This window comes from Bartonella machadoae (genome assembly GCF_022559585.1).
GTDB classification, from domain to species: domain Bacteria; phylum Pseudomonadota; class Alphaproteobacteria; order Rhizobiales; family Rhizobiaceae; genus Bartonella; species Bartonella machadoae.
Genome location: NZ_CP087114.1, coordinates 1 through 57,167, shown reverse-complemented (window position 1 = coordinate 57,167; position 57,167 = coordinate 1). Strand labels below are relative to the sequence as shown.

The window sequence follows — 57,167 nt, the reverse complement described above, 5'->3', positions numbered from 1 at the left end:
TTTTAGCGATTGGTAAGGTAACCTTAAACTTCAAAGGACGGGCACGCTAATGGTTGGCGCGCTTCTCCCAAACAATGCAACAGAATTTGAAAGGCGCCTTGCCGATGCTTGCGACTTTCATCAAGATGTTGATGGCGCTGTTTTGGGGATTTCACGCTCTAAGCTTATCACCCGCCCTCCTCGCTTCTTACCATGGTTGATTGAAGAATATGGGCTTGGAGAGCTTACACCTTATGTTCCAAACCTCTATGATTTGATTGATCAAGGGCTCCAATGGCAGCGTTTGCGTGGTTCTTTAGCGGCCATTGATAGAGGGCTTGCATGGCTTCAGATTACAGCACGATTTACACCAGCATGGTCAGGGCGTGCGTGGTGGAATTCCTTTCAACTTTACTTTGATCAATTGCCTGAACAAAGTGCTCTTGAAGCCATTGAAGCCATTACAGAACTTTCCAAAAGTTTGCGCTCTGATTTTCGCCGCGGTGTCAATGGTTATGACGTGCAAGCTATGGAAGGCAATATGTCACGCCTTGATGACAGTCTGCTGGACTATGAGAGCGGTGTGCGCTTAACAGCGAGGGACACACTGTTTTCCTTTGGTCGCACAACAGAAATCAAGCACAGGCTGACAAAAGAAGAAGGCACACTAATTGGCAATTGGATGGATGACGGGGATGGGGAATTAAGTTGGGAGCAGATTGATTATCCATGGGATATGGCAAATTTCCCTTGGTGTTCTGTTAAAAAACATGAACGCGATATTTTGATGGCAGAGTGGTTTTGCAACCGTACCCTTTATCTCGTGTTAAAAGACAGTGAGGATGATGTCATTGGGTATCGCAGATGCAATATTGTCCAGCCGGTAGAACAGAATTTAGCGGGTGTGTATCACCATTTGGGCGATTGTTATCACCCCTCCTCGAGGGGCACAGCAGTTCTTATTGCAGCACGCACGGATTTTCAAGATGTTGACGGTAGAAAAGCTGCTTCTATTGCTGTTTTGGTTCATGCAACCCCCAAACAACACGTTCCTTTGGGTAAACTTTGGTGTGAGTGCAATGAACTGATTGGCGGGGTGGAGATCATCAAAACACCCGTTACTATTCCTTTGCGCGGTGATGTTCGCGAGCAATTCAAGATTTTATTGAGGTTTTAACATGAAGCATGAAAGTGGTTTACCCTTTGCAATTGACAGATCTTGCGGCAAAGACGAACAACAAAGCGTTGTCTTTTATGGGCAACGTCCCTTTATCCAAAGTGGTGAACTCAATGAGATGCAAACCATCATCAGGGGGCGCCATGACCGTTTGGGGCGCTTGGTCGCCAAAGAAGGAGACCGTGTTGAACGAGCCGATGCCTTTGTCAATAAAGACACAAAGACCGTTACTTTAACGGAAGGAAAAATCTATATCGCAGGCGATATCTTTCCGGTCTCACAAGCGGTTCTGAATGCTGTTTCTATGGTTGGGCGCCTTGAAATCGGTGTAAAGTTGCAAAAAACATGGATTACCCATGAGGATGATCCAGAACTGTTGGGACAAGTTCCCGGTACCTTGGCACAAGGAGAGCCCGGTGCGGCACGCGAAACGGCAAAGCTTGTTTGGGCACTCAAAGAGGATGGGCAGCAAGGCACGTTCTTTCCCGTTTATATCTTACAAGATGGCATTTTGATTGATCAAAAGTCCCCCTCACTGCTGGAACCCGCCATGCAAGCCATTGCGACTTATGACCGTGCCCATGGTCATTATATCGTGAGTGGATGCAGGGTGACAGCTCTGGGACCAAACAATGGTTGCCAAGTGTTTAGCATTCAAGAAGGAGAAGCCAATATCAATGGCTTTAAGCGCAAGCGCCTTGCTGCTTTGCGCCATGAAGAGAAAGAAGAGTTTTCGACAAGCGTTGTGCCTAGTGAAACCCATATTTTTGCCCCTCAAAAAGGCAAAACAAGCTTTACCTTTAAAAGCTATTATGCTCCCATTGCCGATATTCACTCTCTTTTGTTGACAAAAGAAAAAACCGTCACTGTCACCCGCGGTGCGGTCGTTGCTGGGCGTGATGGTGTTCCCGATAAAAGCATCACCTCTTTTCTCAAAGTCACACAAGGCAACAAGGAATTCAAAGAAGGAACGGATTTTAAAAAGACCGGTGATACCATTGACTGGGCACCGGTGGGAGATGAACCGCGTCCTGGCAGCAGTTACACGGTAACCTATCGCTATCGTGCACAAGTGACCGCCGATAAGGTCACGGCACAGGAAATCACTGTCTCAGGGGGTGCGCAAGGAGGGGATATCATTGTCAGTTACACCTACAAATTGCCCCGTATTGACCGTATAGGGCTTAATACACAAGGCACGGTTGTCTATATCAAAGGAATCTCCGCTGATCATCCCATGGCGCCCAGCGTTCCTGAGGATGTGTTGTCCCTTGCCACCATCACCAACAGTTGGTTGGATACCCCGCTTGTGGTCAATGATGGCACGCGTGTTGCCCCCTATGATGAGATGTGGCGTTATTTTCAACGGGTGCTCTCCCTTGATCGCTTGATGCAATTAGAGCGCATTAAAAGCAATGTTGACTCTAAAGAGCCCGTTGCCAAAAAAGGCATGTTTGCTGACCCGTTCCTTGATGATACTTACAGAGATGAAGGGTTCACGCAAACAGGGGCTGTCGGCAATGGCATTTTACAGCTGGCTATTGATCCAACCTTTTACACCGCCCCTTTAAAGGCTCCTGTCACCCTTGACTGGACCAATGAAGTGATCATTGCCCAAGAATTGACAACCGCTTGCGAAAAAATCAACCCCTATCAAAACTTTGCTCCTCTGACTGGTAGAGTAACTCTCACACCCGCAACAGATTTTTGGCATGTCCAGCGCACCGATTGGCTCTCAAGTGTCACCAATCAACTAAACATGGGATGGAACCGTGGTAGCACTATCCGTAACACAGAAGTGCGTGATGATCTCATCAATACGCATCAAGAACAAATCGATTTCTTAAGACAAATTACCCTTGGCTTTAAAATTGAAGGTTTTGGCAAGGGAGAAATTTTAGACAGTCTCACCTTTGATGGTGTAAGTGTCATGCCAGCGAACCGCCTTGCTGCCAATAGCACTGGCATTTTGGAAGGCACTTTCAAAATCCCTGAAAATATTCCTGCCGGCACCAAAAATGTTGTAGCACGAGGCAAAGGGGGAACAGTGGCGACAGGTCTCTTTACCGGGCAAGGTGTTATTGATGTGAAAGTGATGCGACACACCACAACAGTCAAGATCTGGACGCAAGTGGACCCGCAAGCGCAAGTCTTTACACCGGAAGAAACACGACAAATCACCGGTATTGACTTTCATCTTTGCAAAATCGGCAATCCCAATCATGATCTGGTCATTGATTTGGTCACAACCGAAAACGGCTATCCCACCGCCGATATCCAAGCCCAAAGCTTTTATTCCATGAAGGGGGCAAAAACCGGATGGGCACAGGCACGCTATGATGTCCCACTCCTCGTGCCCAATGACCGCTTAACGGCTTTTGTCATTAAGACCGATGATGCCGATCATTCTCTCTCCTTGGCAAAGCTTGGGGGGTTTGATGAAGAACAGCAAAGATTTGTCTCAAGCCACCCCTATGTGACCGGTCCTCGTTTTTCCTCTGTCAATGCGCAAACATGGAGTGCTCATCAAGATGAAGCTTTAGCTTTTCGTGTCTTGGCAGCACGCTACAGACAAACAACAAAAACCATTGATCTTGGCACCTTTGACCTTGTTGATTGTTCTGATTTGCAAATCCGTGCCGCGGTTGAATTGCCTTCTAGTGATTGTTCGGTGATCTTTGAAATTGAAAGAAACAATGGCACAATTTATCAACTCTTACCCTTTCAATTGTTAAGCCTTACCGAATATATCAGTGAGACAGTTCAATTACGTGCCATTCTTAAAGGCACGGAGAAACTCTCACCGGTTCTGTTTGCTCCTGTTCAGTTGATTGCCGGCAAGATCCATAACACAGCAACCTATATTACCCGTGCTTTTGCCTTTGGTGAGAAGGCAAGATTGACCAGCTATATCAAGACCTTTTTACCAGGCGGCTCCACATTCACCCTCGAGATGCAACTGGATGATGGTGCTTTTACCCCCCTCACCTTAGAGGAAACAGAACAACTTACGGAACCGCTTTGGACAGAGCGAAAATTTATCAGTCACGACCAAACAGCAAAGCAAGCGCGCTTGAAACTCACACTCACCGGTGGACCTTCGGCACGTTCAATGCTGCGTGATTTTGGTGCCGGTATTTTGTGATCCCTCCTCGCTTTGAAAGATGGAATTTGGGGGAAAGATGGGATGTTGGACCGCTTTAGAGACTTGGAGAATGGAAATGACAAAAACCAAAAAGCTTGCAATGGAATTGCCTAAAGAAGGGCGTTTTATCAGTTCTGAATTCCCTATTTTGCGTGAGAACTTGACAAAACTTGATCAAGCCATAATGGAAGTTGAGGAAAAGCTAGACGAAAAAGCCCCTGCAAAACACACACATAGCATAGGGGATGTTGCAGATCTTGAAACAGCCCTTAAAGGCAAAATGGCAGCAGACAAAACCTTCACCTTTGCTGATTTGGGCGATATCGAGGGCGCTAAGGATGCCGCCAACAATTATGTTCTCTACAAAGCTAGCAACAATCATTTTACCTTTGGCAGTGCTGTCTCGCTTCTTGGAGCACACCAACACAAAATTGAAGATATTGTCGGTCTTGATGCGTTTAGAGCCAAGATTAACGAAGATCTGACAAGCTATGGGCACTTAGCACAAGCCAATGAATGGCAAAATTACAATAAGTTTACCAGCAAAGTCACCATTGGTGATAGCTTAGAGCTTTTAGGCAACTCATCCCTGAACCTCATCCACAATGGTGAAGTGGTAACAAATTTAACTGCAACAGGAAGCACGCTTAAAGGACCACTAAAAGTTGATGGTGAAGCTGTTTATACGAAAAGTGAAATAGATAAATTGGTGGCTTCATTAACCAAAAAACCTGTCGAAATCCTCATGACAGAAAGCGGCACTATTCCGTTTCCTGAAGGTATGACCGATAACACAGAAATCGAAATATGGGCATGGGGTGCTGGTGGTAGTGGAGGGACTGGAGGCTGGTTAAAAAATACTTATAACGGTCGTGCCACGTATACCTACTACGGTGGCGGTGGAGGCGGTGGGGGAGAATGTGTACGCATTCAAATTAAAGGATCTCAACTTAGAAAATCAAGAAATATTCAAATTGGTTGTGGTGGTAAAAATGGTAATGGTGGGGCAACGATTATTAAAGATCTTCTCGTTGCAAATGGTGGAAATAGAGGCTCTGACGGTAGCGGAGTTACCAAAACAGTAGGGAGCGGAGGAAGAGGAGGTTACTCAAGTATTAAAAACTTTATTTTTTCTGGCGGTGATGGTGGAGATGGCGGAAGCTATAACGGTGGAAGCTCTATTTTTGGTGGTGCTGGTGGTGGTGGCGGATCTAGTAATGGCGGCGGTGGTTCTGGTGGTGAAAGTGATAAAGGTGGGAAAGGTGGCAGAGGCGGTAAAAACCAAGCTGATGCTGGCGGTGGTGGCGGTGGCTATTTTTCTGGAAAAGATGGAGAGAACTACAACAGCGGTGATGGTGGAGATGGAGCAATCTTGTTTAGATTTTTTATATAGGAGTTTTTATGGAATACGCAGTTGTTGAAAAGGGTGTGGTAACAAATATTATTGTGGCGCCAGAAGATTATGTCCATGCTTTTGATGGAGAGGCAATCGCCTCAAGTGAAGCGCAAATTGGTTGGACTTATAAAGATGGGGTGTTCTCTCCTCCCATTATTGATGAAGAAAATAATTCTTTGTCTTCTGAAAGGGTTGAGACAGACGCAGCGGTAGAATCTATGAAAGAACCGCAAGAGAAAGATGAACAAGTCTAATCTATCAGGCTTTCCAATAGGATATTTATGTTTTTTCCATTTTAATATTTATATTGTAAGCTATTTGTTGACACAAGTGGTTTTTTACGCTATATAAGGTAATGATTAAAACGTTTAAAAGCAAAACACTAGCAGAATTATTCAAAACGGGAAAATCATCTAAGATTGATAAAAGACTTATAAAACGTATCATTATTCGTCTTGATCGTTTAGATATTTGTGAAAGACCAGAAGATATGAATCTTCCAGGGTTTAACTTTCATTCTTTAATCGGATATTCACCTACCCGTTACACTGTTCACGTTAATGGACCATGGTGTATCACTTTTGAATTTGACTCGTGTAATGCTTACCGTGTTGATCTTGAACAATACCACTAAGGATACAGTTATGAATGACATTCCTGCGCAAAGAGACAAAAACCGTTGTCCTACTCATCCAGGAGAAATTTTAGCGGAAATTATTCCAGAGACTGGCAAAACAAAGTCAGAAATTGCACAGATGCTCGGTATATCACGCCAACATCTCTATGATATCCTGAATACAAAAAAGCCTGTCTCTCCTTCTATTTCTGCTTGTCTTGGCAAAATGTTTGGTGATGGAGCTTCCATATGGTTACGTATGCAAGCCAATTATGACGCTTGGCATGCCGAGCGTGATATTGATGTTTCTTCTATTCCAACACTAGAAGCTAGTAAAAAAGTCAATGTACAAATGGACCATAGTTGTTAATAAAATAGCTAGAGCTTTTATCATCTCCCCGCCTTTAAAGACGAGGAGATGATATTATGTTTTAATCTAAACTACTTTTGCAACAGGATTTGCTAAAACACGTTTGGCTTCTTCAATAAGCGTTTTATAATGTTTACTCTCTTCTGCTAATGTGAAGGCTTTAACAAGATGCATGTGGAGAGGTCCGTAAATGTAAACAGCCTTTTCAGTAGGTCCCATTTCATCCCAGTTGCTTGGAAAAGCAAATCGTGTATCACGGTCATTATCAATTAACTGGTTTTTTAAATCATAAAAAGCTTTAACAAGTGCTTTTTTAAATGCACGCACCATATCATTGTTACGCATATAGGTCATGAGTAAAGTTGCTTGTGGTTCGTTGAGGATTGCAACTTCTCTTTTTTGACCGCCTTTACCGTCTCTTTTACTCACTTGGATTTCAAATCCAAGTGAACCAAATTCTTCAAAATCCTTACGATTATTGCGTACAAGTTTGATGACAGTCGCATGGCTATTCCCCACACCCTCTGCAATTTTCAAAGAGGTTGTGACGGCAACACCAGCACTGTCGATGGTTACTAAATTGTTCATGATTAACTCCTAATGGTTTTAATGTCTCTATTGACACCCCTAAGGGTGCCGGGCGTTAGAAACACGGCCATTAGTCCGTCGCTATGCCTTCCCCTCGTGAGAAGGTATTGTATAGCATAGCTACACCCGACAAAATCGTTATATGCCAATAATAGCATAAAAGACAATCAGTATTTAAATGCATGGGAGAGATCTTACGTGACCTATCCGCTAATGGTTTAGTGTTTCTAGCACTTGTGATTCGAATAACATGAGGGTTTATTAGTGTCAATATGCTTTTAAAAAATTATTTCACATACTGCTATTCCAAAGGGTCGCATTTGAAATGCTACCCTTTTCTACTCACTCGCATTTCAAATGCGAGTGAACCAAATTCTTCAAAGTCTTTAATATTTTGACGAACCAGCTGCATAACTGTTTTATGAGTATGCCTCACCCCCTCTGCAATTTTCAAAGAGGTTGTAACAGCAATATTCGTTCTCAAAAACGGTTTTTTATCTCTCATTTTTTCCATTCATTTTTATTCACCAACCATGCAAAGGAGCATCATAATGACAACAGGTTTTTTACACGGTGTTGAAGTTGTCGAGGTGGACGATGGAACGCGTCCCCTTCGTGCAGTTCAATCGGCAGTTATCGGCATTGTCGGCACAGCACCCGATGCCGATGAACAGGCTTTTCCCCTCAATACGCCGGTGTTGGTTACCGGTTCACTTTCACAAGCAGCAAAACTGGATAAAACAGGAAAACGTCAAGGTACCCTACCCAATGCTCTTGATCTCATTTTCAAGCAAGTGGGTGCTATTGTTGTTGTCGTGCGTGTGCAAGAAGGCGACAATGAAAGTGCAACATTGACCAATGTTTTAGGCGGTGTGAATACAAATGGTGCTTATGAAGGTGTGCATGCTTTGATTGGAGCGCAATCCCTTCTTGGACAAACACCACGCATTCTGATTGCTCCAGGCTTTACCCATAAACGCCCTATTAGCCTTAGCAAGATTGAGGTTACCAACAAAGGGAGTGGTTATACTCAAGCAACTGTTAAAATTGCCGGTGGTGCAAAAGCAGAAGCAATCCTAGATAATGGACAAGTAACCTCGATTATTCTCAAGGACAATGGTTTTGATTATCAAACCGCCCCCAATGTAACGATTGAAGGTGATGGCATTGGTGCAACAGCAAAAGCCGAAATCAGTGTAACCTCTAATCCTGTAGCAGCAGAGTTGATTGGTATTGCCGAGCGGCTACGCGCTATTGTGATCATTGACGCACCAAACACAACCGATGAAGCAGCTCTTGATGCAGCAAAGGATTTTGATTCAAAACGCGCGCTTATTGTTGATCCTTTTGTAAAGGTAAATCGTAATGGAGAAATCCTAGAACAGCCGGCAAGTGCAGCAGTTGCTGGTGTCATTGCCAAAACAGATTTCACACATGGTTTTTGGCATTCCCCTTCAAACAAAGTGATCAATGGCATTGTAGGAATTACCCGCCCGATTGATTTTTCCATTGGTGACAGATCAAGCCGTGCCAACCTTCTCAATGAACAAAACATCACAACAATTATTCGTGAGAATGGTTATCGTCTTTGGGGCAATCGTACCCTTTCAAGCGATACAAAATTCGCTTTCTTATCCGTTGTGAGAACCGCGGATATGATTAATGACGCCATCTTGCGTGGGCATATGTGGGCGGTCGACCGCAATATCAAAAAAACCTACATGAGTGATGTGAGTGAAAGCGTCAATGCCTATTTGCGTGATTTAAAAGCGCAAGGTGCCATTCTCGGTGGGCAGTGCACGCCTGATCCAGAGTTGAATACAGCAAGCGCTATTGAGAGCGGCAGAGTCTATTTCAATGTTGAATTTACACCAACAACACCAGCAGAACATATCACATTCCGTTCACGCATCATCAATGACTACCTAGAGGAGATCTTTTAATGACTGTACCCGTTTTACCGAGAGTTCTAAAATATTTTAACATTTTTGTTGATGGTATTCCCTATCAGGCAAAATGCGAAAGCGTGACGCTGCCAAATTTAAGTTTGGTTGTTGAAGGCTATCGCGGTGGTGGCATGGATAGCTCTCTTGAGATTGATCTTGGGCTTGAAACACTCATCCTCACTATGACCATTTCTGATTGCTCTCCAGAACTGATGGCACTGTTAGGGCGCTCTGATGTAAACATTTCATTGCGAAGTTCAATGCAAGCACAAGGCACACCAGCAGAAGGTGTTGTCATTACCATGAGGGGGCTTTGCAAAGGCTTTGAAATGGCAGAATGGCAACCGGGAAGCAAAGCAACATCTACTGCTACATTTACATTACAGTATTTCAAATATGTTCAGAAGGATGTTGAAATTGTTGAGATAGATGTCCTCAACTTAATCAGAAAATTCAATGGTGTTAATCAATTAGCAGAACATAAAAACTTTTTAGGAATATAAAAATGACCGTACAATCAAGCATGACGCATCAATTGCTTATCCCTGTGACCTTTGAAGGAAAAGAGCATACTACAATTACCTTACAGCGCCCCAAAACAAAAGATGTGCAAGCAATCGACAAAAAGGAAGGTGTTGAACAAACAATTGCTATGGTTGCCCGCCTTTCTGGATGGCCCCATGAAGCTGTTGGAGAACTCGATATTAGTGACTTATCGAGCATTGGAGAAATTTTAGAGTCTTTTATCAAGCGGCGGGATACCTCGACTGGGAAACCGCCGCTCAACTGATAGCGGATATTGCCATCGTTTTTCATTGGTCCCTTGCAGACATGATGGAAATGGAACCGCAAGAATTAATCTTCTGGCGAAAACAAGCAGCGGAAAGGTATAAATCAAAATGAGTGAAAAAGTTGCTGATGCAAAGGTAAAATTGTCTCTTGAAGACAAACTTACCGCACCTCTTAAACATCTTCAAAAAAGATTTGATACATTGTCAAAGACACTCTCCCATAGATTGAGTATCCCTCGCTTTTCTGCTGCGGTAAAAAATATGACATCACGTTTGCAAGGCGTTCAAAGTGCTCTTGGTACAGCGGCAAGCCGTGCTTCGCTCTTTACCGGTGCTTTAGGGCTTGCCGGTGGAGGTCTTATCGCAAGTGTCACCGCCGTCACCATGAAAACCATGCATCTTGAGGATAGTCTTCATCACGCATCACGGCATTTGGGAATGAGTGTCACAGCGCTTCAGTTATGGGGTGATGCGGCAGACAATTCAGGATACTCTTCTGAACTTTTTCAACAATCCTTAGCAACTTTAAATAGGCGTTCGGCACAAGCATATGCCGGACAAAAAAGAGGCATTATGGGGTTTGAGGCGCTTGGCATTTCTGTCAAAGATGCCTCTGGAAAACTCAAATCAAACTCTACCTTGTTAGAAGAAATTACCGATAAGATGAGTAAGATGAACAACCAAGCGCAAAGACAGCATATTGCTGCTCTGCTGTTTGGTGGCGATGGCAAAGAAATGGCAGCCATGCTTGCGCAAGGGATGGCTCCCATCAAAGAGCTGTTTGCAAAAGCACGGAAAGGAAAATGGTTAATTGGTGCCGATGTTGCACGCTATGCCGCAGATTTAAGTGATAAGCTTGGTGCTTTTAAGAAAAAAATAGGCGGTATCGCGAGCTTTATTGGCGCACGCTTTATGCCCATTCTCAACGATATGATTGACGCTTTTGAAAAACTGATTGACGAAAACCGTGATCTCATAAAAACAACCGTTTCTGGATGGGCTAAAACCTTAAAAAAAGTCTTTCATGATTTGCTTGATCCTACCTCTGATTTGAGAAAAGGCATCAGCGATCTTACCGAGAGGATTAAAGGCTGGTTTTTCTGGATGAAACCGCTTGTTGGTGAAATAACCCTGTTAAAAGTAGGTCTTATAGCGCTTGGTTCCTTTATTTTTGGTCCACTCATTGCTGCATTAGCTGCCGTGGGCGCATCTTTTGTCACGCTTGGCTATACAATCATGACAACACCTATTGGTTGGCTCATTGGGGGTATTGCGGCACTTGTTGCACTCTATAAATATTGGGACAAACTCAATGGTTGGGTCGCAGCATCTTTAGCCGCAGTTGGAGCAGTTCTTACCGGAGCATTCCTTGCGGCAATGGCACCAGCAGCTTATGCAGTTGCCGGTCTTGCTGTAACTCTTGTCACTTCACTTATTCCAGCAATAACTGCCGTTGGTTCTGCTTTTATATCACTTGGTGTCGCAATCATGACCACTCCTATCGGTTGGATAATCGGAGGCATTGCGGCGCTTGTCACAGCTGGATATCTGCTCTACAAAAACTGGAATACAGTCGTAAATTTCATAAGCAAGTTATGGGATTCTTTTGCCAGTTTGTTCAGTAACACTTTCAGTAAACTCTTTACTCTCTTTAAAAAGTTTTCACCACTCTACTGGATAGCAAAAAAATCAACGCATTGATTGATTGGTTGTTTGGCGTCAATTTAATGGATGCAGGGGCTAATCTCATTGGCAGCTTGTGGGACGGCATCAAAAGCCAATGGACCGCTCTATGCAATTGGTTTAGCGGCATGATAAGCAAATTAACCAGTTGGATGCCTAACTGGATGAAAGAAAAACTTGGTTTCAATGTTTCAATCAATAAAACTTCAACAGAAACGATTAAAACCTTTACCGATGAAACCAATGCACGTGCAAAAAGAATAATGGATACCGCTGTTGTCACCAAGTCCCCCTTTGGAAAAAGCAACAGTGGTTTTAATCTAGGGTCACTTGAAACAAGGCATATAGAAACTCCCAATGCAAAAGCAGATGCCTTCAAAGCTCCCAAACCAATTACGGTTCATAAAGATGTTGAAGTAGATGCCCGTGTAACCATTACAAATTTAAATATTTCAGTGCCAAATGGTCTCAAAGACGAAATCAGAGACGCTGTCAATCAAGCTCTTGAACGCTATGCCAAACAGCAACGTTTGGCGATAGCCTCTAGCCTTTCGGATTAAAGACCATGATGCTTGCTTTGGGTAGTTTTATTTTTTCGATTGAAACAGCAGCCTATCAAACTCTTGATCTGTCTTATGGTATACCATGGGTCGAGCAAGGACGATTGGGACGAAAAGCCGCTCTTCAATTGCCTGCTGTTGCAAATGCGGAATTTTCCTTAACGGGTGTGATCTATCCAGACTTCAAAGGTGGGCATGGACAACTCGAATATTTGCGGCAAATTGCCCATCAGGGACCTCACATTCTTGTAACAGGGCAAGGCAAAATTTTAGGGAAGTTTGTCATCCTTTCTGTAGAAGAAAAGCAAAGCGTTTTTCATTATAACGGTGCCCCCAAAAAACAAGAATTTACAGTAAAACTGAGAGAGTATGGTGGAGACCTATGAGTGATCTTTATAGGACCAAAGAAGGCGATATGGTTGATGCCATTTGTTGGAAATATTATGCTAAAGGTCAACAATCGCTTGCTGTCGAACGTGTCTATGCAGCAAATTTAGGGCTTGCAGACTATGGACCCATTTTGACAGCAGGCATCACAATCATTTTGCCCTCCCTCCCCTATCCCAAAGCCACACCGGTGATTAGAATTTGGGGCAGCAAATCATGAAACCTTTTTGCATGGTTATGGCAAATGGACAAGACATCACCAAAACTCTCATAGATTATGTTTTATCAATTGAAATAACCGATGAGGCAGAAGACAAAAGCGACCGTATCACCATAGAGCTTGATGACCGTGCACGCAACAGTGATAATGGCTTTCTTGATATACCCCTCATCGGAACAGTTCTTTCCGTAACACTTGGCTATGAGGGCGACAAAATACGCGATATGGGAGCCTATCTGATAGATGAAATCTCTGTAAGCAGTCCACCACAAAGCTTAACTGTTACAGGACGTGCTGCGGCGATGAACACGTCTTATAGAACACCAAAAAGCCAATCTTATCACCAGCAAACACTTGGCCATATTGTTCAAGAGATCGCACAGCGTAATGGTTATACCGCAAAGGTTGACCCTTCTCTTGCGAAAATTGTTGTGCGTCATATTGATCAAACATCTGAAAGTGATATGGCTTTTGCCGCCCGCCTTGCAGAGGAATATGACGCGGTAGCAAAGCCTGTTGATGGTAAGCTAGTCCTTGCCAAACGGGGGGAAGGTAAAGCCATCACCGGCGAGACACTCCCCGTAGTGGTTCTTCATGAGAAACATTGCACCTCTTGGGATTTTAAATACAGCGCACGGGATGAAGCAGGTGCAGCCAATGGTCTAGAAATGGATGGTGGTGAGGACCAAAAAGCCGCAGCGGATGCTCGTGCACCAGAAGAGATAGAGGAGGATGAAAACGCCATCCATATGGATGAAAATGATCTACCAGAACCATCTGAACCAGAGAAAGGAGAAAAAACAGAAAAAGAAGCGGAGAAGCAAGAACAAGAGAAAAAAGGCGGCGTTATCGCAACCTATTATGATCTACGCAGTGGTGAAAAGAAAGAAGTCAAATCCGGTCATCCACCGTTTCATGAACTCAAATATACCTATCATAATCAATCAGAGGCTGTTGCAGCCATTGCCGCTTATCGTAACAAATCATCACGGGGCAAATCTTCTTTCTCCTGTGATATTGGTGGTGATCCCTTTGTGCAAGCAGAGGCAAAGCTTGTTCAAGAGCCCCCTTTCCGTCCTTATATACCAGCAGAATGGCGCATCAAAAGCGTCAAGCACAAGCTTGATAAAATGGGTGGTTACACCACAAAAATAGAGTGCGAACTTTTTGATGAAGGACAAGAAGATGCAGCTGGAAATGTTGCAAACACAACGCCAGACAAGGATGATACTCTTGATCCAAACGCTCCACAAAATGCATATGAGGAAGGTGAAGGCGTCATCCATATGGATGAGGGAGATATATAAGTCAAATTAGCAAAAATATTAAAAAAGTGAAGAAAAGATTAAGATGCTTCTTCTAACACTGTTTGTTTCTCAGAATTATTTTGAACAGGAGTTAAACTGATTTGCAAATCTAAAGCACTCAAAACACTGAGAAAAGTAGAAAGCCGTGGGTCACCTTTATCACTTAGAGAACGATAAAGGGACTCTCTTGATAGCCCTGTATTTTGAGCAATTTTACTCATCCCTTGGTTTTTTGCTATTATGCCAAGAGCATGTGCAAGATATTTACTATCTTTGCTTTCAAGAGCATCTTGTAAAAGAATTTTCTGCGTTTCAGGCGTTTTGAAATATTCGCTTGTATCAAATTTGGTGATTTCCATTTTTTATTTCCTTTACTAATTGAAGAGCTTTTTCAATATCTTTTTGCTGAGTAGATTTATCGCCACCATTAAGTAATAAAATGATCTCTTTTCCTTGTTTGAAAAAATAAACACGATAGCCTGGTCCGTGATTTATTTTTAATTCTCCAATCCCACGGAAAAATTTTGCATTACCAAGAAACCCTGTTTCTATTCTTGCAATCCGTGTAACAACATGTGCCTGCGCAATCTCGTCTTTTAAAGAATCTAACCATTTCATAAAGTATTTTGTTTTATGCACTGTAAACATTTGTAACTTATAAGATACACAACAGACAATGTCAAATATATTCTTATGTTCCAGTGAAAAAACTACATAACTTTTAATAAGCCGTCTTTTCGAAGGGGAAAGAGATTCACTTTTAAATCCAGCTCTGCCTTGTGCGGAGCTTTTTTTATGGAGAAACCTATGAGAAAAATATCATCAGAAGGATTAGCACTGATTAAACAATGGGAAGGCTTGCGTCTAAACGCCTATAAAGATGCCATTGGTATATGGACCATTGGTTATGGGCATACAAATTCTGCTGGAAAACCCTTTGTTCATAAGGGCATGATAATCACTGAAGAACAAGCAGAAGAGTTTCTTTGCCATGATTTGCAACAATTTGAGAATGCTGTTGAACACGCTGTTCAAGTTTCCTTAACAGACGAACAATTCGCGGCACTCGTATCCTTTTGTTATAATGTAGGAACAACAGCCTTTTGCAATTCAACACTGTTAAAAAAACTCAATCAAGGTGAATATGAAGCAGTGCCCTCTGAATTACAGAAATGGACCAAAGCGGGTGGAAAGCGCCTTCAAGGTCTTGTACATCGGCGTACAGCAGAAGCAGGCTTATGGGCAAAAGGAGCTTATGTTTCCTCCAATTATCAACCAGTAGAAACCAAACAGCCAATGGGGATTTTCAAAGCAGAAGCCCTTGCCCCAATCATTGGTTCTTTCTCAGGACTTGGAGGCTTGTTAGCGGGCAATGGTCCTATCCAATGGGCATTAGCAACCATTATGGTCTTAGCCGCCTGTGCCGGTCTTTTCTGTGTCGCCAAACGCTTTCAGGAGCACAAATTATGATCTTATGGATGAAAAAAAATCTGATGCTAACAGGTGCGGCTTTAGCCGCTTTTTTTATGATTGTAGCAAAAGCTTTTGTTCTTGGCAAAAAAACTGAACAGCAAAAGCAAACAGAGAAGGCTTTAAAGACTGCAACAACACGGCTTGAGGTGGAAAATGAAATTAATCAAAAAAGTGATGCTGATGTGCGTACTGATCTCTCTCACTGGTTGCGCGACAAATAAAGTTGCTTCTTCTTGTGTGGGTTGGTTGCCGATATATTTGCAGCGCCAAGATTTAAACGCCATCAGTTCAAACTTAGCAAGAGAGATCTTAAAGCATAACAAGCAAGGTGAATATTTGTGTGGGTGGAAACATGGCTAGAAAAAACACTAAAAAAACTGCCGCGCTTACAGAAGCAGAAAAAGAAATGCTTCAAGAAATGATCATCACCTATCAAAATGTAAAAATGATGTCTCGTTTTATGAAGTGGATAGCCTTCTTTCTCTTTTTACTCATCCTTGACTTTGCTCGGATTATGGATGCAATAGACAATGTTTTTGCACACTTAAAACAGTGGTTTTCAAAGAACTAAAAGCCTTATCCCCTCCCCACTTTTGAAGTGGGAAGGGATATGTTTTACTTAAGCAGCTTTCACAATAGGATTTTCTAAACTTGGAGCATAAGCTTGCAATAATGGATTCATGATATGCGGTAATTCTGAAGTTCCAAAACCTGTAAGGACTGCTAAAATTTTTGTAATATTTGGCACGTCATCCTGAAGTTTTAAAATCAAAGCTTTTTCTACAATGCCCATGACTTCAACCAGTGCGCTACAGTCTTTATCTTTAATATCTTCACAATTGACAAACTGAAACAAATCCATCCACAAATCACATAAAAAATTGGTATCTACCTTCATTGCACACCTCCATGGATTTGTTCTCTCAAGCAAGCCAATCCTCTAGATGTGATTTTTGTTGAAGGGAGCACTTTTTCTGTACCATCCGGTCTTTGAATTGTGATAGCAGGGCAATCCATGAGACCTTTTTTGATTTTATCCTGATAGGGTAACAAAGGAGCACCCGGAGCCCGTCGATAGACCCAATCATGTTTACGCAAATAATCGGTTAGATCTTTTGGTCGTACTTCTAACATTTTTGCAGATTCAATAAGACCAAACAAGCCATCAGAACGTTTTAAACCATCAAGCGCCTTTGCCTTAGGCTCTAGCTCAGCAATTACATGATCTTTCTGCTCGATTTGGCTTTGTAAGTGGTTCAAGAAACCAATCATAGCTTGTGGACTTGAATAATCAATCTTCGGTAAGACTGCCTGCTTTGCAAGTTTTTCGCATTCGATAAAGTACAAACGAGCTTCTCTGCCTTTCTGATTGTTCTCAAGCATAGAAAGTTCTTTGGCGACATTTAGTATGAGGTAATATTCTTTTAATACTACATTTTGACGTTCGCCAATTTTGGCGAGCGTTAAAATATAATCTCTTCCCTCTTTTAAATCGTATTTGTTTATGCGATCTTTAATCCAATTGGAAAAATCTCGTTTTACTTCCAAAAATGCATGTAACTCACGTGCGTTAACGGTTTGAACTAATTCACCATCAATTTCAGTTTGATTTATATTAATTAAATATTGCGCCATAATTCGGCTCCTATGCAGTTAGACGTTTGTTAATGACACTCAAAAAGAGTGCCGGGCGCTAACAAACACGGTGCATAGTCCGTCGTTATGCTTTCCCCATAAGGGTATTGTATAGCATAACTACACCCGACGGGATCATTATATGCGTGTAACATATAATGAGTCAAAGCTTTTAATTGGCGGAAAAAGATTGTTTCGGCAACCAATCCGCTATGCATTTAAGGTGTTTGTTAGGCACCTGATTCGACAATAGACACATTGGGTCTATATTGTCAAGCACTTCTTGATACAAAAGATGCCCATTGCTCCAAAAGAACACGCCGTTGCTCTAAGAAGTCTGTTCGCATGTAAGCTTTTGTCACTGAATTACCAACTGAATGCGCAAGAACAGATTCTGCAATTTCAAATGGTGTTGATGTTGTCTCCGCTATCCAGTCACGAAGACTCGATCTAAAACCATGAGGTCTATAATCAAAGCCTTTGTCTTTCATGAATTTAGAAAGCGTTGCATCAGAAATTGGTTTTCCTTTAAGCCCCGCAAATAGAAAGCCCTTTTTTTCAAAAGGCAGAGTTTTTTCAATCACTTTCATAGCTTCACTACTCAGTGGCACACGAAAGTCTGAAACTTTTCCTACAATACCTTTCATATTTTCTTTGGGTATGGTCCATATATTTTTATCAATCTGCTCAAGACGCAAATAGCGCAATGGATATGATCGAGCACCTGTCAAAATTAGTAATTTTAGTGCTAAATTTGAAAGGATATTATCCTCTAAGTTGTGATAAAAATCTGGAAGTTCTTGCCAAGGCATAGCAGGAATATTCGTCGATGTCGCACGTGATTTTCCTAAAAGAGCTCGTGCTTTCATACAAGCCTGTAGGTCAACATCTAAGCCAAGAGCAGCAGCATATTTCAAGCAAATATTGATACGATTCAGTGCTTTTCGCGCTGTATCTGCTTTTTCATGCCAAAGTGGAGCAAGAACATTGCGAATGATATTGGCTGTCAATTTTTCTATAGATAATTTGCCTATGTGTGGAATAACGTGCAACTCTAATGGAGAAAACCAACGACCATTTTTCCCTTCATTTTTCAACTCTGCTTTTTTGCTTTCAAAAGCCGCTTGCGCAACTTCTTGAAAGATATTGCTTTGCTGTTTTAAAATAGTCTGTTCTCTAAAAACAATAGGATCATTACCTTCTTTAAGAATATCACTATAATGCCTAGCAAGTTCGCGCGCTTCTTTTAAAGAAAGCTTTGTAACAGGACCAAGCCCCATTTCACGGCGCTTATTGTGGTGCGTATAGCGAAAAAACCAAGAACGCGTATTGTCTTTTCGAACATTTAACCATAGCCCCGCCCCATCACAATACTTACCCTGTGGAGACGTCTTTACGAATGATGCTGATAACCGGTGAATCGCCCTCACTTAACACCCCCTCTCGTCCACCTTTTCAGGCATTGCCCCTCCACCTTTTTTGGTCCACCTTTTAGACCACCTTTAATTTCTGATTTGAGATTTTTTCTTTAATACTTATTTTTTTTATTGGAACATAAAAAATTATATACATCAATATGGTCTTGCACATCTTTATACTATTTGATTCTTGCTAATAAAGCCTGCTCTGCCGCGGCAATGAACACATCTTATAGAACACCCAAAAGCCAATCTTATCACCAGCAAACACTTGGCAATATTGTTCAAGAAATCGCACAGCGTAATGGTTATACCGCAAAGGTTGACCCTTCTCTTGCGAAAATTGTTGTGCGTCATATTGATCAAACAGCTGAAAGTGATATGGCTTTTGCCGCCCGCCTTGCAGAGGAATATGATGCGGTAGCAAAGCCTGTTGATGGTAAGCTTGTCCTTGCCAAACGGGGGGAAGGCAAAGCCATCACCGGCGAGACACTTCCCGTAGTGGTTCTTCATGAGAAACAGTGCACATCTTGGGATTTTAAATACAGCGCACGGGATGAAGCAGGTGCAGCCAATGGTCTAGAAACCGATGGTGGTGAGGACCAAAAAGCCGCAGCAGATGCACGTGCACCAGAAGAGATAGAGGAGGATGAAAATACCATCCATATGGATGAAAATGATCTACCAGAACCATCTGAAGCAGAGAGAGGAGAAAAAACAGAAAAAGAAGCGGAGAAGCAAAAACAAGAGAAAAAAGGCGGCGTTATCGCAACCTATTATGATATCCGCAGTGGTGAAAAGAAAGAAGTCAAATCCGGTCATTCACCGTTTCATGAACTCAAATATACCTACCATAATCAATCAGAGGCTGTTGCAGCTATTGCTGCTTATCGTAACAAATCGTCACGGGGTAAATCTTCTTTCTCCTGTGATATTGGTGGTGATCCCTTTGTGCAAGCAGAGGCAAAGCTTGTTCAAGAGCCCCCTTTCCGTCCTTATATACCAGCAGAATGGCGTATCAAAAGCGTCAAGCACAAGCTTGATAAAACGGGTGGTTACACCACAAAAATAGAGTGCGAACTTTTTGATGAAGGACAAGAAGACGCCGCTGGAAATGTTGCAAACACAACGCCAGATAAGGATGATACTCTTGATCCAAATGCTCCACAAAATACATATGATGAAGGCGAAGGCGTCATCCATATGGATGAAGGAGATATATAAGTCAAATTAGCAAAAATATTAAAAAAGTGAGGAGAAGATCAAGATGCTTCTTCTAACACTGTTTGTTTCTCAGAATCATTTTGAACAGGAGTTAAACTGATTTGCAAATCTAAAGCACTCAAAACACTGAGAAAAGTAGAAAGCCGTGGGTCACCTTTGTCACTTAAAGAACGATAAAGGGACTCTCTTGATAGCCCTGTATTTTGAGCAATTTTACTCATCCCTTGGTTTTTTGCTATTATGCCAAGAGCATGTGCAAGATATTTACTATCCTTGCTTTCAAGAGCATCTTGTAAAAGAATTTTCTGCGTTTCAGGCGTTTTGAAATATTCGCTTGTATCAAATTTGGTGATTTCCATTTTTTATTTCCTTTACTAATTGAAGAGCTTTTTCAATATCTTTTTGCTGAGTAGATTTATCGCCACCATTAAGTAATAAAATGATCTCTTTTCCTTGTTTGAAAAAATAAACACGATAGCCTGGTCCGTGATTTATTTTTAATTCTCCAATCCCACGGAAAAATTTTGCATTACCAAGAAACCCTGTTTCTATTCTTGCAATCCGTGTAACAACATGTGCCTGCGCAATCTTGTCTTTTAAAGAATCTAGCCATTTCATAAAGTATTTTGTTTTATGCACTGTAAACATTTGTAACTTATAAGATACATAACAGACAATGTCAAATATATTCTTATGTTCCAGTGAAAAAGCTACATAAGTTTTAATAAGCCGTCTTTTCGAAGAGGAAAAAGATTCACTTTTTAATCCAGCTCTGCCTTGTGCGGAGCTTTTTTTATGGAGAAACCTATGAGAAAAATATCATCAGAAGGATTAGCACTGATTAAACAATGGGAAGGCTTGCGTCTAAACGCCTATAAAGATGCCATTGGTATATGGACCATTGGTTATGGACATACAAATTCTGCTGGAAAACCCTTTGTTCATAAGGGCATGACAATCACTGAAGAGCAAGCAGAAGAGTTTCTTTGCCATGATTTGCAACAATTTGAGAATACTGTTGAACGAGTCGTTCAAGTTTCCTTAACAGACGAACAATTCGCGGCACTCGTGTCCTTTTGTTATAATGTAGGAACAGCAGCCTTTTGCAATTCGACACTGTTAAAAAAACTCAATCAAGGTGAATATGAAGCAGTGCCCTTTGAATTACAAAAATGGACCAAAGCGGGTGGAAAGCGCCTTCAAGGTCTCGTACACCGACGTACAGCAGAAGCAGGCTTATGGGCAAAAGGCGCTTATGTTTCCTCCAATTATCAACCAGTAGAAACCAAACAGCCAATGGGGATTTTCAAAGCAGAAGCCCTTGCCCCAATCATTGGTTCTTTCTCAGGACTTGGAGGCTTGTTAGCGGGCAATGGTCCTATCCAATGGGCATTAGCAACCATTATGGTCTTAGCCGCCTGTGCCGGTCTTTTCTGTGTCGCCAAACGCTTTCAGGAGCACAAATTATGATCTTATGGATGAAAAAAAATCTGATGCTAACAGGTGCGGCTTTAGCCGCTTTTTTTATGATTGTAGCAAAAGCTTTTGTTCTTGGCAAAAAAACTGAACAGCAAAAGCAAACAGAGAAGGCTTTAAAGACTGCAACAACACGGCTTGAGGTGGAAAATGAAATTAATCAAAAAAGTGATGCTGATGTGCGTACTGATCTCTCTCACTGGTTGCGCGACAAATAAAGTTGCTTCTTCTTGTGTGGGTTGGTTGCCGATATATTTGCAGCGCCAAGATTTAAACGCCATCAGTTCAAACTTAGCAAGAGAGATCTTAAAGCATAACAAGCAAGGTGAATATTTGTGTGGGTGGAAACATGGCTAGAAAAAACACTAAAAAAACTGCCGCGCTTACAGAAGCAGAAAAAGAAATGCTTCAAGAAATGATCATCACCTATCAAAATGTAAAAATGATGTCTCGTTTTATGAAGTGGATAGCCTTCTTTCTCTTTTTACTCATCCTTGACTTTGCTCGGATTATGGATGCAATAGACAATGTTTTTGCACACTTAAAACAGTGGTTTTCGAAAAACTAAAAGCTTTATTCCCTCCCCATTTTTGGAAGTGGGAAGGGATATGTTTTTGTTTAAGCGGCTTTCACAATAGGATTTTCTAAATTTGGAGCATAAGCTTTTAAAAAAGGATCTATAGCCGTAGGAAACTCTGAAGCTCCAAAGTCTGTAAGAACTGCTAGAATCTTTGTAATATTTGGCACGTCATCTTGAAGTTTCAAAATCAAAGCTTTTTCTACAATGCCCATGACTTCAACCAATGCCTTACAGTCTTTATCTCCAATGCCTTGATGGTTAGAAAATTGAGATAGCGCCATCCACAAATCACATAAAAAATCGATACTGGTATTCATTGCACATCTCCATGGATTTGTTCTCTCAAGCAAGCCAATCCTCTGGATGTGATTTTGGTTGAAGGAAGCACCTTTTCTGTGCCATCGGGTCTTTGAATAGTAATAGCAGGGCAATCCATCAAACCTTTCTTGATCTTATCCTGATAGGGTAACAAAGGACCACTTGGAGCTCTTCGATAGACCCAATCATGTTTACGCAAGTAATCGGTTAAGTCCTTAGGTCGTACTTCAAGCATCTTTGCGGCTTCAATCAAACCAAACAGACCATCAGAGCGTTTTAAACCATCAAGCGCCTTTGCTTTGGGTTCTAACTTAGCAATTACATGATCTTTCTGCTCGATTTGACTTTGTAAGTGATTCAAGAAACCAATCATTGCTTGAGGACTTGAGTAGTCAATCTGAGATGTTGTAATCTGCTTTTCCAATTCTTGCCAACGGTCAATAATTTTTGCTCGTAAAGCAGTGCTGTAACCTGAGACGAGGATTAAACACTCACGCTTGGGGAGATGGTAGCAAGGACGACTTTCACCTTTTGCATCAACGTAACTACCGATAAAATCAACCACCCCAAATTTGGGGGCGTTAATTTCTTCAAGCATTTGCTTAATATCGCGCATAACATGATCATGTCTTTTGTTACATAATTCGGCGATTTCACGACTAGACATAGTCTGAACCGCTGCACTACTATTAGCAGTGTTTCCCACAGTTTCTATAAAAGTATTCATGATAACTCCTATCGATTAAAGGTTTTTCATTGACACTCTATAAAGAGCGCCGGGTGCTGAAAAACACGGTCGATAGTCCGTCGTTACGCTTTCCCCGTAAGAGTATTGTATAGCGCAACCACACCCGACGAGAGCATTATATGCGTGTAACATATAATGAGTCAAAGCTTTTAATTGGCGGAAAAAGATTGTTTCGGCAATCTGTCCGCTATCGATTTAAGGCGTTTTTCAGGCACCTGATTCGATACTAGACACATTGATGCCATATTGTCAAGCAACAAAATAAATAAATTACGCAAATAATCTGTTGCCTTGGGCTTTAGTTCTGTAATCAGTAGCCGCTCATTTAAGGAGAGAAGCGGATGTTTGTCGCGGTAGTTTTATCATCAAATCTTCTAATCCGTTGTGTGGTGAAACTGTTGGTATGTTTACGAGACTTTTAAAGGTTTTTTCACAACAGGATTTAGAAGTATTCAAAGAAATGTTAGAAGCGATTATAGAGAAGAAAAGCCAAAAAAATATTCGTGTTGCGGAGGAATGTTAGAAAATCCTATTCCCTAACCTTTATTCACGTATCCCGCACCTTAAAAAAACATATGGAAAATCAATAAGTTATGTATACTTAAAGATTGAATGGCGGAGAGAGAGGGATTCGAACCCTCGATATGGTTTCCCATATACACGCGTTCCAGGCGTGCGCCTTCAACCACTCGGCCACCTCTCCAGAAGTCTGCACTATACCCAGAAAGAAATAACGTGCAAGCTTAAACTCATATTCAAAATTCAAAAAAACAACTTTATTGATTAAAATAAGGTAAGATAATGATTAAATAATAAATACATGCTCTCCCATTTAAGAAGCAATTTCTTTCCGTGGATAAGCAATTTTATCATTAACCTCTTACCCCTCTTGATATTCAATAGTCAGCAGGATAAACGACCGAATAAACCTTGTTGTCAACCAATATGACATCACGTTTCATGAGGATAATTAAATAGATGTCAAAAAATTCTCTATAAATTGAAGAAGTGATTAACTCTTTTCACCTTAAAATTTCTATATCATTGCTAAGGGCACGTACAGCGCGTACAGTTTCACACTGTAATGCCTTTCTTGCTAAAATTTTCATGTCTGCAAAACTATGGGTTTGCAAACACGATTTTACTGAAAAAATATCACAGGATATCATAGAAAGTTCATTAATTCCCAATCCCGTTAAAATCATCGCAGCAAAAGGATCTCCAGCCATACCGCCACAAACACTAACCCAACAGTTGTTTTTTTCTGCGCCCTGAATAGTGTAATGAATCATGCGTAAAACCGCTGGATCAAGACTATCAGCTTCAGATATAAGGTAAGGATTTTGTCGATCAACCGCCATTGTATACTGTGTTAAGTCGTTCGTTCCAATTGAGAAAAAATCAACGTGAGCACTCAAAACATCTGCCATAATGGCTGCTGCCGGAACCTCTATCATAATACCAAGCTTTAATTTCGGTGCACCAATATCATTACGAATTTCTTCCATAATCTTTTTCATCGCAAGAATCTCTGAAACAGACATAACCATCGGAAACAGAATCCATAAATCTCCGCCCTCTTTTGCTGCTCGATGCAAAGCACGTAACTGAGGAACCAAAAGATCACGCCGACGTAATAAAAGTCGTATTCCCCGAACACCTAAAAAAGGGTTGTCCTCTTTCGATAAATGCAAATGTGTAACCTGTTTATCCCCACCGATATCGAGCGCACGGATAATCAACGGCTTATCTCCTACCGCTGTAATCATTGCTCTATACACATCAAATTGTGCTTCTTCACTTGGAATATGTGGACTCTCTAAAAACAAAAATTCTGTACGCATAAGGCCAATGCCTTCTGCTCCTAAATCTAGGGCAAGAGGAACCTGATGTGCATAATTGACATTAGCCATGACACGAATCCTTTGGCCATCTGTCGTTTGCACTGGTAATCTCCATACGCGTCTCTCACTGTCACGCTTTTGCGTAACAATGCTTATCTGCCTTTGAACATCTTCAACATCTGCAGAAGCAGGATTAAGGTAAATGAACCCATTATCGCCATCAATAATAGCTTGAACATCACATTCAAGTGACAAAACATCAGCCCCCATAGCAACAACCATTGGAAGACCAAGAGTACGCGCTAAAATAGCTGTATGAGACAGAGGACCTCCCCATGCTGTTGCTAACCCTTGCACTTTTGTACAATCAAGCTGAGCGACATCAGAAGGAGACAGATCATCTGTAACAAGGATAATACCATGTGGAATATCATTTAAATAAAATGATTTATATGATGGATTGATTTCGCCTAGAACACGACGGCCAACGTCAATTAAATTTATCGCGCGCGCCGCTAATAAAGCGTTATCTACCTTAGAAAACATATCCGCAAATTGTCGAACCGCTCTATCCCAAGACCAAGCAACACCATGGCCTTCTGCCATAAAACGAAAAGCTTGCGCTATCAGATTTTCATCTTCAAGCAAAACCATTTGTGCAGAAAAAATCGCGGCAGAATCTGCTCCCATACGCGTTGTAATATCAGTAATAACTGATGCCATCTTATGCTTTGTTTTTGTAAGAGCATTTTCAAGACACGCCGTGCCAATTGCAAAATCAACTGGCTGATCTGTTATGGAAATATTATTTTCCCTTACAACAAAAATCTTGCCAAGAGCTAACCCTGAACTTGCTCCAACACCAGAAATACCTTTTTGACCAGAACATGGATACCAACTGTGAAAAGCTTGAGATTGAGATTCCATTTCTCTCATCATACACTTTTCACTTATGCTTACTTTTTTTGCGACAGAAATTGCATCGTTAAGAAGTTGCACACCCTCAGCAGCATCCGTCGAAAAAATCAAAACATCACCGTTTTTTGCTCCTAACTGCAATAAACCAACTAAATTTTTCATTTCAACAGCATACTGACCATGGCGCACTCTGATAGAGTTTTGAACCTTTTTTGCAAAATCAACCCAAAGAGAAGCTGGTCGAGCATGAAGACCACTTGGATAATCTAAAGTCCATTCTTGGCAAACTGAAAGATCACCAATAAAAGTCTTCCCTATCTTTATATCCTGACCCAATAGAGTTGTAACAATCTGTTGTTTATCTGTCGTTGTTGAAAGGACTTCAAGCCGTTTCTTATCAAATAAAAGAGGCGTTAATTGTTTGCAAATCTCTTTATATCGATCTGGACACGCAGCAATGGCAATAACCAAATGCGCCTTCTTTCCCTTCCGCCACTCAACACCAGCCGGAATCTGTATAACAGCAACGGCATCTCTCATAATCAAATGACGATTTTCAACCATTCCATGGGGAATTGCTATACCGTTCCCAAGCCAAGTATTCACAATGACCTCACGTTGCAGCATGCTTGCCAGATAACGTTTGTCAACCGCACCAACCTGTACCAGTAATTCAACAGCAGCACGAATTACATCATCTTTATGATCAAAAGCAGCGGCAAGTTGTACAGATTTGATAGACAAGATTTCATCTTCGTTAAAATCTGTATTTATTGCTTCTACTTCCTCACATCTCATGATGAACTGAAACTCCCTCACGTTTGCGTATAAATTTTTCTGAGAAACTCTATTTCAAAGCTGTATTTTTCAACATACAACATATAAATAACACTGAGACTTAATAAGTAACACTGGAACTTTCCTATGTTGTACAGAAGATAATTTGAACGGAATACCTTTCCAATATGACCCATTAAATAATTGGATATTACGCGTCTATTAATTTCCTAAAAGTGCCATAATTAAATCTGACTTCCACTCTTTATTTCATGAAGATAAATACCCCAATTTTTGCACACCAAATTACTTGAAAAACCATTTTTAAAAGGACCTCATTCTCTCAAATTATTCGGTATAACTTGTTCTTACTCCTCATATAAGAAAACAGAATATCCCCAAACCCCTACAATCTTATCTTACTTTCTATCCTCCTTAAAAATTGAGCAACCTCTATTTTCTTTCCTCTAACGCGTTAATGATCACCACGTAACACATATAACCTCTCTTTTAAGGCTACAGGGTAATAAATATCTCGCAACATAGAATTTCAAGATACAACCTTGATCCCATCATAGAGCTCTTTTTTCAATACACATTCTAATCGTAAAACTTTCTTTATTTGATTGTTTATCCAATATGTACATCTAAAAAACAATATTCCCTCTTGAGAAAAAAATCAAATAAACCCCCATACGCAACCCTCACTTCTAAAGATTTTGAAAAACAAGATTAATAAAGACGTAAAGTGAAAAGTGCTTTTATCTTAAACAAAATTCTACTCTTATACTTATAAGCTTGTTTTCATAATGCTTCATAACAGATAGATCAAAACACTCTTAGCTGCTTGTACATCTGTTATTTCTACCTTATCAAATTACGCTCCCTCCATAGCACAAATGCACTCTCGAGACTAAAATCCCTCAACACACATACTCTACAAAATAGCTTTGATAAACGCTCCCCTACCCTCTTTACATAGGGCTTTCTTTTGTAAGGAGAGTGCCTTACTAAATCCCATAATCATTTAAAGAATATGATAACTATCACTAATAACCATAAACTCCCTCATCTTCAGCAAAATGTGCGGTAAACTTTCTCATAATACTTATATTTTCAGTACAAATGAAATATAATATCAATTTTTTAGTTATTTAAGAGAAAGGTTTTTCTAGATTCCGCTTTTTCATTGTTCCTACATTACCAAATTGTACTATATCATCAATACAAAAAAAGGAAAGATAGCGTTTCCTATCTTCCCTTTCTAAAACTCATAGCCTCACAACCGAAATTCAACAAAACAGCGGCTTATTGGCAGAGAATACTATAAATTACTTTTGTGTCTCTACAATGGGAATAACCGAGACATAAGAACGATTACTCGCCTTCCTTTGAAAAGAAACCGTCCCTTTTGATAGGGCAAAAAGAGTGTGATCTTTTCCAATACCAACATTGTCACCAGGATGCCAGCGTGTACCGCGTTGGCGAACAATAATATTTCCAGCGATAACGCTCTCACCGCCAAATTTTTTAACACCAAGACGTTTCGATTCTGAATCGCGACCATTCCGTGAGGAACCACCAGCTTTTTTATGTGCCATGGACGTTCTCCTTTAATCTTTTTTACTCTCTGCTGCTACGGCCGCTTTCTTCTTCGGTGCGGACTTTTTCTCAGCAGTTTTTTTAACTGTTTCCTTAACAGAAGCTACTGCTTCTGTTTCTTTTGTTTGTTCTTTTAATACAGTCGCTTTTTCTTTAATTGGTTTTGCAACTGCTTTTTTAGGCTTTGCACCACCCATTAAAATTTCTAAAATACGAATGGTTGTCAGCTCTTGACGATGACCCCGCGTGCGTTTCGAATTTTGACGACGACGCTTCTTAAATGCGATAACCTTACGCCCACGCACTTGTTCTATAATCTCAGCAGTCACTAAAGCATCAGCAACAGTAGGTGCACCAATAACGGTGTTACCCTCTTGCTCAGCCATTAATATATCACTGAATTCAACAACATCACCCGCATTGCCAATAATTTTTTCCACTTTCACCACTTGGTTAGCAACAACGCGGTATTGCTTACCACCGGTTTTAATGACTGCGAACATTTCTTATCCTTCCGTTCATTCCAGCTCTTATTTCTACCTTATCAATAAGGGAAATAGGCTGCTTTTTATTCAGTCGTAGTTCACTTAAAAAGAAGGATAAACACCCTTCTCCAACACAAATATGCGCAGATTTCTCCGCGCTTGCATTTCGTATATGACGGAATTTCTATTCTCTGTCAATAAAGTCCCATAAAAAAGCAAAAAATGGTTGTACTAAAAGCAATTGAAGGTTATCTACCCACCATATACTTAAAGAATATGAAATTTATCGCACTTTTATACGGAGAGATGGCTGAGTGGTTGAAAGCACCGCACTCGAAATGCGGCATAGGGGCAACTCTATCGGGGGTTCAAATCCCTCTCTCTCCGCCAAATTCTCTTGAAATAAACTTCTTGAGCCCCTCTTATTCTGCGCGTTTGGCTTGAATATGCGCCAATAACCCCAATGTTGAGCTATCGCGTCTATCCGCTTTTTTTTCTCCATGTAGTATTGCTAACAATTCATTGGCTAATTCTTTACCAAGCTCAACACCCCATTGATCAAATGAATTAATGTTCATCAAAATACCTTCAACAAAAATACGGTGCTCATAAAGTGCAATAAGGCGACCAAGTGAAAAAGGTGTTAGTAAATCCTGAACCAACATAATACTAGGGCGATTTCCCTCAAAACTTCTATGACGTGCTAAATTCTTTGCTTCACCTTCATCAATTCCATTTTTTACAAGAATACGCCAAGTATCTTCAACACTGCGTCCCTTCATTAAGGCCTTTGATTGCGCCAAGCAATTCGCTACCAACATGTCATGCATATGATGTAAATTACATTCATGCCCCTTGATAAATAAAATAAATTCCACGGGAATAACATCTGTTCCTTGGTGCAAAAGCTGAAAAAAAGCATGTTGACCATTTGTCCCTGAATTACCCCAAACAACTGGACCACTTGAAAAAGTTAAACGTTCGCCACTCAAAGAAACCTGCTTACCATTCGATTCCATATCAAGCTGTTGCAAATAAGCCGGGAATTGCGCTAAACGCTGTTCATAAGGAATAACAGCACGCGATGAATAATCACAAATGACACGATGCCAAAAACCTAAAAGTGCAAATCGAATAGGAATATTTTTATGCAAAGGTGCGGCTCTAAAATGTTGATCCATCTGCAAAGCGCCTTTAAGAAACTGGCGAAAATTCTGCCCCCCTATTGCCAACATAACAACAAGACCAATAGCAGACCAAATCGAATAGCGCCCTCCAACCCAATTCCAAAATCCAAAAACTCTTGAAAAATCTATGCCTAATTCTGCAACTTTATCAAGCGCACTCGAAACCGCAATAAAATGCATGCAAACAGCTTCTTCCCCTAAATGTGAACAAATCCATTGACGGGCAACTTGCGCATTTGCCATTGTTTCAGCCGTTGTAAAGGTTTTAGAGGCAATAATAAACAGCGTCGTTGCTGGATTCAAAACAGAGAGAATATCAGCAATATGTGCACTATCAGCATTAGAAACAAAATGACAATGCGGGCCATCATGATAAGGTTTTAAAGCATGTGTAACCATTGCCGGTCCAAGATCAGAACCGCCAATGCCAATATTGACAATATCGGTTATCTTCTCACCACTCTTTCCCTTATAGCTACCATCTCGCACACTTTCAGAAAATCTTTCCATATCGTTGAGAACAGCTTGAATGTCTTGAATAACATCATGACCATCTAACATAAAAACTTCATCAGCAGGCAAACGTAAGGCAATATGAAGAGCAGAACGCTTTTCCGTTGTATTAATAGCTTGACCTAAAAACATTGCTTCACGCCTGCCTAATACATCTGCCGCAATTGCTAAATCATCTAAAAGTTGCAATGTTTTAAATGTTACACCACATTTTGAAAAATCAAAAAGAAGGTCATCAAGCCTCAAAGAAAAATGGCAAAAACGCTGCTCATCTTCCTCGAAATGCCGGCGAATATCATAAGCTCTATCCTTTATTGCATGCCTCTTTAAGGCGTTCAAAGTTAGGGCAAAAGCTTTTTCATTTCGAAGTGGAAAACTATCTTCCATGAACGCATCTCGTATAGTTATTGATAACGCCATCTCCAAAAAAATAATCATGAAACAGCGGGAAGATCCTTTATTATTAACCTATTTTTACTGTCCATATGCAAAATAAAGGAATATAAAAGCAGAAAGGTAAGATCCGATAGTGGCATTTTTAAAACAAAAATTAAAAACTTCCAAACTTTTCTCTACCAAATATATTATTCAACTTGGCTGAGTTCTTTTGTTAAACGTACAGCTTCTTCTGCTTTTGTCCTTACAAAACGTCCGAGAAAAAGATAAACCACCGGTGTGACATAAAGCGTAAAAACAGTTGCTAAACCCAAACCGCCAACAATAACCCAACCCAAAGCAACACGTGCCTCTGCACCAGCACCTTTGGCTAAAACCAAAGGAATGCCCCCTAAAAGAGCACAAATCATCGTCATACAAACTGGACGAAGACGAATATTTGCCGCTTCTTCAATAGCTTCACGCACATTTCTCCCTTGATCACGTAATTGATCTGCAAACTCAACAATAAGAATCCCATTTTTAGCCATAACCCCCACCAACAAAATTAAACCTATTTGACTGTAAATATTCAGACTTACTCCACTCAAAAGCATAGCAATAACCGCACAACCAATGCCTAATGGTACAGTCGCCATGATAATAAATCCTGAAATAAAACTCTCAAATTGAGCAGCTAAGACCAATAAAATAATCACAAAGGCTATTCCAAAGACAATCATAAAATTGGAGGATGTTTCACCAAGGGTAGCCGCTTCCCCTAAAGGAACAATATAATTTTCCCCTGATAATAAAGGAGTAGCGATTTTCTGTACAGTCTGATAAGCGTCCCCTAAAACGACACCTGGAGCAAGATTTGCGCTTAAAATAACAGCACTCATGCGTTTTTCTCGTTTTAGTTGAGGTGCAATGGCTTTTTCCTGTAAATGTGCAATAACTGATAAAGGAATGTATTTATTGCTCTTGGTTTTTAAAAAAATATTTTCCAAATCATGAGGATTGTTAACTGGATTGTGCCACGAAGTGAGTTTTACATCATAAGAATGGTCATCGACATAAACGGAACCAATTTTTTTACCATCCAACATTGCTTGCAATGTATTGCCCAAATTGGTGATATCAACCCCTAAATCAGAGGCTTTTTCCCTGTTAATTTCAACAAAAAACTGTGGTTGTGTTTCATCAACAGTAAGCCGTGGACGAATAAAATGTGGATCAGCTTGCAAAGCACTCACAAGCTTATTAGCTATCGGCTGTAATTTTGTATAGTCATTGCCAAGAATTGCAAATTGTAAACCTTGTCCCGTTCCTCTAACGCCTAAAGAATTTCCCTGCACAGCAAACACAAAAACGGCTGGAAACTGTCTCACCTTTGCATTAACATCCTCTAAAATCTCTTGTTGAGAGCGCACGCGCTTATCCCAAGAAGAAAGCAACAAAACCAAAAAAGCTGTATTTGATGAACCACCAATGCCGGCAATAGAATAACTATTCGCAATCTCTCCAGAATCACGTAATGGCTGTAAACGCGTTTCAATCTGCTTCACTTGCTCATTCAAATATTGTGTTGAAATACCTTGTGGTCCAGTAATAAGCAAAAAGATCAACGCTCTATCCTCTGCTGGCGTTAACTCCTGTTGTAATTTCGTATAGCCTCCAATACAAAGACCTGCGAAAATAAACGAAGCCAAAATAACAGCCCAAGGTCTTTGCAAACACTTATGCAAACTATAAGCATACCCTTTGCTAAAAAAAGAACCTAACTTATGCAAAAAAGTAAGATAATGTGCCCCTTCTCTCTCGCTTTCCACATGTCCTTTGAGAAAACGCGAAGTCAACATAGGGCAAAGTGTTAAAGCAACAATGGAAGAAAGAAGGATAGAAATTGCCAATACAAAACCAAATTCTCTAAACAGTCCTCCCACTTGCCCAGGAAGAAACGAAATAGGCACAAAAACAGCAACTAAAGTCAATGTTGTTGCTACAACAGCAAAAAAGACTTCTCGTGTTCCTAGAACCGCTGCTGCTCTGGAACCTAAGCCCATATTACGCCTCCGAACAATATTCTCAAGAACAACAATTGCGTCATCCACCACAAGCCCTGTTGCTAAAACAAGACCTAAGAATGTGAGAATATTTAATGAAAATCCAACAAGGTAAATAGCAGCAATTGTACCAATCAAAGTGACAGGAATAGATAATGCGGGAATGAGCGTTACACGAATATCTCTTAAAAAAAGGAAAATAACCAAAATAACACTGAGAATAGCAATAACCAATGCTACCTCAACCTCATGAAGTGCACTTTTAATAAAAACTGCATCATCACTAATGATATCCATATGGACAGAAGAAGGGACAATACTTTTGAGGTGACTAAGAACTTCTCGAACTCCTTGAGAAATATTAAGGGTGTTGGATTGTGCTTTACGCACAATTCCTAACCCGATTCCCGTTTTTCCATTGACACGAAGAATCACTGTTTCCACATCAGGCGATAAAGTAACATGTGCAACATCACCAAGATACACATGCGGTTTTAAAGCAACTTGTTCAAAAGCTTCTGGTGTTGTTAAACGCGCGGTAGCACGTACAATTAAAGTTTGCTTAGAATTGCGTAATGACCCTACTGGTACATCCGTTGTCATATCCGCAAGAGCACGTGAAATATCCGCTACAGTTAAGCCATAGCTGGCAAGCTTTGCTTGATCAACATCAATTTGAAAAATCTTCGTGCGTGCACTATCAACCTGCACATCACCAACACCATCAACAGCAGAAAGCGCATTAACAATTTGATCGTTTACAACTTCTGTTAAATCATCAATACTCATCGTTGGTGAAGTGACAACTAAATACATCATTGCAGCAGCATTCGAATCTGCTTTAATAATCAAAGGGGTATCGGCGTTTTTGGGTAAAGAATAAGCAATACGAGAAAGGGCATCGCGAATATCAGATGCTGCAACATTCAAATCAACACCGACATTAAAATTAATCTCTACACGGGAACGACCAAAAGAAGAACTTGAAGAAATTGTTTTAACACCTGAAACACGAGAAACAGCATCTTCGATATTTTTTGTAACTTCACGATCAATTGTTTCTGCTGATGCACCAGAAAAAATCGTCATAATAGTTAGCACAGGAATATCAACATCTGGCAATTCGCGAACATCAACGTTCAACCAAGCAGAAAACCCCGCAATCATGATCATGGCATTTAAAACAAAGGTAAAAACTGGCCTGCGAATAAATAAGGCAATGAAACCGCCTTGCTCTCCCTGTGTTGTAGGGGGGGTCGTGCTCAATTCCTGACTCATTGTATATCCTGCCCATGAAGCGCTGATAATTGCTGTTGATGGGACTTTAAATCATCAAAAGTAACTCTACTTCCTGGATAGAGCATCTGTACTCCTTGAATGACAACTTGATCCCCATTCTTTAAGGGCGCTTTCACAAACACCTGGTCTGCTTTATGCTGAAGAATGGATACTGGAATCGCTTCTACTGTTCCTTCTCTTACACGCCAAACAAATGACCCTTTACTGTTCCACTGAATCGCAAGAGGATTAACGACAGGAAAAGCACCACCGTGGAATTGAAATGCAATAGAAAAAGACATGCCTGAAAGGAGCGTATTTTTTTCATTCTTGATTTCAACCTGAACATGAAGTGTACGGCTTTCTGGATCAATGACATTATCAATCGCATAAATATGACCAACAAAAGTTTTATCGGGCTGTGCCGTTAATGTTGCTGTTACTTCATCGCCTTTATGAATATACGATGTATATCGTTCAGGAACCCATATATCGACTAAAATACGTTCTCTGTTTTCAATGCGACCTATTATAGTGTTAGAAGTAACAGCATTCCCTCTATCAAAGGGCAAAATACCAACAACGCCGCTGATTGGTGCACGAATTGTTCGCCGATCAAGCGCTAAAGTCGCATCACGCAAAACCAAATTTGCGTTATCCAACTCCAAGCGTGCGGTAATTTCTTGAACTTCCGTTGCTGTCTTGCTAGAACGTAATTTAAGAATACGCGAAAATGTTAATGCACTATTATCACGTTGGACTTTTGCTTTTTCAGCCGTTATTTCCTCCTTTTTAGAATCAAGTTTTGCAATTGCATCACCCTCTTGCACTTTTGTACCAGCTGATACAAAAAACTTATCAATAACCCCTGATGACCAAGGGGTTAACTCTACCGCAGCGAATGCTTTTCCACTTCCAAGCGCATTCAATTGTTCATAAAAATCTTGAACTTTTACAACATCAATAACAACCTTTGTTGGCGGTCTTCCCGTTGACGCTTTTAAGATTTTATGCGATGCATCTGTTGTTTTATCCACTACAGGAATGGGGTGTTTTGAACTCTGTTTCCCTGCCCAATAAGTAACCATCAAAACGACAATGAAAAACATCAGTGGAAAAATCTTTTTTGACAACTCCATACATCTACCCTTGCTGTGCCATTATAATGCGCTCATTCGTCTCAAACAGTTTTCAACAGTCACATCCGAGCTCGACAATAAAAACCGAATTGCAGGCAGTGCATCTTGCTCCCCACCGCGAAAAACATATTTCATTCGTACTTGATTATCTTGCATAGCTTAAAGCGTCAAGTTAACTATCATTCATATTGAATGATCCTGTCTACAGAACAAAAAGAACCCGACACAAAACCATCAGAAATCAGAAAGATACGACAACCTTTTTAAAAATGTATAAAAAACATAAAGACAAAATTTCTATTTCCACTAAGTTTCACTTGCAATTCCTTAAGGAAACGATTAGGAAACCTCTTATCTTGATGATATAAAAAATTGAAAATTATGCACCCGTAGCTCAGCTGGATAGAGCACCAGACTACGAATCTGGGGGTCAGGAGTTCGAATCTCTTCGGGTGCGCCATATATCAATAAAATAAACGGATTCTATAAAAGTCCAAAAATTTTGAACTCTTTGATTCTTTGAACTTATTTTCCTATCTATCTTGAACTTTTTTGTAGCTTTTTGATCACTTATTCTTAATACGGTTTTCTTGGAGTATTATGATAATTGTTTAATGATAATAACTGCATATCAATAAGTATTTCTACTTTTTCTAAATTGACCTTAGATCTTGAAGTAAACAGTATAGCAAAATCTACATTGTAATAAACCTTGAATGAATTAATAATTTATATAACTTAAGGTAGAGAATAAGTTCACTTTATTGGATCACATCTCTGCCATAATATGAGAAAGCTCTTTTTTGTTTATTCGAATGAGTTGACCAGTGCATGCAAAATCTTGATGACTATTCTTAAGACAAAAAGCAGAGATCTCAATACACTTTTTATTTGAAGAGAAATACACGGGATCGTATATATAACGTATTCAAGAATGGGATTAACAGCTTGGTTATTGTATAAAATGGATATCTTTTCTACGCTCATAGTTGTGCTAGCCGGCACCGTCATATAATTATTCACCCCCCAACTATTTGCCAGCTCCTAATGTTGCGACAAATCTTGCACTAAGACGATTCATTAAAGGCATTTTTACTCTTTTTTTTAGAATTTTTATACACACGCCAGCCCCGCTTATGACATGCAAATACGTGAGATGAGATGAGATGAGATGAGATGAGATGAGATGAGATGAGATGAGATGAGATGAGATGAGATGAGATGAGATGAGATGAGATGAGATGAGATGAGATGAGATGAGATGAGATGAGATGAGATGAGATGAGATGAGATGACAATATTCGGGGGTATAATACAAGTTAAAAATTATTATTTATCTTTATAAATCAATATATTGTTTATAAATTTACTAACAAACCAACCATCTCATTCACTATGATGAAACTGTCGTTTTAAATATTTTCTTTCTAGCTCTTCATAAAGACCAGCAATAAACAGCAAGCTGCTAGATTATATAAAAAATTTACACTTGTCCAAATTGAACCTACGATAGATACCTTTTTATTAAGACAATTATCCTGAAAATCATAAAAATAGGAAAATCTTAGCGAGTCACTTGTATATTTGTAACAACTGATTTTAGCTTTTCTCTATCAGATTAAAGAAGATTGGCCAAAATTCCTTAATTGTATAGATTGGTTGACTTTATTTGAGTTCTACTGAAAATAATAATTTTTCTTATAAATGAGCAAAAAAGAGTCCATAGCTAAACTACCATGTGTTTATTGGAATAAACTTTGAATTCACCAAAGTTTATAAAACCCAATTTTTTATAAATGCCAATTCCCTCGTGAGAGGCTTGCATACCAATAACATGACATTTTAAATGCTCAATAGCAATTTTTGTCATTAATGTCCCAACACCTCTTTTCTGAAAATCTGGATTGGTGACAATATCATACACCCCACCAACTCCATCCGCTTTAATACAAAAACATATTGCCACAGGATTATTATTTATATAACCAACGAACATATCTACATTAGGATCTTTTTTATAACAGCCACCTATTGTTTCATAAAATATTATCGCCTCCTCATCAAAAGGCTCAAATACTGATGCCATAACATTTCCATAATCTATAAAATCTTGCAGGGATTCAACTTCCTTAATTTTGAAATTATCCAGCATAAAAGTAACATGGGAGTCTATATCTTGTGCTAAAGCCGCCATTCCTACCTCTGTTTCGACATGCTCTAAGCCTATAGATAAGAGAACTTTATCGACGTTATAATGAGACGAATGAGGTCCAACCCACCAAGCTAAAGGCAATTTCTGTACATTAAAGGAATCAATTATAGACTTTGCTTGGTCTACAGGTATAGTTTCTTGTAAATTTTTAGCAGATATAATATTGAATGTGTTTGAAGCAAATGTTGAATTAACAGAAGACACCCCATTTGAAAAATCAACAACCTTCATTTTGGAACACAGTTTTGGTAAAAAACACACCTTTGAAAAAAAATTATTCTCTAACGATAAGTCAATTTTTGATTTGTTGAACATTTGTTTTCCTTATCATTACTCATCATTTCAAATTGATCTTTTAATACTGGGGCTGTAAAAAAATCTGTTAGCTCAAAAATAATACCAAGTTCTTTTAAAGAAGCCTCTATAAGCTGCAAGGCCGCAAAAGATCCAGCTCCAATACTAAAAAAATGATCTTCGGAGGCAATATTGTTTCCCCTCAATTTTTTGAACCTTATGAAAAGCCCCCTACCCATTAAAAATAGCAATAAATCAATTTGTGACGGAAAAATCTCAGACTAGAATCTTTTCTGATACACCATTATATGCTTCTATATGCTTTGTAGCGTTGCTAAATGGCATTATACTTGCTTCATACTTGCTTCTTCTGATTACGAATCAGAACTTCTCTCCAAGATATTGTTTAGATACATCTGATATCTAAGGCGCGCTCACCCCTTTAAAAGGCAATCTTTGAAGGTCTCTTTCACCTCTTAAAATGCAAAAAATATTTTCTTTTGAAAAATCCTTATTAGTTTAACAAAAACCTTTACCATAAAATGGTTAGAACTCTAACATTCCTTCTTAGCAAGATATAGAAAATCTCAACGAAATAAACTGTTTAGAGAATCAAAAAGCTCAACAGAGATCTCTTTTTTGCACAGTCTGTTATCTTTTATAATACCTTCTCTTCCCCATATATGCTATAGGTTCTTTCATCCGATTATAGTACAAATCTTAATGTCAACAAAACTTAAGTAAAGAATTTTGCCATGCCTAAAACAGATATTGAAATTGCTCGCGCTGCTCAGAAACAACCTATTACAGAAATTGCACAAAAAATTGGTATCGCACATGAAAATCTCATTCCTTATGGACATGACAAAGCTAAAATTTCTTCTACCTATATAAAATCGCTTAATAAAAATCAGGATGGTAAACTTATTCTCGTCACAGCTATCAATCCAACCCCTGCTGGAGAAGGAAAAACAACAACAACTGTTGGGCTCAACGATGCCCTCAATCTCATTGGAAAAAAAACAATCGCCGCTTTGAGAGAACCGTCTCTAGGCCCCTGTTTTGGTATAAAAGGTGGTGCTGCTGGAGGTGGTTATGCTCAAGTTGTACCAATGGATGATCTGAATTTACATTTTACTGGTGATTTCCATGCCATTACAGCTGCCCATAATCTTCTCGCCGCAATGATCGATAATCATATCTACTGGGGGAATGCGCTAAATATTGATCCACGTCGCATTGTTTGGAAACGTGTTCTCGATATGAATGATCGTGCGTTGCGCGATGTTGTTATTTCATTGGGTGGAATCACAAACGGTTTTCCACGTCAAACAGGTTTTGATATTACTGTTGCATCAGAAATTATGGCTGTTTTTTGTCTTGCTCAAAATTTGGAAGATCTTTCACAAAGACTTAAAAAAATTATTGTCGCCTATCGTTATGATAAAACACCCGTGACAGCTGCTGATCTCAATGCAGCAGGTGCAATGACCGTTCTTCTCAAAGATGCTATGCAACCCAATCTCGTACAAACAATTGAAAATAACCCTGTTCTTGTTCACGGAGGGCCTTTTGCCAACATTGCTCATGGCTGTAATTCAGTTATAGCAACAAAAACTGCTTTAAAACTCGCAGATTATGTTGTCACAGAAGCAGGATTTGGAGCTGATCTTGGAGCAGAAAAGTTCTTTAATATTAAATGTCGACAAGCCAATATTGTACCGGATGCTACAGTGATTGTTGCAACAATTCGCGCATTAAAAATGAATGGTGGTGTGGACAAAAATAATCTATCACAAGAAAATATTCCTGCCCTACAAAAGGGCGCAGCTAATCTTTTGCGACATATCAAAAATATGGAACATTATGGCATTCCTTGTATTGTCGCCCTTAATCACTTTAATACCGATAGCGACGCTGAAATAAGAACATTACAAAAAATAGTTGCGACAACCGGACATAAGGCTATTGTTTGCAAACATTGGGAAAAAGGGGGAAAAGGTGCTCTAGAACTCGCACAAGAACTCGTTACCTTGATTGAAGAAAAAAAATCCCATTTCAAAGTCCTGTATCAAGATGATCTACCACTTGTTGAGAAAATTAATTGCATTATCACAAAACTCTATGGTGGACGTGGCGCTATCATCCCTGCTCCTATTCTCAAACAGTTAGAATCCTGGGAAAAAGAAGGTTATGGCACATACCCTATTTGTATGGCAAAAACACCCTATTCCTTTTCTTCTGATCCTACTCAATACGGTGCTCCTATTGATTTTGAAATTCCTGTACGAGAAGTCCGCCTCTTAGCAGGTGCTGGCTTTATTGTCATCATTTGCGGAGATATCATGACCATGCCTGGTTTACCACATTTTCCTGCCGCTGAAAAAATCCACCTTGACAAAAATGATCTGATACAGGGACTTTCATAAGCGTATATTTGTAAACTTAATCATGCATTGTAAAGCACTGTATAGTGAAAAAAATAGAATTTTAAAAAGCAATGTAGACAAATACCTTATTTATGTGATATATACTTTTTAGCGTATGTCCTTTCAAGTCTAGCTTTAGAAAGGACGGGTTTTTACCTATTATTTATGACAATAAAACAAAGCAGGATAGATCGTGCAAGTACTCGTTCGTGATAACAATGTTGATCAAGCGCTGCGTGCGTTGAAGAAAAAGATGCAGCGTGAAGGCATTTTCCGAGAAATGAAGATGCGTGGATATTATGAAAAGCCATCTGAAAAACGTGCTCGTGAAAAGGCTGAAGCTGTTCGTCGTACACGTAAACTTGCTCGTAAACGTGCGCAGAGAGAAGGTTTGATCACTAACGGTCGGAATGCTTCAATAAAATAGTGTATTTTTGTTTAAGCGTTCTTAGAATTACATCTGGAATGGTATATGTATAACATCTAAGGGTGTTTTGATATTTTTGTTGCGATTTCCTATCACTTTTTTGTTGTCTTTTGCTTCTTTTCTCAATAGAGGTTCCTTTAAAAACAATATGCTTTCTTGCAACAAGAATCTCATGAGCGCTTATCTTTTTAAGTGGTAAAACGTGAGTATCTTTTAGGATTGTTAGAGGTTGTTGTTGTTAGAATGCATCGAATGTAGAGTGTACTTCTTAATATCACTTTTCTTTACGTGCCAATCTTGTAAGGTTTATTTATTGGCACCAGATATATAGCATTTTTTACATTGCCTAAGCCTATTAAACTACGAGATTAAATTTTCTCATAGTATGTTATTGCTGTATAAAAAACAAACAATCTTCTTCCCTTTAATGATCCAATGATGCGATAAAATTGCGGCTTTTAACATATTGACCTATAATGATATTTTACTGTTTTACACCTTACATTAACCTATCGAATATCGTAAGATTCTCTCATTTAAACGTTGATGTTGAATCAACAAAAATCCCTTTGTAGCTTCCAAGTGGAGTCGTGTATGGGCAAAAATTCTAAAAAACAATGAAAATATTTCTTATAAACCATCTATCTAAATGCAAGAAGTGTCCAACATTGAAAGCTGGCAAACATAATGCATTCTGGCTTATTATGTTCTTCCCATTTTAAAAGATAAAGATTTCTAATCACCACGAGTATACTTAATAAATTGATTTTTCTTAAAAATAAGTTTTTTCGGTCGATCACTTCTATAATTCATTTTATAGATTTTATGAGAAAGTTCGCACGGAATCTTTCGTTGAATTTTATGTTTCTCTATCTTGTTGGTACAAAAAATTGAAGCTAGGTATAAACGGCCATTATATCACCGTACTGTAGAATAATGTGCTCTGGCTCTACCAGTCATGAATCGAAGTTGATCCATGCTCCCAGAGCATAATCTCTGTATTTAGCATTATAGCGTTCCCGACTCATCAGATTGTAGAGCTACCAAAACTATAAAACTTCTACAAAACATTGGTATCGAGAACCACCATCTTTATAATCTTGCAAAATTATAAGTGCGTGCATTATATATTGGCTTGCTCTCAAGAGGCGTGTTTTTTCATTTCAAACTTTCTTATAATAAGTTAATAAAACCATTAAAAAAAGAAATGAATATGTTTCTTATGAAGTTATTTAGTGCAAAGATAGTTCGCTATATTATGAGCTAATAAATAAAATGATAATATGCGTTTATACCTTATATAGCAGTACCCTATTGATTCCATATTGCAGCATTCATAGATGTCGTGGTGAAATGGGCTTGTCAATAATGAGGAATGGCTTTGTGAAATACGTATGTAAATGACAACATGACAATATTGTCTGTTTCATGAAGAAAACGATGTTGTTAAAGAATGTAAAAACGAAAAACGTGAGACAATATTTTTTATCTATCATACAAAAGTTAACACAGCTTACAAGATACTTAACCGTCTTAATAATCAATATTTAACTCAAGCCTACACCTCTATGAGCATTAGAAATTGATATAAAGCTATCTTTCATAAAAAAATCTGCATTAAAAAGCGTACGTTTTTATCTTACTTATCCCATTTTTTGTAACAATTTCTTTGTTGTTTAGACCTCTTTAACCAGCAGTATGCCATAGCTTTAATCAATTCTCGATCTTATCTTCCAATTCGTAGATTACCAAGATATAAAATGAAAAGATAAAAAGGTTTAAGCGTGCAATATCTTCGTTTGTTTCGATCCTTAATGCTTGCATTATATGTTCTAATAGCAAGTGTTTTTGTATTCAATTCATCCCATTTTTTACACGCCCAAACACTTAATAAAAATTTAGGACCCAGTGGTTTACCACTTCCACGGTTTGCTTCCATTAAACCTACCCGTGTTAACGTACGCATCGGACCAGGGAGCAATTATTCTATCATCTTTACCTACAAAAAGCAGGGGTTGCCGATTGAAATTATCCAAGAATATGATCAATGGCGAAAAATTCGTGATGCCGAAGGTGATGAGGGTTGGGTATATCAATCACTCTTATCAGGCAAACGAACCGCTATCACTGTTCCATGGCAAAAAGATAAAACTAAACGACTCATGTTACGCAAAAATCCAACAGACGACGCAGAACTTGTTGCAGAAGTAGAACCCAATGTCATTGTTCATATTCGCCAATGTGATGGATATTGGTGTGAACTGAGCATTAATAATATCCGCGGATGGCTTCCTCAACCCCTGTTATGGGGAATCTACCCCGACGAAAAAATAAAAGATTGATGAATTTTCAAACCTAATGCGTTTAAATCTTGCTTGCTGAACTTTCACTGTTATTATTAGGTTAACTTTTCGGTTTTAACCGGACAATCAGATCAACATGAGAAATTTCCATACCTTCAGGCGGTTGAGGCAAATTCGCAATGATCGGAGCTTGCTCCAAATTGCACGGAATATCAAGAATACGATTTTCGCCTTCTATATAAAAATGATAATGATCAGATGTATTGGTATCAAACCAAGTTTTTGAACCTTCTACAGCAATAATCCGTAATAATCCCGCCTCTGTAAATTGATGAAGCGTATTATAAACAGTTGCTAAAGATACAGGTACACCCAACGTTATTGCCTCTTCATAGAGCTCTTCAGCAGCAATATGGCGGTTCCCTTGAGAAAAAATCATATTCGCAAGTTGCAACCGCTGGCGTGTTGGCCGTAAACCATTTTGACGCAAACATTTTTCTAACATAGACATAGAATAATAACCCACAACCTTCTCACAATCTCTTACAGGCTGTTGCTCTTCATTCAAATTCACATTGTCTGCGCTCACTGTCATGTTAAACCACACTATCTTTTCATTCAAAGAAGGTTAAAATACAAAAAACGGGAACAAGATAATATAATTTTTATTTCACTTCTTAAATAACCATCCATGCAGGATACATAAAAAAGGGCTTTTGTCATTAAAAATGATATAAAATCATTTCCCTCTCTTTAAAATTTGCTCTAAAAGTATGTTGAGAAAAGCGCAGAAGTAAAAATATATGCAAATAAATGGAGTAACAATGGCTGAACAAAAGTCTCGCTACACTTATGAAGAACTTCTAAGCTGCGCTCGCGGCGAAATGTTTGGTAAGGGTAATGCGCAATTGCCTGCACCACCTATGTTAATGATTCATCGAATCACTCAAATTAGTGAAACGGGTGGTGAACACAATAAAGGAATGGTTCGTGCTGAATTTGACATTACTCCAGACCTATGGTTCTTTGACTGTCACTTTATAGGTGACCCAGTCATGCCAGGATGTCTTGGTTTAGATGGTCTGTGGCAATTAACAGGTTTTTTTCTTGGTTGGTTAGGGGAACCAGGGAAAGGAAGAGCTATCTCAACAGGGGAAGTAAAATTATCAGGTATGGTAACCCCGCAAACCAAACTTCTTGAATATGGGATAGATTTTAAACGTATCCGGCGTGGAAATCTGGTCTTAGGAATAGCAGATGGATGGGTAAAAGCAGATGGAGAAGCCATCTATAAAGCAAGTGATTTACGTGTTGCTTTATTTAAAGAAGACTAAAACTATTTCCATGAGAAGAGACATAAACAAGGAGGTATGAATGCGTCGAGTTGTTATAACTGGTATGGGAATTGTCTCCGCAATTGGAAATAATCCTAAAACTGTTTTAACCAGTTTGTATGAAGCAAAATCTGGGATTTCGTACGCACCACAATACGCCGAATTAGGCTTTCGGAGTAGAGTTTATGGAAAACCTGATATTAATATAGAAGAATTGGTTGATCGGCGTGCTTTGCGTTTTCATGGGCGTGGTACGGCTTGGAATCATATCGCCATGGATCAGGCAATCACTGATGCGGGTTTAGAACTTCATGAAGTCTCCAATGAACGCACAGGTATCATTATGGGTTCTGGAGGACCTTCAACGCAATCTATCGTCGAAGCCGCTGATATTACACGCCAAAAAGGTCCAAAGCGTATTGGTCCTTTTGTTGTACCTAAAGCAATGAGTTCTACAGCATCCGCAACACTCGCAACTTTTTTTAAAATTAAAGGCGTAAACTATTCAATTTCTTCAGCGTGTGCTACTTCCAATCATTGTATTGGCAATGCTTACGAATTAATACAATATGGCAAACAAGATCGTATCTTTGCTGGTGGTTGCGAAGATCTAGACTGGACATTATCTGTTTTATTCGATGCTATGGGTGCTATGTCCAGCAAATATAATGACACACCCCAAAAAGCTTCACGTGCCTATGATATCAATCGTGATGGATTTGTTATTGCTGGTGGAGCGGGTGTTTTGGTTCTTGAGGAATTAGAACTTGCTAAAGCACGTGGTGCAAAAATCTATGGAGAAATTGTTGGATATGGCGCGACATCCGATGGACATGACATGGTGGCTCCCTCTGGCGAAGGAGCAGAACGATGCATGCGCATGGCCCTTGCAACGGTAAATAATAAAATTGATTATATCAACCCCCATGCAACAGCAACACCGGTTGGTGATCCTCCCGAAATAGAAGCAATCCGCCGTGTCTTTGGAGAAGGTGATCAATGTCCACCAATTTCTGCTACAAAATCTTTGACGGGTCACTCTCTAGGAGCAGCAGGTGTTCAGGAAGCAATCTATACACTGTTAATGATGAATCATAATTTCATTTGTGAGAGTGCCCATATTGAAGAGCTGGATCCAGCTTTTAGCAATATGCCAATTGTTCGTAAACGTCGTGATCATCAACAACTTAATACTGTATTATCAAATACTTTTGGCTTTGGTGGTACCAACGCAACGCTCGTTTTCCAACGCTATGTGTAAAAGAAGAGTTTTTAGCGGATTGAAAAAGGCATAGTTTTATGGAGAATAATATGAAAAGTTTGATGGAGGGCAAACGTGGCCTTATTATGGGGGTTGCAAATGACCATTCAATTGCTTGGGGAATTGCCTGTCAACTCGCACAAGCCGGTGCTGAATTGGCATTTACCTATCAAGGTGAGGCTTTTGGAAAACGCGTTCAACCACTAGCAGAAAAACTTGGTTGTAAATTGTTGCTTGAATGCGACGTTGAAAAAATTGAAAATGTTGATTATGTCTTTGAATATCTTGAAAAAGAATGGGGAACCCTTGATTTCATTGTTCACGCCATTGGTTTTTCAGATAAAAATCAACTAAAAGGGCGTTACGTTGATGTCACAACGCGCGAAAATTTTAAACGCACAATGGTTATTTCAGCTTATTCCTTTACTGAAATTGCCCAACGTGCTGGTAAACTGATGCCCAATGGAGGTGCACTTTTAACGCTCACTTATGGCGCTTCACAGCAGGTTGTTCCTAATTATAATATTATGGGCGTTGCTAAAGCCGCTTTAGAAGCTATGGTACGCTATTTAGCGGCAGATTTTGGCCCGCAAAACATTCGCGTCAATGCAATTTCAGCGGGACCTGTTAGAACATTAGCGGGGAATGGTATCGCATCTGCGCGTGCAATCTTCTCCTATCAACGCCGTAATGCACCACTGCGCCGTACCGTGAATATTCAAGAAATTGGAAAATCTGCTCTTTACCTACTTTCTGATTTATCATCAGGCGTTACTGGTGAAATTCATTACGTTGATTCAGGCTATAATATTATGTCTATGCCAACACTTGAAGAGCTGAAACAAAGTGAAGAAACGCGAGGAGAATAACTATTTAGCGCTGTTAAAAGTGCAAAAACTCATCATGTATATGACGTTTTAAAAGTATATTGCATGCTTTTTCTAACGCAAATGCTATGAATAATGAGAGATTTTTTGTTTTTAAAATATACGACTGAAACAACGAATCATACTCTACAAACAACAATCTCATACACATATAATCCGTTAAGATGATTGGCTTGTTAATGATCAATGCAATTCATTATTAAGTTTTTGTTGTAATTGCATTATCTTATCTATTTAAATCATTAAAAATATACTGTACCATCATTTTCATTTTTAAATGTCCGGCTGAGTAATGCATTGGCTGCTTCAACAACGCTTTTATCACAAAAGAGAACTTGATAAATTTGCTCTGTAATTGGCATTTCCACTCCGATACGTTGTGCTAATGTATGGACTTCTTTCGTATTTAAATAACCTTCAACAACTTGACCAACCTGTTTTTTTGCTGCTTCTCTGTTTATTCCTTTTCCAAGTAGCATTCCAAAACGACGATTACGCGACTGATTATCCGTACATGTTAAAACGAGATCACCTAAGCCTGTCATCCCCATAAATGTGGAAAATTCAGCACCCATAGCAACACCTAAACGACTAATTTCAGCTAATCCTCGCGTGACAAGAGCGATACGAGCATTTGCTCCAAATCCCATACCATCTGACATACCTGCACCAATAGCAATGACATTTTTGACTGCTCCACCTAATTGAACACCGATCATATCTGAATTTTTATAAACTCTAAAATTTTTGCTACAATGGAAAAGTTGCTGTAGTTCTTCACTAAATTCAGCATCAGAGGCCGCTACCGTAATTGCTGTAGGCAAGCCAATAGCAAGTTCTCTAGCAAAAGTTGGTCCAGAAAAGACGGCTAAAGGAATTTTATCACCTAAAATCTCACGAGCAACTTCTTGTAAAAGACGTCCCGTATCATGTTCTAAGCCTTTGGTTGCCCAAATAATACGTGAATTCTGATCCAAATAAGGTTGGATATTACACAATACTTGACGAAATACATGGCTTGGAACAACAATCAATATATTGCGGCTTGCCATTATTGCAGTTTCAAGCGAAGCTTCAAGCAATAAATTTTCAGGAAATTGAATATCGGGTAAAAATGCCTGATTACAACGATATTTCTGTAATTCTTTGATATGTTGAGGATTATATCCCCAAAGTAAAACACGACGACCGTTACGGGCAAGAGCTATAGCCAAAGCAGTGCCAAAAGAACCGGCACCAATCACTGTCGTTGAAACTGCTTTCATTAAATTTGCTGCTTATTTTCTCAATCTTCAGTTCTCATTGTACACTATTGCTGTAAAGATACTAAAATGAAATATTTTTAATATAAATTCACTGAACTTAAAAGCTCTATTCCTCTACGGCTTCGTCTCATAAAACCTGAGATCTTTTAAAATTCCTCATATTTTCTGTACTAAACTGTATAAATGTCGTTCTTGTCTATTCTATAAATAGATATTTATATCAAATAAAAACTAAAGCAGCACTATATCATCTATGAATTTGCGCATTGCAAAATAAAAATGCATGCAAAATTTAATACCCCGCTAAATAATTGTTCCACTGATACCTCGTGTTAACATCTATCTTATCTCCTGTAAGCATTTTTGTGCTTGATGCTTGCAAAAAGAGCCAATGCTTTCGCACTGGCTCCACAAATTCTTTATTCTTTGTCACTCCTTTACAGAAGTTTACATATTGGGTGCTTTCTCCATGGGCGTTTCTATAGCCGGTGCCTGTTCTACAGGTACTTGCCCCATGGGCATCTCCACAGCCGGTGCCTGCTCTACAGGCGTCTGTCCCATGGGTATCTCCACAGCTGGTGCCTGTTCCACAGGTGTTTGCTTCATGGGCATCTCCACAGCCGGTGCCTGCTCTACAGGCGTCTGTCCCATGGGTATCTCCACAGCTGGTGCCTGTTCCACAGGTGTTTGCTTCATGGGCGTTTCAACAGCCGGTGTCTGTTCCACAGGCGCTTGCCCCATAGGTGTTTCTGTATCTGGTAATTGCTCTGGCACTGTTACAGACTTGCCCAATATTTCTGGCTCAATAACACGTCCTGAACCACCCATCATATTATAATTCAAATGAGAAATAGCCCACCACGTGCCCCCAATAATAACAAAAACGCAGATAACGGCAAACCATAAAGCACTCAAATTCCATTTGGCATCCGGACCAGAGTTCAAGTGCAAAAAGAAAACAATTTGCACGATAATCTGAATAATCGCCATCCCAATAAGATAGATGACCTTTGTGCTAATTGTCCAACTTTCCATCATTCCATACATCACAGGAATAAAAGAACCCATCGTGAAAAATACAGCTAAAATGAAACCAATTAAATAGGAACCAGTACTGGGACCATGTGTTTCGTTATGCACACTCATTACAATGCTCCTAATAGATAAACCATAGTGAAAACACCAACCCATACGATATCAAGCAAATGCCAAAAAATTGAAAGGCATGTCAAACGCGTTTTATTGTCCTGATCCAAACCACTACGACGAAGATGAAAAAACATCACTATCATCCAGAGAAGACCAACACTGACATGAAGACCATGCGTACCAACCAAAGCAAAAAACGCTGACCAATAAGCAGATAAAACTTCTTTTCCAAAAAGCTGTAAACCTGTTGTAGGATCAATACCAGCATAAGCACCAGGATCGTAATAGAATACCTCACCTAAAAGCTCATGAAACTCGTAAATTTCCATTCCAATAAAGCAGCTTCCAAGAACAAAGGTAATAGCCATCCATAAACGCACACCACTGAGATTACGTTTATGGACTTGCACCATCGCAAACCCATAAGTAATTGATGACAGTAATAAAATGGCAGTTTCAACCAAAACAAACCTTAAATCAATAAATTCATTGCCCGCTTTTCCTCCACCATAAGAAGCAGAAAAAACAGCAAAACTTGAAAAAAGTGTTGAGAATAGAATCAAATCCGAAAGGATATAAACCCAAAAACCAAATGTCATTACTGAACTACTGTCGTGATGATGCTCATCAACGTGCGTATCATTCATTGCCATTGTACTCATACTGTTGCTCCTTGTTCTTTAAGAACAGCTGTAAAAACATCTTCTGTTTTTTGTACTTCTTCAGCTGGAATATAGTAACCATGATGATCTCCCGTTACAGAGTGATACACAATCGTTGCAACAAAACCAATCAATCCAATCGCAACAAGCCACCAAATATGCCAAACAAGCGCAAAACTAACGACTAATGAAAAGAATCCTGCAATAATCCCTGCTGATGTATTTGAAGGCATATGGATTTTTGAAAACCCATTTGTCGGACGCTGATAACCATTCTTCTTCATATTCCAATAAGCATCGTCACTGTGTACTTCTGGAATTATTGCAAAATTGTAAGAAGGAGGCGGTGAAGAAATAGACCACTCAAGTGTTCGTCCATCACCCCAAGAATCATTTAATGTTACCGGCAAGAGACCCTTATGCTTGATACCATACCAAACTGCCAAAACAACTTGCAATACAAAGCAAAGGATACCAAGCAAAATAATAAAGGCACCCAATGCGGCAATGATAAACATTGGTTGCCAACTTGGTTCCATGTAATGTTGGAGACGACGCGTTGCTCCCATGAGCCCAAGCGCATAAACTGGAAAAAACGCAAGATAAAAACCAATGAACCAACACCAGAAAGATGCAATACCTAATGCGCGATTCGGTTTATAACCAAAAACTTTTGGAAACCAAAAAGCAAGCCCAGCTAAATACGCAAAAACAACACCACCAATAATTGTATGGTGAAAATGCGCTACCAAAAAGAGAGAATTATGAAACTGCCAATCAGCAGGTACGATAGAGAGCAAAACACCAGTTAATCCACCACCAACAAATGTAAAGATCATGCCCATACACCAAAGCATTGGAGGCTCGAAACGAATTCGACCTTTGTACATTGTCAGCAACCAATTAAAGACTTTAACACCAGTTGGAACTGCGATGATCATTGTTGCAATACCAAAGAAGGTATTGACAGCCTCACCTCCACCCATTGTAAAGAAATGGTGTCCCCAAACCAAAAGGGAAAGAATCAAAATCACCAACATTGCCCATACCATTGAAGTATAACCAAAGAGGCGTTTTGAAGAAAAAGTCGAAACAACCTCAGAAACAATCCCAAAAGCAGGAACAACCAAAACATAAACTTCAGGATGACCAAAAATCCAAACATAGTTAATCCATACCATTGGATTTCCACCACCAACATTGGTGAAAAAATTCATGCCTAAATAACGATCACATGCCAAAAGCGCAAAAGCGACAGCCAAAACAGGATAAATCACTAGAATCAGAACATTGCTAACAAAAGCGCTCCAGCAAAAAACAGGCATTTTCATCATTGTCATCCCAGGAGCACGCATTTTAATAATGGTCGCAACAAAATTGATTGACCCCATCGTCGTTGCGATACCAGAAAGCTGAAGTGACCATAAATAATAATCTACTCCTGTATCTGGACTCCCTTGCAATTCGGTAAAAGGTGGATACATCAACCAACCACCACGACCAAAATTACCAACACCTAAGGATATGTTAATCAATATTGCCCCAGCAGCAGTAATCCAAAACCCTAAATTATTCGCGAAGGGAAAGGCAACATCACGCGCACCAATTTGAAGCGGTATAATATAATTGAAAAGGCCGAATAAAATAGGCGTAGCCATGAAGAAAATCATAATCGTGCCGTGGGCCGAAAAAATCTGATCAAAATGATCAGGCGGTAAATACCCCGCCGTTTCACTCCCAAGTGCCATAGCCTGATGTGTTCGCATCATAATCGCATCAGCAAAACCACGCACAAGCATGATAATACCAAGAACAATGTACATAATACCAATGCGTTTATGGTCAACTGTTGTAATCCAATTTCGCCATAAAACTCCCCACCATCCGAGTGCTGTTAAAGCAATAACAGCAACTAAACCACCTAAAACAATCGCAATACATGTGTATAAAACGATCGGCTCATGTGCAAGTGCATGAAAAGCACCAGCTGTAGGATCTGTAAGTCTTCCAAACATTTCTTAACCTATATCAAATGAATTTCAGTTAAAAGAAATCTTCTTTTAAAAGGTTTCTTTCTCGATTGATGTTCTAAAGAACATCAGGATCAAAAACAGAACAAAGTGCACCCCAAAGCGTCTGAGCCGCAGCACGCTTCATTAAGTCCTCATTACATACCGTATTTTCATCAACACATCGATTGACAATCCGGTAATAAAGCCGTTCTTCAACAGGCGCAAAATAACGCACTTCTGCATCTTTTTCCTTCGCAGCAATATCACCCATACGAGGCGCAATAGTAAGCTGACGATAAGAGGCACGATCAAGAGCTTGTCCATGAGACCGAGCTTTAGAAATCCAATTATCAAAATCTTGCGAGGATACAGAATGCCATTTAAAGCGCATCTGTGCAAAACCATCACCACTGTAATTTGCCGATGATCCTTTGAATACTCCATGCTCATCCGCCATTAAATGCAATTTAGAATTCATCTGCGGCATAGCGTAAAGAACCGTTCCTAGCTTTGGCACCCAAAAGGCATTTACCGAATTTTCTGATGTCAACTGCAACAACACTTGACGATCTTTAGGCGCATAAATTTCATTGATCGATGCAATACCATATTCAGGATAAATAAAGAGCCATTTCCAATCAAGAGCAACCACATCTATTTGCAACGGTTTTCCTTCACCAGCAACCTCTATTGGTAGAGGTTTCTCTGGCTCAAGCTCGTAGGTGTAATAAGCTGTCAACGCACCTAAAACCATTACAATAACAACTGGAATACCCCACATGAATGCTTCAATTTTATTTGAATGCCCCCACTCAGGTAAATATTCTGCCGCAGTGCTCGATGCACGGTACTTAATGGCCAAAAATACCACACTCACCATAACTGGAATCACAACGCAAAGCATAACAGCAACACAAATAACAATCAAAATAAGCTGTTGCCGTGCAACATATCCTGCTGGATAAATAACATCAAAATTACAACCAGATAAAAGCAACATCACCCCTAAAATTACGAGCGTCTTTATCTGTTTAACAAAGTTTCTCATTTCATCTGCCCCATCTCTCCATATCAAAAGTTATCATCCGAAAATGACAAAATTTTAATGATACGATTACCCATTTAGAAAGAATTATCAAGTTAATTCAGATATCCTCATCAATATTATACAACTTTTGATCCTCTTGTACCAAATTTAAACCTTTTAGCAATATATTCAAGCGCAAACCAATATCCATCACTCCCACAACCAGCAATAATCGCATCCACACCTGTCGACGTATAAGAATGATGGCGAAAAGCTTCCCGCTGATAAATATGAGACAAATGAACTTCCACTTTTATCCCTGTAAACATTCTTAAAGCATCAAGAATTGCAACAGATGTATGGCTATAAGCAGCTGGATTGATGATCAATCCAGCACTCTTCCCAATTGCTGCCTGTATCCATTCTACTAATTGTCCTTCACAGTTACTTTGATGAAAATGGACGATTACACCAGCCTTTGTTGCCCATTCCTTGCAAAATTTTTCAATGTCTTCTAAAGTCTCAGTTCCATAAATTTCTGGCTCTCGTTGACCCAGAAAATTTAAATTAGGACCATTTAAAATCGTTATAATTGTAGACATGGTAAGCCTCTTCTGTTCAACCATTCCTTTATAAAAAATTTTGAGCATGTTTTTTATCGTAACAAAGCTCCATTCCTAATCTCAAAAAACTCTGCTCGCCCTTTTAAGGCATCAAATAAAACGCGATCCGTTCCTGTCATAAATGTTTGTCCACCTAAATCATCAAGAATATCAAATAAAGCCGTACGCCGATAAAGATCAAGATGTGCAACCATTTCATCAAGAAGAAGAATAGGGGCTCTCTCTGACATCATGCCTGTTAAACGCGCATGACACAAAACCAAACCTATGAGTAGTGCCTTCTGTTCACCTGTAGAACAAGATGTTGCAACCATATTTTTATCAGCATAAAAAACTTGTAAATCTGTACGATGCGGTCCTTCTAATGTCCGACCAGCAGCACGATCTATTGCACGGTTATGTCGTAACCGATTACAAAATTGCTCTTCAACTTCAACTGCGGATTGTGTCCTCAAAGCTGTTTCTAAAAAACCATCAATTTGCAAAAAAGCCCGTGGAAAAGCTATCTGTGATGGTGTTTGTGCAAACATGTCATTTAAAAGGCGAATAACATCAATACGCGCCGCGGCAATAGCTGTTGCCAATTCCGCCATTTGCTTTTCTAAAGCATCAAACCAAACATAATCTTCATTTCTATCTAAAAATAAACGATTACGTGCGCGCATAACTTTATCATAATCTGCTACACGGCGACTATGTAAAGGATCTATCGCTAAAACCATACGATCCAAAAAACGACGGCGCTCAACTGAAGGCCCTGTAAAAAGCCCATCCATAGAAGGCGTTAGAATACTAATATGACAATAATCTGTTAGGCAATCGCTCGTCTCATTTACACCATTAATATGAACTTTTCGGCTGTTACCATCAACGTCAAAAGCTGTACCAATATTCACTTCACCATAAAGGACACATTCAAGACGCGCAAAGACGACAAATCCTTCACCCCCACCATCTTTAAGGCTAATATCAGAATAAGCAGCACGCCGTAAACCACGACCAGGAGAAAGAAAAGATAACGCTTCTAAAAGATTTGTCTTACCAGCACCATTATGGCCGGTAAAAACCACATGCTGACCTGAAAAATGAAGATTAAAAGAAGAATAATTGCGGTAACGTACAAGTTTTAGCTGCCTCACTGCCACTTTGTGCACATGACCAGCCATGTATTGCAAAATAATCGCCCCTAAACGCGAATGGGCATTAGCACGTAAAGCGCATCTGCATGATCACGAATCAGAGCTGGAGCTACAGCATCAGACAACATAAAAACCATTTCATCGTTTGAAAGTTGCCCCGCAATGTCCAAAAGATAACGTGAATTAAAACCTATCTCAAGCGGATCAGATGTATAAGTTACGGATAATTGATCTTCCGCACTCCCTGAGTCGGGATTATTAACAACAAGCTTCAATTGTCCCTGTTCAATCGTTAACTTGACCGCACGACCACGATCACTTGAAACCGTTGAAACACGATCAACTGCAGAAGAAAAATCCTGCCTATTGACCACCAACTTTTTATCATTCCCAAGAGGAATAACACGCTGGTAATCTGGAAATGTTCCATCAATTAACTTTGATATCAAAACCACAGAACCTACAGAAAAACGAATCTTTGTCTCTGAGAGTTCGACACACACATCACCATCAATCTCTTCCGAAAGAAGCTTTTGCAACTCTCCCACAGTTTTACGAGGAATAATGACACCCGGCATACCATCAACACCTGAAGGAGCCTCCATATCAACTTGTGCCAAACGATGACCATCGGTTGCAACCAAACGCAGCTTCAAAACACCATCGTTAATAACATGAAAATAAATTCCATTAAGATAATAACGGGTTTCTTCAGTAGAAATAGCAAATTGCGTACAATCAAGTAAATGTTTCAGCCCTGATGCCGGTAAAGAAAAACGATAACCAAACTGCCCCGGAAGCGACTCTGGAAAATCTACTTTCGGAAGACACTGAAGCTGAAAATGTGCACAACCCGAAACAACAGACATCGTATTCGCTTGATTCTCATCAACTGATAATACAATTTCACTGCCATCGGCAAATTTTCGAACGATATCATACAGCAAATGTGCTGGAACAGTTATCGCGCCAGCTTGTTTAACATTGGCTGTAAAAGATTCCGTAATCTCTAAATCAAGATCTGTTGCTTTTAATTGCACACCACCGTTGTCTGCATCAATCAGTACATTTGAGAGAATAGGAACAGTATTACGACGCTCCACTACACGGTGAACACGCCCTAGAGATTTAAGAAATTGACTGCGATCAACTGTAATACGCATAAAATCTCCGTTACAATTTACCAAAACTATATAAAATCTTCAGGTTCAAATAACCTACCTTTTTAAGAATCATCTGCTGAATTCTCTTCCCCCCCTTTTACGATGGCAAGCACCCTCTGTACAAGAAAAAAATAGTCCTCGTTATTAACTTCTCCATAATGCTCCCTTAAACAGAATCAAGACCTCTACGCTGTCTGCTCTCCAATTAACCGCTTAAGCAATTCAAGTTCTTTGGCTAATGTTTGATCACCACAAAGCAAATCTTCAATCTTTCGTACAGCATGTAAAACCGTTGTATGATCACGTCCACCAAAACGACGACCAATTTCTGGCAATGAACGGGGCGTCAACATCTTGGCTAAATACATTGCAACTTGTCGTGGCTTCACAACCGTACGTGTCCGACGGTTAGACAATAAATCCTGCTTAGAAACATTATAATGGCGCGCAACTGTGCGTTGAATTTCTTCAATACGAATGCGCTTAGGCTCGCCAGAACGAGTCAAATGACCTAACAATTCATCGATTCGTTCTAAAGATAAATCAGATTCAAAAGACTGACGGAACAGTAACTGATTAAATGCTCCTTCAATATCACGTCCTGACCCCAAAACTGTTCTCGCAATATAATCGAGAATATCATCAGAAATTGAAACCATACTATCTTCTTGTTGCGCCAACTTTAACCGCTGACGTAACATTTTCAAACGCATTTCATAATCTGGTGCCTCAATTTCAAGGGCGACCCCCCCCTGAAGACGAGACCGAACCCGAAGATCTAGCGATTCTAACTCTGCCGGTGGACGATCCGCCGCCACAACAACTTGCTTGGCACTATCAAGCAACATATTAAGCAAATGACAAAATTCATGCTGTATCGACTTTCCTTGCAAAAATTGCATATCATCAATAATAAGAAGATCAATATCACGAAGTTGCTCTTTAAAAGAAAGAGCATCATTATCACGAATAGCCGTCGCAAAACGCCACATGAAATATTCAGCAGTCAAATAAATAACCCGCGCAGACATTAAACGCTGTAACGCTGCGGCTGCAATTGCTTGGAGTAAATGTGTTTTTCCTAAACCAACAGATGCATGGATAAAAAGAGGATTAAACCTTAAGGCACTTTTATGCCCCTCTGCAATCGAACGTGCAGCAGCCAATGCAACACGATTAGAAGAACCTTCTACAAAACTCTCAAAAGTATAACGAGAATCAAGCGGTGAACCCAAAACACCTGTTTGAACACTCTTTACTGAATGCTCTGGATAACTCTCAACAAAAGACGGTGTCTCCTGTTCTTCTAAAACGACAGGCGCGACACTTGTTTTACAAACGATACCTCTTGAAACACGCTTCATACCACGAACGATAACTTCAACACGAAGAATCGCTGAATTCTCTTGCTTCCATAAATTGGTCAAAAGAGAGCCATAATGATTATTAATCCATGACCGCAAAAACGCTGTAGGAACTGAAAGCTTTACAAGATTACGGCTATATTCCGCAAGCTTTACGCGCCCGAACCAACTCGTATAAGCCTCAATACCAACCTGCGCCTTTAATTGCGCCATCACACGCGCAAAAGCCGCTGCGCCTTCCTCCTCTGATATAACAGGATAATGAACAGAAGCATTGTTGCTCACTGCCCCACCACTCTCCGTCATATGGCTCTTTATTACCTTCTCTGCCGACAGGATATTCACCGCAACCCTTTTAAAGGAACTAGCTTTAGAGTTTAACTTATCCACCATCT

The 57,167-nt window shown here is 39.7% G+C and carries 57 protein-coding genes, 3 tRNA genes and 2 pseudogenes (1 of these 62 running past the window's edge); 32 read left to right on the top strand and 30 right to left on the bottom strand.

Going from position 1 to position 57,167, the window contains the following annotated elements:
- From LNM86_RS00310 to LNM86_RS00280, 7 genes are all read left to right on the top strand, one after another.
- A protein-coding gene (locus LNM86_RS00310) for a baseplate J/gp47 family protein (protein ID WP_241438011.1) crosses the window boundary here: on the top strand, positions 1–50 show its end. The gene continues 778 nt to the left of window position 1, outside the view; only the last 50 of its 828 coding nucleotides appear in the window; its start codon lies off the left edge, out of view; it ends in the stop codon at positions 48–50.
- Positions 50–1,156 (top strand): phage tail protein, encoded by a 1,107-nt coding sequence (locus LNM86_RS00305; RefSeq protein WP_241438010.1) that lies wholly within the window; start codon positions 50–52, stop codon positions 1,154–1,156. Before LNM86_RS00310 ends, LNM86_RS00305 begins: the two co-directional genes overlap by 1 nt.
- A 1-nt stretch (position 1,157) precedes the next feature.
- Positions 1,158–4,301 (top strand): DUF4815 domain-containing protein, encoded by a 3,144-nt coding sequence (locus LNM86_RS00300; RefSeq protein WP_241438009.1) that lies wholly within the window; start codon positions 1,158–1,160, stop codon positions 4,299–4,301.
- Between the two features lie 76 nt (positions 4,302–4,377).
- Positions 4,378–5,694 (top strand): Bgr_08870 family protein, encoded by a 1,317-nt coding sequence (locus tag LNM86_RS00295; RefSeq protein ID WP_241438008.1) that lies wholly within the window; start codon positions 4,378–4,380, stop codon positions 5,692–5,694.
- A gap of 8 nt (positions 5,695–5,702) precedes the next feature.
- Complete coding sequence (locus tag LNM86_RS00290; RefSeq protein WP_241438007.1) at positions 5,703–5,951, top strand: hypothetical protein; 249 nt, start codon at positions 5,703–5,705, stop codon at positions 5,949–5,951.
- A 101-nt stretch (positions 5,952–6,052) separates the two neighbouring features.
- Positions 6,053–6,331 (top strand): type II toxin-antitoxin system RelE/ParE family toxin, encoded by a 279-nt coding sequence (locus tag LNM86_RS00285; protein ID WP_241438006.1) that lies wholly within the window; start codon positions 6,053–6,055, stop codon positions 6,329–6,331.
- A 10-nt stretch (positions 6,332–6,341) separates the two neighbouring features.
- Positions 6,342–6,683 carry a HigA family addiction module antitoxin gene (locus LNM86_RS00280; protein WP_241438005.1) on the top strand — a complete coding sequence of 114 codons (342 nt, stop codon included), beginning with the start codon at positions 6,342–6,344 and terminating at the stop codon, positions 6,681–6,683.
- 66 nt (positions 6,684–6,749) lie between these two features.
- On the opposite strand, the gene LNM86_RS00275 is transcribed toward LNM86_RS00280, so the two are convergent.
- The gene (locus tag LNM86_RS00275) at positions 6,750–7,271 is read right to left on the bottom strand and encodes a Rha family transcriptional regulator (protein WP_241438004.1); all 522 of its coding nucleotides are present in this window, start codon (positions 7,269–7,271) and stop codon (positions 6,750–6,752) included.
- A 328-nt stretch (positions 7,272–7,599) separates the two neighbouring features.
- Entirely contained in the window at positions 7,600–7,785 is a 186-nt protein-coding gene (locus LNM86_RS00270) for a Rha family transcriptional regulator (RefSeq protein ID WP_241438003.1), read from the bottom strand.
- A 37-nt stretch (positions 7,786–7,822) separates the two neighbouring features.
- On the opposite strand from LNM86_RS00270, the gene LNM86_RS00265 reads away from it, so the two are divergent.
- The 8 genes and pseudogenes from LNM86_RS00265 to LNM86_RS00230 all read left to right on the top strand — a co-directional run bounded on the left by LNM86_RS00265 (position 7,823) and on the right by LNM86_RS00230 (position 14,165).
- The gene (locus LNM86_RS00265) at positions 7,823–9,214 is read left to right on the top strand and encodes a phage tail sheath subtilisin-like domain-containing protein (protein ID WP_241438002.1); all 1,392 of its coding nucleotides are present in this window, start codon (positions 7,823–7,825) and stop codon (positions 9,212–9,214) included.
- Positions 9,214–9,720, top strand: coding sequence for a phage major tail tube protein (locus tag LNM86_RS00260; protein WP_241438001.1), 507 nt, complete (start codon positions 9,214–9,216; stop codon positions 9,718–9,720). The genes LNM86_RS00265 and LNM86_RS00260 overlap by 1 nt, the downstream gene beginning before the upstream one ends.
- A gap of 2 nt (positions 9,721–9,722) precedes the next feature.
- The gene (locus tag LNM86_RS00255) at positions 9,723–10,007 is read left to right on the top strand and encodes a phage tail assembly protein (protein ID WP_241438000.1); all 285 of its coding nucleotides are present in this window, start codon (positions 9,723–9,725) and stop codon (positions 10,005–10,007) included.
- Positions 9,932–10,120: a GpE family phage tail protein gene (locus tag LNM86_RS12890; protein WP_372712459.1), complete on the top strand. Its 189-nt coding sequence runs from the start codon at positions 9,932–9,934 to the stop codon at positions 10,118–10,120. Before LNM86_RS00255 ends, LNM86_RS12890 begins: the two co-directional genes overlap by 76 nt.
- Positions 10,117–12,251: pseudogene (locus LNM86_RS00245) on the top strand (phage tail tape measure protein). The gene LNM86_RS12890 and the pseudogene LNM86_RS00245 overlap by 4 nt, the downstream one beginning before the upstream one ends.
- A gap of 5 nt (positions 12,252–12,256) precedes the next feature.
- Complete coding sequence (locus LNM86_RS00240) at positions 12,257–12,637, top strand: phage tail protein (protein ID WP_241437999.1); 381 nt, start codon at positions 12,257–12,259, stop codon at positions 12,635–12,637.
- Complete coding sequence (locus LNM86_RS00235; RefSeq protein WP_241437998.1) at positions 12,634–12,858, top strand: tail protein X; 225 nt, start codon at positions 12,634–12,636, stop codon at positions 12,856–12,858. Before LNM86_RS00240 ends, LNM86_RS00235 begins: the two co-directional genes overlap by 4 nt.
- The gene (locus LNM86_RS00230; RefSeq protein ID WP_241437997.1) at positions 12,855–14,165 is read left to right on the top strand and encodes a phage late control D family protein; all 1,311 of its coding nucleotides are present in this window, start codon (positions 12,855–12,857) and stop codon (positions 14,163–14,165) included. The genes LNM86_RS00235 and LNM86_RS00230 overlap by 4 nt, the downstream gene beginning before the upstream one ends.
- Before the next feature lie 38 nt (positions 14,166–14,203).
- Here the strand turns inward: LNM86_RS00230 and LNM86_RS00225 are convergent, their stop codons facing one another.
- The gene (locus LNM86_RS00225) at positions 14,204–14,524 is read right to left on the bottom strand and encodes an addiction module antidote protein (RefSeq protein WP_241437996.1); all 321 of its coding nucleotides are present in this window, start codon (positions 14,522–14,524) and stop codon (positions 14,204–14,206) included.
- A complete protein-coding gene (locus LNM86_RS00220; RefSeq protein ID WP_241437995.1) occupies positions 14,505–14,813 on the bottom strand; it encodes a type II toxin-antitoxin system RelE/ParE family toxin in 309 nt (102 codons plus the stop codon). Before LNM86_RS00220 ends, LNM86_RS00225 begins: the two co-directional genes overlap by 20 nt.
- A 159-nt stretch (positions 14,814–14,972) precedes the next feature.
- Between LNM86_RS00220 and bgtA (LNM86_RS00215) the strand changes: the two genes are divergently transcribed.
- Genes bgtA (LNM86_RS00215) through LNM86_RS00200 form a run of 4 tightly spaced genes read left to right on the top strand, consistent with a single transcriptional unit; the run spans position 14,973 to position 16,209 of the window.
- A complete protein-coding gene (gene bgtA, locus LNM86_RS00215; RefSeq protein ID WP_241437994.1) occupies positions 14,973–15,635 on the top strand; it encodes a gene transfer agent endolysin BgtA in 663 nt (220 codons plus the stop codon).
- On the top strand, positions 15,632–15,859 hold the full coding sequence (locus LNM86_RS00210) for a hypothetical protein (protein WP_241437987.1): 228 nt from the start codon (positions 15,632–15,634) through the stop codon (positions 15,857–15,859). The genes bgtA (LNM86_RS00215) and LNM86_RS00210 overlap by 4 nt, the downstream gene beginning before the upstream one ends.
- Complete coding sequence (locus LNM86_RS00205) at positions 15,792–15,998, top strand: hypothetical protein (RefSeq protein WP_241437986.1); 207 nt, start codon at positions 15,792–15,794, stop codon at positions 15,996–15,998. Before LNM86_RS00210 ends, LNM86_RS00205 begins: the two co-directional genes overlap by 68 nt.
- Positions 15,991–16,209, top strand: a complete 219-nt coding sequence (locus LNM86_RS00200) for a hypothetical protein (protein ID WP_241437985.1) — start codon at positions 15,991–15,993, stop codon at positions 16,207–16,209. Before LNM86_RS00205 ends, LNM86_RS00200 begins: the two co-directional genes overlap by 8 nt.
- 48 nt (positions 16,210–16,257) lie before the next feature.
- On the opposite strand, the gene LNM86_RS00195 is transcribed toward LNM86_RS00200, so the two are convergent.
- The 3 genes from LNM86_RS00195 to LNM86_RS00185 form a co-directional block, all read right to left on the bottom strand.
- Entirely contained in the window at positions 16,258–16,536 is a 279-nt protein-coding gene (locus LNM86_RS00195) for a hypothetical protein (protein WP_241437993.1), read from the bottom strand.
- On the bottom strand, positions 16,533–17,273 hold the full coding sequence (locus LNM86_RS00190) for an antA/AntB antirepressor family protein (protein ID WP_241437992.1): 741 nt from the start codon (positions 17,271–17,273) through the stop codon (positions 16,533–16,535). The genes LNM86_RS00195 and LNM86_RS00190 overlap by 4 nt, the downstream gene beginning before the upstream one ends.
- A gap of 272 nt (positions 17,274–17,545) precedes the next feature.
- Positions 17,546–18,703 (bottom strand): tyrosine-type recombinase/integrase, encoded by a 1,158-nt coding sequence (locus LNM86_RS00185; protein ID WP_241437991.1) that lies wholly within the window; start codon positions 18,701–18,703, stop codon positions 17,546–17,548.
- A 198-nt stretch (positions 18,704–18,901) separates the two neighbouring features.
- Here LNM86_RS00185 and LNM86_RS00180 point away from each other — a divergent pair.
- A pseudogene (locus LNM86_RS00180) lies at positions 18,902–19,915 on the top strand (contractile injection system protein, VgrG/Pvc8 family); the annotation flags it as partial.
- 38 nt (positions 19,916–19,953) lie between these two features.
- Here LNM86_RS00180 and LNM86_RS00175 read toward each other — a convergent pair.
- Both LNM86_RS00175 and LNM86_RS00170 read right to left on the bottom strand, forming a co-directional pair.
- Entirely contained in the window at positions 19,954–20,274 is a 321-nt protein-coding gene (locus LNM86_RS00175; RefSeq protein ID WP_241437990.1) for an addiction module antidote protein, read from the bottom strand.
- Entirely contained in the window at positions 20,255–20,563 is a 309-nt protein-coding gene (locus LNM86_RS00170) for a type II toxin-antitoxin system RelE/ParE family toxin (RefSeq protein WP_241437989.1), read from the bottom strand. Before LNM86_RS00170 ends, LNM86_RS00175 begins: the two co-directional genes overlap by 20 nt.
- Positions 20,564–20,722: 159 nt before the next feature.
- Here LNM86_RS00170 and bgtA (LNM86_RS00165) point away from each other — a divergent pair, with 159 nt between their 5' ends.
- Genes bgtA (LNM86_RS00165) through LNM86_RS00150 form a run of 4 tightly spaced genes read left to right on the top strand, consistent with a single transcriptional unit; the run spans position 20,723 to position 21,959 of the window.
- Complete coding sequence (bgtA, locus tag LNM86_RS00165; protein WP_241437988.1) at positions 20,723–21,385, top strand: gene transfer agent endolysin BgtA; 663 nt, start codon at positions 20,723–20,725, stop codon at positions 21,383–21,385.
- Positions 21,382–21,609, top strand: a complete 228-nt coding sequence (locus LNM86_RS00160; protein WP_241437987.1) for a hypothetical protein — start codon at positions 21,382–21,384, stop codon at positions 21,607–21,609. Before bgtA (LNM86_RS00165) ends, LNM86_RS00160 begins: the two co-directional genes overlap by 4 nt.
- Positions 21,542–21,748 carry a hypothetical protein gene (locus tag LNM86_RS00155; RefSeq protein WP_241437986.1) on the top strand — a complete coding sequence of 69 codons (207 nt, stop codon included), beginning with the start codon at positions 21,542–21,544 and terminating at the stop codon, positions 21,746–21,748. Before LNM86_RS00160 ends, LNM86_RS00155 begins: the two co-directional genes overlap by 68 nt.
- On the top strand, positions 21,741–21,959 hold the full coding sequence (locus tag LNM86_RS00150; RefSeq protein ID WP_241437985.1) for a hypothetical protein: 219 nt from the start codon (positions 21,741–21,743) through the stop codon (positions 21,957–21,959). The genes LNM86_RS00155 and LNM86_RS00150 overlap by 8 nt, the downstream gene beginning before the upstream one ends.
- Positions 21,960–22,009: 50 nt before the next feature.
- Here LNM86_RS00150 and LNM86_RS00145 read toward each other — a convergent pair whose 3' ends face one another.
- The 6 genes from LNM86_RS00145 to rplU all read right to left on the bottom strand — a co-directional run bounded on the left by LNM86_RS00145 (position 22,010) and on the right by rplU (position 28,681).
- Entirely contained in the window at positions 22,010–22,288 is a 279-nt protein-coding gene (locus LNM86_RS00145; protein ID WP_241437984.1) for a hypothetical protein, read from the bottom strand.
- Positions 22,285–23,016 carry a Rha family transcriptional regulator gene (locus LNM86_RS00140; protein ID WP_241437983.1) on the bottom strand — a complete coding sequence of 244 codons (732 nt, stop codon included), beginning with the start codon at positions 23,014–23,016 and terminating at the stop codon, positions 22,285–22,287. The genes LNM86_RS00145 and LNM86_RS00140 overlap by 4 nt, the downstream gene beginning before the upstream one ends.
- A 634-nt stretch (positions 23,017–23,650) precedes the next feature.
- Positions 23,651–23,740, bottom strand: a tRNA-Ser gene (locus LNM86_RS00135).
- A 319-nt stretch (positions 23,741–24,059) separates the two neighbouring features.
- Complete coding sequence (ptsP, locus tag LNM86_RS00130) at positions 24,060–26,597, bottom strand: phosphoenolpyruvate--protein phosphotransferase (RefSeq protein WP_241437982.1); 2,538 nt, start codon at positions 26,595–26,597, stop codon at positions 24,060–24,062.
- A 1,310-nt stretch (positions 26,598–27,907) separates the two neighbouring features.
- Positions 27,908–28,177: a 50S ribosomal protein L27 gene (gene rpmA, locus LNM86_RS00125; RefSeq protein WP_241437981.1), complete on the bottom strand. Its 270-nt coding sequence runs from the start codon at positions 28,175–28,177 to the stop codon at positions 27,908–27,910.
- A gap of 12 nt (positions 28,178–28,189) precedes the next feature.
- Positions 28,190–28,681, bottom strand: coding sequence for a 50S ribosomal protein L21 (gene rplU / locus LNM86_RS00120; protein ID WP_241437980.1), 492 nt, complete (start codon positions 28,679–28,681; stop codon positions 28,190–28,192).
- 282 nt (positions 28,682–28,963) lie between these two features.
- Here rplU and LNM86_RS00115 point away from each other — a divergent pair.
- Positions 28,964–29,053, top strand: a tRNA-Ser gene (locus LNM86_RS00115).
- A gap of 32 nt (positions 29,054–29,085) precedes the next feature.
- Here the strand turns inward: LNM86_RS00115 and pgi are convergent.
- The 3 genes from pgi to LNM86_RS00100 all read right to left on the bottom strand — a co-directional run bounded on the left by pgi (position 29,086) and on the right by LNM86_RS00100 (position 35,221).
- The gene (gene pgi / locus LNM86_RS00110; RefSeq protein ID WP_241439030.1) at positions 29,086–30,750 is read right to left on the bottom strand and encodes a glucose-6-phosphate isomerase; all 1,665 of its coding nucleotides are present in this window, start codon (positions 30,748–30,750) and stop codon (positions 29,086–29,088) included.
- A gap of 197 nt (positions 30,751–30,947) precedes the next feature.
- The gene (locus LNM86_RS00105) at positions 30,948–34,082 is read right to left on the bottom strand and encodes an efflux RND transporter permease subunit (RefSeq protein WP_241437979.1); all 3,135 of its coding nucleotides are present in this window, start codon (positions 34,080–34,082) and stop codon (positions 30,948–30,950) included.
- On the bottom strand, positions 34,079–35,221 hold the full coding sequence (locus LNM86_RS00100) for an efflux RND transporter periplasmic adaptor subunit (RefSeq protein WP_241437978.1): 1,143 nt from the start codon (positions 35,219–35,221) through the stop codon (positions 34,079–34,081). The genes LNM86_RS00105 and LNM86_RS00100 overlap by 4 nt, the downstream gene beginning before the upstream one ends.
- A 383-nt stretch (positions 35,222–35,604) precedes the next feature.
- Between LNM86_RS00100 and LNM86_RS00095 the strand changes: the two genes are divergently transcribed.
- Positions 35,605–35,681: transfer RNA gene (locus tag LNM86_RS00095), tRNA-Arg, on the top strand.
- Between the two features lie 1,266 nt (positions 35,682–36,947).
- Here LNM86_RS00095 and LNM86_RS00090 read toward each other — a convergent pair.
- Positions 36,948–37,748 carry a GNAT family N-acetyltransferase gene (locus LNM86_RS00090; RefSeq protein ID WP_241437977.1) on the bottom strand — a complete coding sequence of 267 codons (801 nt, stop codon included), beginning with the start codon at positions 37,746–37,748 and terminating at the stop codon, positions 36,948–36,950.
- Positions 37,715–37,933, bottom strand: a complete 219-nt coding sequence (locus tag LNM86_RS00085; protein WP_241437976.1) for a phosphopantetheine-binding protein — start codon at positions 37,931–37,933, stop codon at positions 37,715–37,717. Before LNM86_RS00085 ends, LNM86_RS00090 begins: the two co-directional genes overlap by 34 nt.
- 549 nt (positions 37,934–38,482) lie before the next feature.
- Between LNM86_RS00085 and LNM86_RS00080 the strand changes: the two genes are divergently transcribed.
- The 3 genes from LNM86_RS00080 (at position 38,483) to LNM86_RS00070 (ending at position 42,925) form a co-directional block, all read left to right on the top strand.
- On the top strand, positions 38,483–40,156 hold the full coding sequence (locus LNM86_RS00080; protein WP_241437975.1) for a formate--tetrahydrofolate ligase: 1,674 nt from the start codon (positions 38,483–38,485) through the stop codon (positions 40,154–40,156).
- Positions 40,157–40,349: 193 nt separating this feature from the next.
- Complete coding sequence (gene rpsU / locus LNM86_RS00075; protein WP_241437974.1) at positions 40,350–40,583, top strand: 30S ribosomal protein S21; 234 nt, start codon at positions 40,350–40,352, stop codon at positions 40,581–40,583.
- A 1,814-nt stretch (positions 40,584–42,397) separates the two neighbouring features.
- Complete coding sequence (locus tag LNM86_RS00070; protein WP_372712458.1) at positions 42,398–42,925, top strand: SH3 domain-containing protein; 528 nt, start codon at positions 42,398–42,400, stop codon at positions 42,923–42,925.
- A gap of 61 nt (positions 42,926–42,986) precedes the next feature.
- Here the strand turns inward: LNM86_RS00070 and irrA are convergent, their stop codons facing one another.
- Positions 42,987–43,481 (bottom strand): iron response transcriptional regulator IrrA, encoded by a 495-nt coding sequence (gene irrA, locus LNM86_RS00065; protein ID WP_308219218.1) that lies wholly within the window; start codon positions 43,479–43,481, stop codon positions 42,987–42,989.
- Between the two features lie 229 nt (positions 43,482–43,710).
- Between irrA and fabA the strand changes: the two genes are divergently transcribed.
- Genes fabA through fabI form a run of 3 tightly spaced genes read left to right on the top strand, consistent with a single transcriptional unit; the run spans position 43,711 to position 46,350 of the window.
- A complete protein-coding gene (gene fabA, locus LNM86_RS00060; RefSeq protein WP_241437972.1) occupies positions 43,711–44,220 on the top strand; it encodes a 3-hydroxyacyl-[acyl-carrier-protein] dehydratase FabA in 510 nt (169 codons plus the stop codon).
- A gap of 40 nt (positions 44,221–44,260) precedes the next feature.
- Positions 44,261–45,481: a beta-ketoacyl-ACP synthase I gene (gene fabB / locus LNM86_RS00055; protein WP_241437971.1), complete on the top strand. Its 1,221-nt coding sequence runs from the start codon at positions 44,261–44,263 to the stop codon at positions 45,479–45,481.
- A gap of 50 nt (positions 45,482–45,531) precedes the next feature.
- Positions 45,532–46,350 carry an enoyl-ACP reductase FabI gene (gene fabI, locus LNM86_RS00050; RefSeq protein ID WP_241437970.1) on the top strand — a complete coding sequence of 273 codons (819 nt, stop codon included), beginning with the start codon at positions 45,532–45,534 and terminating at the stop codon, positions 46,348–46,350.
- A gap of 260 nt (positions 46,351–46,610) precedes the next feature.
- On the opposite strand, the gene gpsA is transcribed toward fabI, so the two are convergent.
- From gpsA to dnaA, 9 genes are all read right to left on the bottom strand, one after another.
- Positions 46,611–47,633, bottom strand: a complete 1,023-nt coding sequence (gene gpsA, locus LNM86_RS00045) for an NAD(P)H-dependent glycerol-3-phosphate dehydrogenase (RefSeq protein WP_241437969.1) — start codon at positions 47,631–47,633, stop codon at positions 46,611–46,613.
- 447 nt (positions 47,634–48,080) lie between these two features.
- Positions 48,081–48,779, bottom strand: coding sequence for a cytochrome o ubiquinol oxidase subunit IV (gene cyoD, locus LNM86_RS00040; protein ID WP_241437968.1), 699 nt, complete (start codon positions 48,777–48,779; stop codon positions 48,081–48,083).
- The gene (locus tag LNM86_RS00035; protein ID WP_241437967.1) at positions 48,779–49,444 is read right to left on the bottom strand and encodes a cytochrome (ubi)quinol oxidase subunit III; all 666 of its coding nucleotides are present in this window, start codon (positions 49,442–49,444) and stop codon (positions 48,779–48,781) included. Before LNM86_RS00035 ends, cyoD begins: the two co-directional genes overlap by 1 nt.
- Positions 49,441–51,459 (bottom strand): cytochrome o ubiquinol oxidase subunit I, encoded by a 2,019-nt coding sequence (cyoB, locus tag LNM86_RS00030; protein WP_241437966.1) that lies wholly within the window; start codon positions 51,457–51,459, stop codon positions 49,441–49,443. Before cyoB ends, LNM86_RS00035 begins: the two co-directional genes overlap by 4 nt.
- Before the next feature lie 73 nt (positions 51,460–51,532).
- Positions 51,533–52,504, bottom strand: coding sequence for a ubiquinol oxidase subunit II (gene cyoA / locus LNM86_RS00025; protein ID WP_241437965.1), 972 nt, complete (start codon positions 52,502–52,504; stop codon positions 51,533–51,535).
- Between the two features lie 116 nt (positions 52,505–52,620).
- Positions 52,621–53,085, bottom strand: coding sequence for a type II 3-dehydroquinate dehydratase (aroQ, locus tag LNM86_RS00020; protein ID WP_241437964.1), 465 nt, complete (start codon positions 53,083–53,085; stop codon positions 52,621–52,623).
- Positions 53,086–53,138: 53 nt separating this feature from the next.
- The gene (gene recF, locus LNM86_RS00015; protein ID WP_241437963.1) at positions 53,139–54,272 is read right to left on the bottom strand and encodes a DNA replication/repair protein RecF; all 1,134 of its coding nucleotides are present in this window, start codon (positions 54,270–54,272) and stop codon (positions 53,139–53,141) included.
- Between the two features lie 20 nt (positions 54,273–54,292).
- Positions 54,293–55,408 (bottom strand): DNA polymerase III subunit beta, encoded by a 1,116-nt coding sequence (gene dnaN / locus LNM86_RS00010; RefSeq protein WP_241437962.1) that lies wholly within the window; start codon positions 55,406–55,408, stop codon positions 54,293–54,295.
- Between the two features lie 185 nt (positions 55,409–55,593).
- Positions 55,594–57,165, bottom strand: coding sequence for a chromosomal replication initiator protein DnaA (gene dnaA / locus LNM86_RS00005; protein WP_241437961.1), 1,572 nt, complete (start codon positions 57,163–57,165; stop codon positions 55,594–55,596).
- Positions 57,166–57,167 lie beyond the last annotated feature (2 nt).

What these genes read in the sequence shown, in the direction of transcription:
- LNM86_RS00305 (WP_241438010.1), top strand. Translation starts at nt 50, where the DNA reads ATGGTTGGCGCGCTTCTCCCAAACAATGCAACAGAATTTGAAAGGCGC.
- LNM86_RS00300 (WP_241438009.1), top strand. Translation starts at nt 1,158, where the DNA reads ATGAAGCATGAAAGTGGTTTACCCTTTGCAATTGACAGATCTTGCGGC.
- LNM86_RS00295 (WP_241438008.1), top strand. Translation starts at nt 4,378, where the DNA reads ATGACAAAAACCAAAAAGCTTGCAATGGAATTGCCTAAAGAAGGGCGT.
- LNM86_RS00290 (WP_241438007.1), top strand. Translation starts at nt 5,703, where the DNA reads ATGGAATACGCAGTTGTTGAAAAGGGTGTGGTAACAAATATTATTGTG.
- LNM86_RS00285 (WP_241438006.1), top strand. Translation starts at nt 6,053, where the DNA reads ATGATTAAAACGTTTAAAAGCAAAACACTAGCAGAATTATTCAAAACG.
- LNM86_RS00280 (WP_241438005.1), top strand. Translation starts at nt 6,342, where the DNA reads ATGAATGACATTCCTGCGCAAAGAGACAAAAACCGTTGTCCTACTCAT.
- LNM86_RS00275 (WP_241438004.1), bottom strand. Translation starts at nt 7,271, where the DNA reads ATGAACAATTTAGTAACCATCGACAGTGCTGGTGTTGCCGTCACAACC.
- LNM86_RS00270 (WP_241438003.1), bottom strand. Translation starts at nt 7,785, where the DNA reads ATGGAAAAAATGAGAGATAAAAAACCGTTTTTGAGAACGAATATTGCT.
- LNM86_RS00265 (WP_241438002.1), top strand. Translation starts at nt 7,823, where the DNA reads ATGACAACAGGTTTTTTACACGGTGTTGAAGTTGTCGAGGTGGACGAT.
- LNM86_RS00260 (WP_241438001.1), top strand. Translation starts at nt 9,214, where the DNA reads ATGACTGTACCCGTTTTACCGAGAGTTCTAAAATATTTTAACATTTTT.
- LNM86_RS00255 (WP_241438000.1), top strand. Translation starts at nt 9,723, where the DNA reads ATGACCGTACAATCAAGCATGACGCATCAATTGCTTATCCCTGTGACC.
- LNM86_RS00240 (WP_241437999.1), top strand. Translation starts at nt 12,257, where the DNA reads ATGATGCTTGCTTTGGGTAGTTTTATTTTTTCGATTGAAACAGCAGCC.
- LNM86_RS00235 (WP_241437998.1), top strand. Translation starts at nt 12,634, where the DNA reads ATGAGTGATCTTTATAGGACCAAAGAAGGCGATATGGTTGATGCCATT.
- LNM86_RS00230 (WP_241437997.1), top strand. Translation starts at nt 12,855, where the DNA reads ATGAAACCTTTTTGCATGGTTATGGCAAATGGACAAGACATCACCAAA.
- LNM86_RS00225 (WP_241437996.1), bottom strand. Translation starts at nt 14,524, where the DNA reads ATGGAAATCACCAAATTTGATACAAGCGAATATTTCAAAACGCCTGAA.
- LNM86_RS00220 (WP_241437995.1), bottom strand. Translation starts at nt 14,813, where the DNA reads ATGTTTACAGTGCATAAAACAAAATACTTTATGAAATGGTTAGATTCT.
- bgtA (WP_241437994.1), top strand. Translation starts at nt 14,973, where the DNA reads ATGAGAAAAATATCATCAGAAGGATTAGCACTGATTAAACAATGGGAA.
- LNM86_RS00210 (WP_241437987.1), top strand. Translation starts at nt 15,632, where the DNA reads ATGATCTTATGGATGAAAAAAAATCTGATGCTAACAGGTGCGGCTTTA.
- LNM86_RS00205 (WP_241437986.1), top strand. Translation starts at nt 15,792, where the DNA reads ATGAAATTAATCAAAAAAGTGATGCTGATGTGCGTACTGATCTCTCTC.
- LNM86_RS00200 (WP_241437985.1), top strand. Translation starts at nt 15,991, where the DNA reads ATGGCTAGAAAAAACACTAAAAAAACTGCCGCGCTTACAGAAGCAGAA.
- LNM86_RS00195 (WP_241437993.1), bottom strand. Translation starts at nt 16,536, where the DNA reads ATGAAGGTAGATACCAATTTTTTATGTGATTTGTGGATGGATTTGTTT.
- LNM86_RS00190 (WP_241437992.1), bottom strand. Translation starts at nt 17,273, where the DNA reads ATGGCGCAATATTTAATTAATATAAATCAAACTGAAATTGATGGTGAA.
- LNM86_RS00175 (WP_241437990.1), bottom strand. Translation starts at nt 20,274, where the DNA reads ATGGAAATCACCAAATTTGATACAAGCGAATATTTCAAAACGCCTGAA.
- LNM86_RS00170 (WP_241437989.1), bottom strand. Translation starts at nt 20,563, where the DNA reads ATGTTTACAGTGCATAAAACAAAATACTTTATGAAATGGCTAGATTCT.
- bgtA (WP_241437988.1), top strand. Translation starts at nt 20,723, where the DNA reads ATGAGAAAAATATCATCAGAAGGATTAGCACTGATTAAACAATGGGAA.
- LNM86_RS00160 (WP_241437987.1), top strand. Translation starts at nt 21,382, where the DNA reads ATGATCTTATGGATGAAAAAAAATCTGATGCTAACAGGTGCGGCTTTA.
- LNM86_RS00155 (WP_241437986.1), top strand. Translation starts at nt 21,542, where the DNA reads ATGAAATTAATCAAAAAAGTGATGCTGATGTGCGTACTGATCTCTCTC.
- LNM86_RS00150 (WP_241437985.1), top strand. Translation starts at nt 21,741, where the DNA reads ATGGCTAGAAAAAACACTAAAAAAACTGCCGCGCTTACAGAAGCAGAA.
- LNM86_RS00145 (WP_241437984.1), bottom strand. Translation starts at nt 22,288, where the DNA reads ATGAATACCAGTATCGATTTTTTATGTGATTTGTGGATGGCGCTATCT.
- LNM86_RS00140 (WP_241437983.1), bottom strand. Translation starts at nt 23,016, where the DNA reads ATGAATACTTTTATAGAAACTGTGGGAAACACTGCTAATAGTAGTGCA.
- ptsP (WP_241437982.1), bottom strand. Translation starts at nt 26,597, where the DNA reads ATGAGATGTGAGGAAGTAGAAGCAATAAATACAGATTTTAACGAAGAT.
- rpmA (WP_241437981.1), bottom strand. Translation starts at nt 28,177, where the DNA reads ATGGCACATAAAAAAGCTGGTGGTTCCTCACGGAATGGTCGCGATTCA.
- rplU (WP_241437980.1), bottom strand. Translation starts at nt 28,681, where the DNA reads ATGTTCGCAGTCATTAAAACCGGTGGTAAGCAATACCGCGTTGTTGCT.
- pgi (WP_241439030.1), bottom strand. Translation starts at nt 30,750, where the DNA reads ATGGAAGATAGTTTTCCACTTCGAAATGAAAAAGCTTTTGCCCTAACT.
- LNM86_RS00105 (WP_241437979.1), bottom strand. Translation starts at nt 34,082, where the DNA reads ATGAGTCAGGAATTGAGCACGACCCCCCCTACAACACAGGGAGAGCAA.
- LNM86_RS00100 (WP_241437978.1), bottom strand. Translation starts at nt 35,221, where the DNA reads ATGGAGTTGTCAAAAAAGATTTTTCCACTGATGTTTTTCATTGTCGTT.
- LNM86_RS00090 (WP_241437977.1), bottom strand. Translation starts at nt 37,748, where the DNA reads ATGTTCAACAAATCAAAAATTGACTTATCGTTAGAGAATAATTTTTTT.
- LNM86_RS00080 (WP_241437975.1), top strand. Translation starts at nt 38,483, where the DNA reads ATGCCTAAAACAGATATTGAAATTGCTCGCGCTGCTCAGAAACAACCT.
- LNM86_RS00070 (WP_372712458.1), top strand. Translation starts at nt 42,398, where the DNA reads ATGCTTGCATTATATGTTCTAATAGCAAGTGTTTTTGTATTCAATTCA.
- irrA (WP_308219218.1), bottom strand. Translation starts at nt 43,481, where the DNA reads ATGACAGTGAGCGCAGACAATGTGAATTTGAATGAAGAGCAACAGCCT.
- fabA (WP_241437972.1), top strand. Translation starts at nt 43,711, where the DNA reads ATGGCTGAACAAAAGTCTCGCTACACTTATGAAGAACTTCTAAGCTGC.
- fabB (WP_241437971.1), top strand. Translation starts at nt 44,261, where the DNA reads ATGCGTCGAGTTGTTATAACTGGTATGGGAATTGTCTCCGCAATTGGA.
- fabI (WP_241437970.1), top strand. Translation starts at nt 45,532, where the DNA reads ATGAAAAGTTTGATGGAGGGCAAACGTGGCCTTATTATGGGGGTTGCA.
- gpsA (WP_241437969.1), bottom strand. Translation starts at nt 47,633, where the DNA reads ATGAAAGCAGTTTCAACGACAGTGATTGGTGCCGGTTCTTTTGGCACT.
- cyoD (WP_241437968.1), bottom strand. Translation starts at nt 48,779, where the DNA reads ATGAGTGTGCATAACGAAACACATGGTCCCAGTACTGGTTCCTATTTA.
- LNM86_RS00035 (WP_241437967.1), bottom strand. Translation starts at nt 49,444, where the DNA reads ATGAGTACAATGGCAATGAATGATACGCACGTTGATGAGCATCATCAC.
- cyoB (WP_241437966.1), bottom strand. Translation starts at nt 51,459, where the DNA reads ATGTTTGGAAGACTTACAGATCCTACAGCTGGTGCTTTTCATGCACTT.
- cyoA (WP_241437965.1), bottom strand. Translation starts at nt 52,504, where the DNA reads ATGAGAAACTTTGTTAAACAGATAAAGACGCTCGTAATTTTAGGGGTG.
- aroQ (WP_241437964.1), bottom strand. Translation starts at nt 53,085, where the DNA reads ATGTCTACAATTATAACGATTTTAAATGGTCCTAATTTAAATTTTCTG.
- recF (WP_241437963.1), bottom strand. Translation starts at nt 54,272, where the DNA reads ATGGCTGGTCATGTGCACAAAGTGGCAGTGAGGCAGCTAAAACTTGTA.
- dnaN (WP_241437962.1), bottom strand. Translation starts at nt 55,408, where the DNA reads ATGCGTATTACAGTTGATCGCAGTCAATTTCTTAAATCTCTAGGGCGT.
- dnaA (WP_241437961.1), bottom strand. Translation starts at nt 57,165, where the DNA reads ATGGTGGATAAGTTAAACTCTAAAGCTAGTTCCTTTAAAAGGGTTGCG.